Below are 56,986 nucleotides of genomic sequence, written 5' to 3'. Positions count from 1 at the left end.
CACGGCGTGGCTGAGGCTCGCGGCCAGGTGGCCGCCGGCGGAGAAGCCGAGCACGCCGACCGTGGTGGCACCGTCGGCGCGCAGCCGGAGCACCGCCTCGGCGGCGTCGGTTAGGCCGGCGGGGTAGCGGTCGGGGCTGATCCGGTAGCGGAGCACCTCCGCCTCCCAGCCGAGCCCGCGGAGCCAGTCGGCCACCGGCTCGGCCTCGTGGTCGGCGTGCATCACGTAGCCGCCGCCGGGGAGCACCAGCATCACCGGCCGCTCGCCCGCACCGCCTGCGGTGCTCGTGCCGTCGGGTCGGGGGTCAGAGGTGTCGCTCGTCACGGGCCCATCCTGCCCACCGACTCGGGGCGTCCGGTGACGGGTGCGAGACTGCCGGGATGTTCGCACTCGTGGTCCGGTTCGACCTCCGTGACGCCGAGGCGGCCGACGCCTTCGACGCCCTGCTCGCCGAGACGCTGCCGCTGATCACCGAACGGGAGCCCGGGACGCTGGTCTACGCCACCCACACCCCGCAGGACGCGCCGCTGGCCCGGATCTTCTACGAGGTGTACGCCGACCGCGAGGCCCACGCCGCCCACGAGGCGACGCCGCACACGTCGCGGTTCCTCGCGGCGGTCCGGGACTGGGTGAGCGACGTCCGGCTGGAGCTGCTCGGTTCACCGACGGGCAAGGGACTTCCCGGCTGATCCGGCGCCCGGCCCTCGGTGTGGGACCGGGCGGTCCGGTCCCCGCGCTCCTACCGTGACCGGGTGAGCCCCGAGCGTCGAACCACACTGACGCGGCTGGTCGGGGACTACCTGGACCATCTGGTGGTGGAGCGCGGGCTGTCCACCCACACGGTGGCGGCCTACCGGCGCGACCTCGAGCGCTATCGCGACTTCGTCGGCCGGCGCGGCGTCGAGGACCCGCGCGCGATCGACACCGCCCTGGTCAACGCCTACGCCGTCAGCCTGCGTGAGGGGGTGCCCGCGGACGGCGCGCCCGACGTGGACGAGCCCTCGGACGCGAACGAGCCCTCCGACGCGGACGCGGTGGCAGCGGCCCCGCGGTGGCGGCACCCGCCGCTGGCCGAGGCGAGCACCGCCCGGGCGCTGGTCGCCGTCCGCAACCTGCACCGGTTCGCCGCCGAGGAGGGGGTGGTGGAGGAGAACGTGGCGGCCGCGGTCCGGCCGCCCCGCGCGGCCCGGCGGCTGCCCAAGGCGCTCGGGGTCGACCAGGTCCAGCGGCTGCTCGACGCGCCCGGCCAGGACGACCCGCTGGCGCTCCGCGACCGCGCGCTGCTCGAGCTGCTCTACGGCACCGGCGGCCGGATCTCCGAGATCGTCGCGCTCGACGTCGACGAGCTGTCCGGGCTGCTCACCCACCCGGACGCGGTGGACGGGCTCCGGGTGCTCGGCAAGGGCAGCAAGGAGCGGATCGTCCCGCTCGGCCGCTACGCCAAGCGCGCGGTCACCGACTACCTGGTGCGGGCCCGCCCAGGGCTGGCGGCCCGGGGGAGCGGCTCGCCGGCGCTGCTGCTCAACGCCCGCGGCGGCCGGCTCTCACGGCAGAGTGCCTGGTCGGTGCTCCAGGCCCGGGCCGACCAGGCCGGGCTCGGGGTGGCGATCTCGCCGCACACCCTGCGGCACTCGTTCGCCACCCACCTGCTCGACGGCGGCGCCGACGTCCGAGTGGTCCAGGAGCTGCTCGGGCACGCCTCGGTGACCACCACGCAGATCTACACGCTGGTCACCGTCGACCACCTCCGGGAGGTCTACCTGACGGCGCACCCGCGTGCCCGGTGAGGCTGCCGGGACCACTGTGACGGATGGGACCCAAGGGTCCTGAGCCGGGGATAAGTCGACATTTCGACGCGCCGGTCGAGGTCCCGGGGACCGCCGAGGTGCGGGTCTAGCGTCGAGGGACAGACGTCGTGGGGGCACCCGCGGCGCCCCGGCAGGCGACAGGAGGCCCAGGGTGGAATCGACCCAGCACGCGTACGACTGGCCCCAGCAGGACTGGCAGCAGGACGGCTGGCCGGGCGAAGACCAGCGCGGGGACGGGCGTCCGGCGGACGACTGGCGTGCGGACGCCGTCGGGGCCGGGTCGACGGCGGCAGCCCCGGACTTCACCGTGCCCGGCGAGCTGGGTGAGCAGGCGGACGAGGCCGAGCCGAGCGACCATGATCATCACGACCATGATCACCCTGAGCGTGATCACTCTGATCTTGATCACCCCGACCACGATCACCCTGAGCGTGATCACCCTGAGCATGATCGAGAGAACGCCGCACAGGAGGCCGTTGATCAGCGGGTTCCCGTCGAGAGCGAGCCGTTCGTGCCGGAGGCCCGCGAGGTGCCGGCACCCCGACCCGATGACGCGCCCGAGGAACTGTTCCCGGCGCCGACGCCGGCTGCCGCCGGCCCAGTGGCCGAGCAGGGCCCCGAGCTCGGCCCGACCGGACGGCCCTGGCCCGACCTCGGTGAGGTCCCGCCGGTCGCCGTGCCGCGCCGGGCCATGATCGTCGCGATGTGCAATCAGAAGGGCGGGGTCGGCAAGACCACCACCACGATCAACCTCGGGGCTGCGCTGACCGAGCTCGGCCGCCGGGTGCTGCTGGTCGACTTCGACCCGCAGGGTTCGCTGTCGGTCGGGCTCGGGGTCAACCCGCACACGCTGGACAAGAGCATCTACAACCTGCTGCTCAGCCGGGACGTCGGCATCGACGAGGTGATCGCCGAGACCAACGTCGAGGGCCTGGAGATCCTCCCCAGCAACATCGACCTGTCGGCGGCCGAGGTCCAGCTGGTCTCCGAGGTGGCCCGCGAGCAGACGTTGCTGCGCGTGCTCGAGAAGGTCCGCGACCGCTACGACGTGATCCTCATCGACTGTGCGCCGTCGCTGGGCCTGCTGACGATCAACGCGCTGACCGCGGCCGACAAGGTGATCATGCCGCTGGAGTGCGAGTTCTTCGCGCTCCGCGGCATCGCCCTGCTCACCGACACGATCAGCAAGGTGCAGGAGCGGCTCAACCCGGACCTGCAGGTCCTCGGCATCCTGGGGACGATGTTCGACTCGCGGACGCTGCACAGCCGCGAGGTGCTCGAACGGGTCGTGCAGGCCTTCGGTGACGACGTCTTCCACACGGTGATCCGGCGGACGGTCAAGTTCCCCGAGACCACGGTGGCCGGTGAGCCGATCACCACCTACGCGTCCACCTCGCCGGGGGCGACCGCCTACCGCACGCTGGCCCGGGAGGTGCTGTCGCGGTGTCGCGTCGGGTGAGCCTGCCGGGCGCCTCGGAGCTGTTCCGCCCGACCCAGCCCGAGGTCGCCCTCACCGTCGTCGACGACGCCCCGGAGACGGCCACCGCTCCGGCGGTCCCCGCCACCGGGCCGGACCCCGACGCCGTGGCCGGTCCGCGGTCCCGGCGGTCGCCGCGGAGCACCGGGCGGGTCCGCCACGACGAGAAGATCACCGTCTACGTCAGCGTCGAGGAGCTGCTGGCCCTCGAGGAGGCGCGGCTCCGGCTGCGGGCCGAGCACGGCCTGGCGGTCGACCGGGGCCGGATCGTCCGCGAGGCGATCTCGGCCGTGATCGCCGACTTCGCCGCGCACGGCGGCGACTCCGAGCTGGTCCGCAAGCTCGGCAGCCGATGACGGCAGTGACCACGAAAGAGACCACGACAGGGAGCGCGACGGAGCTCACGGTGACACCCGCGGACGACCTCACCCCACCGTCCGCCGACAATGCCGGCGGCGGGGGGAGCGGCGGCTCGGACTTCACCGTCCGGCTGGACAACTTCGAGGGTCCGTTCGACCTGTTGCTCCAGCTGATCAGCCGGCACAAGCTCGACATCACCGAGGTGTCGCTGAGCCGGGTCACCGACGAGTTCATCGCTCACCTGAAGGCGATGGGCCAGGCCTGGGAGCTCGAGCAGACCAGCCAGTTCCTGGTGGTCGCGGCCACCCTGCTCGACCTCAAGGCGGCCCGGCTGCTGCCGTCCGGCGACGTCGAGGACGCCGAGGACCTGGCCCTGCTCGAGGCTCGCGACCTGCTCTTCGCCCGGCTGCTGCAGTACCGGGCGTTCAAGCAGGTGGCGGCCTATCTGGAGCAGACGCTGTCCGCGCAGGCCGGCCGCTACCCGCGGCGGGTGTCGCTCGAACCGCGGTTCGCCGCCCTGCTGCCCGAGCTGGTGTTCACCACCACGCCCGAGCGGTTGGCCGAGCTGGCCGGCCGCGCGCTGACTCCGAAGCCGGCCGAGGTCGTCTCGCTGGCCCACCTGCACGCCCCCGCGGTCAGCGTCCGCGAACAGGCCGCGGTGGTGGTCGACCGGCTCCGACGCCAGGGGACCCTGACGTTCCGGGCCCTCACCGGTGACTCACCGGACCGGGTGACCACGGTCTGCCGGTTCCTCGCGCTGCTCGAGCTGTTCCGCGAGGGCGCGGTCGCCTTCGACCAGCTCACCCCGCTCGGCGAGCTCACCGTCCGCTGGACCGGCAGCGACGACGGCGAGCTCGACATCTCCGACGAGTTCGACCGGGCCGCCGGCGACGAGACCGGCGACGAGACCGGCGACGAGACCGGGGACGCGACCGCGCAGACTGGGCCGGACGCCCGCGAACCGGGTCCCGACACCAGCACCGACGAGAACACGAACGAGGAGAGCCGCGATGACCGCGCCTGACGAACCCGGGGTCGAGCAGCAGGAGACGCTGGTCGACGCCGAGCCGCCGCGCGAGCTCGACCGGAGCCACCTCGGGCCGTCGCTCGAGGCCCTGCTGCTGGTCGCCGACGAGCCGCTGACCGAGACCACCCTGGCCCAGCTGCTCGAGGTGCCGATCGACGTCGTCCGCGAGGAGCTCGACGCGCTGGTCGAGTTCTACACCGAGACCGGACGCGGGTTCGAGCTCCGCGCCCTGGCCGGCGGCTGGCGGTTCTACACCCGCGAGGAGCACGCCGACCTGGTCAGCCGCTACGTCCTCGAGGGGCAGACGGCCAAGCTCTCGCAGGCCGCGCTCGAGACGCTCGCGGTGATCGCCTACCTGCAACCGGTCTCCCGCGCGCGGGTCTCCGGTGTCCGCGGGGTCAACGTCGACGGCGTGATCCGCACCCTGCTGACCCGGGAGCTGATCACCGAGGTCGGTGTCGACGAGCACTCCGGGGCCACCCTCTTCGGCACCACCCCCGAGTTCTGCGAACGGATGGGGCTGAGCTCGCTGGACGAGCTGCCACCGCTGGCGCCGAACCTGCCCGACGTCACCGAGCTCGAGGCCGAGCTCAGCCAGCTCACCCTGGTCCGGGACGAGAGCGCACCGGCACCCGAGCCCTCGCCCGGGACCGGGGACGGGCCCGACGAGGCCCCGGCCGGGGTGCCGTCCGACGTGTCCGGGAGCGTGCGGTGAGCCGCCCGGCCGGCCGCGACCGCCGCCCCGACGGGCTCGCTCCGGAGGTCCCGCTCGCCGGTGCCGTCCCCGGCTCGGACAGCGCCGAGACCGGGCAGCGGCTGCAGAAGGTGCTGGCCGCCGCCGGGATCGCCTCCCGGCGGGCCAGCGAGATCCTGATCGACGAGGGCCGGGTCGAGGTCAACGGCCGGACGGTGACCGAGCAGGGGCTGCGGGTCGACCCCGACACCGACGTGATCCGGGTCGACGGCGAACGGATCCCGCCGCCGCGCCGGCACGCGTACGTGGTGTTCAACAAGCCGCGCGGGGTGGTCTCGACCATGGACGACCCCGAGGGCCGTCCGACGCTGACCGAGTACCTGGTCGGCCGCAAGGAGCGGCTGTTCCACGTCGGCCGGCTCGACACCGACACCGAGGGCCTGCTGATCCTCACCAACGACGGCGACTTCGCCCACAAGCTCGCCCACCCCAGCTTCGAGGTCCCCAAGACCTATCTGGCCGAGGTCGCCGGCGTCGTCCAGCACAAGACGATCCGCGACCTGCGCCGGGGCATCCGGCTCGATGACGGTCCGGTGACGCCCGACTCGGTCCGGCTCGTCTCCACCACGGCGGTGCGTAGCATGGTCGACATCACCCTGCACGAAGGGAGGAACCGGATCGTGCGACGGATGATGGAAGCGGTCGGGCACCCGGTGCGCCGGCTCTCGCGGACGGCGATCGGGCCGGTGAAGCTCGGGGCGCTCCGCTCGGGTGAGCTCCGCGACCTGACCCGCTCCGAGCTCGGGGCCCTTCTCGATCTGCTGAACGACTGAGGCGCGCGTGGACCGCAGGATCTTCGGACTCGAAACCGAATACGGCGTCGCCTGCACCTCCGGGGGCAGCCGACGGCTCACCCCCGACGAGGTGGCCCGCTACCTGTTCCGCCGGGTGGTCACCTGGGGGCGGTCGAGCAACGTCTTCCTCCGCAACGGCTCGCGGATCTATCTCGACGTGGGCAGCCACCCCGAGTACGCCACCGCCGAGTGCGACAGCCTGGTGCAGCTGATCAGCCACGACCGGGCCGGCGAGCGGATCCTCGAGGACCTGATCATCGACGCCGAGCAGCGACTGGCCGCCGAGGGCATCCAGGGCGACATCTACCTGTTCAAGAACAACACCGACAGCCACGGCAACTCCTACGGCTGCCACGAGAACTACCTGATCAGCCGGGTCGGCGACTTCACCAAGATCACCGACGTGCTGGTCCCGTTCCTGGTCAGCCGGCAGCTGATCTGCGGCGCGGGCAAGGTGCTCACCAGCGCCCGCGGAGCGGAGTTCAGCGTCAGCCAGCGCGCCGAGCACATCTGGGAGTCGGTCAGCTCGGCCACCACCCGCAGCCGGCCGATCATCAACACCCGCGACGAGCCGCACGCCGATCCCGAGCGCTACCGCCGGCTGCACGTGATCGTCGGCGACTCGAACATGAGCGAGACCACCACGCTGCTCAAGGTCGGCTCGACCGATCTCGTCCTGCGGCTGATCGAGGCCGGCGTGGGGATGCGCGACTTCACGCTGGAGAACCCGATCCGGGCCATCCGCGACATCAGCCGCGACCGCACCGGCCGCGTCCAGGTGGCGCTGGCCAACGGCCGCCGGATCTCGGCGCTCGAGCTGCAGACCGCCTACCTGGAGAAGGTGTCGGCGTTCGTCGCCGAGCGCGGGCTCGAGACGGCCACGGTGGTGCGGGTGCTCGACCTGTGGGAACGGGCCATCCGGGCGGTCAGCGAGGACAAGCTCAGCCTGATCGACACCGAGATCGACTGGGCGATCAAGCTCAAGCTGCTCGACTCCTACGCCGCCAAGCACTCGCTGAGCCTGGCCGACCCGCGGATCAGCCAGCTCGACCTCGCCTACCACGACATCCGGCGCAGCCGGGGCATCTTCAGCCTCCTCGAGCGTCGTGGGGCGGTGGCCCGGGTGACCAACGACCCGGCGATCTTCCGGGCCAAGAACGTCCCGCCGCAGACCACCCGGGCCAAGCTGCGCGGCGACTTCATCCGGCACGCGCAGGAGGGCCGCAACGACTACACGGTCGACTGGGTGCACCTCAAGCTCAACGACCAGGCGCAGCGGACCGTGCTCTGCAAGGACCCGTTCACCGCGGTCGACGAGCGGGTCGAGCGGCTGATCGCCGGGATGCAGAAGGGCTGAGCGCCCGGCCCGGTCGTGACCGGGCCACGCGGGTCGCGCCCGCCCGGTCGCCTCCGTGCGCCCGGCGTCGCGGTCCGGGGAGCGCCCAGACTTTGTGGGTACCCTTCCCCGGTGCTGTTCTCCGCCTCCGCTCCCCGCACCCGCGCCGTCACCCGGCTGGCCGTCACCACGGCCGTGATCGGGGCGCTCGGTCTGCTCGGCGCCTGTGGCAAGGACCAGGCCAGCACGTCCTCGTCGGCCTCCCCGAGCAGCACCGCCGCGCCGAGCAGCGCGTCGCCGTCGGCCAGCGCCACGCCGAGCGCGAGCCCGACCCCGACGATCAAGCCCTCGACCAACCTCGACAAGGTCGAGGTCACCGGCGCCTACGGCAAGACGCCCAAGGTCACGTTCAAGCACCCGTTCGCCATCGACAAGACCCAGACCAAGGTGCTCAGCCAGGGCAGCGGGGCCACCGTCACCGACACCGCGAACGTGTCGGTCAACTACGTCGGCATCGACGGCCGCACCGGCAAGACCTTCGACAGCTCGTTCGCCCGCGGCGGCACCCCGATCACCTTCCCGCTGGCCCAGGTCATTCAGGGCTTCAAGAAGGGTCTGGTCGGGCAGAAGCAGGGCAGCCGGGTGCTGATCGCGATGACCGGCGCCGACGGCTACGACTCCTCCGGCGGCAACGCCCAGGCGGGCATCAACGTCGGCGACACGCTGCTGTTCGTGGTCGACATCACCGAGACCACCCTCAACGCGCCGGCCGGCCAGACGATCACCCCGACCCGCAGCGACCTGCCGACGGTGACCGGGGGCACCGGCACCCCGACCGTCACCATCCCCAAGACGAACCCGCCGTCCGGTCTGGTGGTCCAGCCGCTGATCAAGGGCACCGGGACCAAGGTCAAGGCCGGGGACACCGTCACCGTCCGCTACACCTGGCTGACCTGGAGCAACGGCAAGGTGATCGAGTCCAACTACGGCCAGGCGCCCCAGGACGCGGCGCTGACCAGCCAGATCCAGGGCTGGCAGAAGGGTCTGCCCGGCCAGACCGTCGGCAGCCGAGTGCTGCTGGTGGTCCCGCCGAGCGAGGGCTACCCCAACGGCAACGCCAGCCCGGAGATCGCCAAGAACGAGACGCTGGTCTTCGTCGTCGACATCCTGTTCACCCAGGCGCCGCAGGCCCAGTAGCCCGACCGGTCCGGCCCGACCGGTCCGGCCGAGCGGGTCCGGTCCAGCGGGTCACCCCCGGTGGCAGAGCCCCGGTGGCTCAGCCCGGGGACCGGCCGCGCTCGACCCGGGCGACGAAGTCAGCGGTGGTGTTCTCGTGCGGGAACGGTTCCGCGGGCACCGCGACGCCGAGCGCGGCGCAGAGCGGTTCCCAGCCGTCGCCGGGCTGCCACTCGACCAACCGGTCGGCGGGGACCGCGGCCCGCACCTCCTCGAGCCGCCGCCGGTAGGCGTCCTTGATCACGGCGGGGTCGTCCAGCGACCCGAACACGGTGCCGCCGAGCCGACCGAAGACCTCGACCGCGGCGTCCCGCTGGTCGGCGGGCAGGGCCGCCGCCCAGCCGGGCATCCCCTGCTCCCGGGCCGCCCGCGCCTGGGCCAGCACCGTCTTCTCCAGGCTGGCGAACCAGACGTCCTCGTCGGCGCGGTGCGACAGCAGCACCGGCGCGTCCGGATAGGCCTCGGCCAGCGGGCGCCAGAACTCGCAGATCGGCGTGTCCACACCGGCGACGTACCCGGTCAGGAGCGACTCCCAGTCGGGCAGCTCGCCCCGGAACGCGGCGGCCCAGGTCGGCGCGTGCTCGGGGTGGGCGAAGAACTCGACCATGTGGTAGCACCGCCCGCCGAGCAGCCGTTCGAGCGCGGCCTTGAGCGACATCGTCCCGGTCCGGGGCAGCCCGGCCCCGATCAGCCTCAGCGTCGTGGGTCCATCGTGGGCCGTCCGGCCGCGGGAGCCTGCGGTGACCCCGGCTGGTCGAGCAGCCGGACGGCGAGCCGCCCGGCCGCCGCGGACCCGAGGAAGTAGGCCGGGTCCTCGTCCAGCCCGCGGCCCATGGTCGACAGCCGCACCGGGGTGGCGCGGAGCGCGGCGTCGAGCCCGTCGAGGTCGACCCGGTGCAGCCGGTGCCGGTCGGCCAGCGTCTCGACGCCGTCGGTCAGCTCCGCCAGCGGACCCGGGAGCTCCGGGACGGCCAGGTCGGCGGCGAGCAGGGCCACCCGCCCGTAGGCGGTCAGGCTGTGGTGGGAGACGCCGCGGTGCCGCGGGCGGGCGTCGGCGCCGGAGATCCGAAGCGCGCCGACCGGACGGCCGCCCAGGGTCCCGACCGCGTTGACCGCCTCGCCGACCGCGACCCCGGAGAAGCCCCACCGGGTGCCGGTGCCGAGGTTGCCCGGACCCTGGCTGAGCACCACCAGGTCGGCGCCGAGCGCGATCCGGGCGGCGAGCAGTCCGGAGTGGACGGTCACCGCTTCGAGGTGGCCGCCGAACGCCTGCCCGGCGGTCACCGTGCCGGCCAGCCAGCCGGCCTCGACCAGCCTGGCGACGGTTCGGCTGAAGGCCAGCGGCAGCGCGCCGTGGTCGCTCATCAGGTACACCACCCGCAGCCCGGGCCGGTCGTGCCGGATCGCGGCCAGCACCGCCGGGAGCGCCGAGTGCAGGTCGGCCAGCACCACGGGCAGCCCGGCGAGGTCGTCGGCCTCAGCCAGCGCCTCGTGCCAGCGCGAGCCCTGCTCATCGGCGCCGGTCAGCATCACCTGCTGCGGCAGGTAGCGCGCCTTGACCAGGTGGCCGGCCGGTGGCTCCGGCTGGCCGGTCGGCCGTCCCTCGGCGTCCAGCACCGCGACGACCAGCGCGTACCCGCCGGTGCCCAGCCCGCGCTCGAGGGCGGCGACGTTGAGCAGCACCCGGTCGCCGACCGCCGGCGCCGGGACCAGAGCGGTGTAGGCGAGCGCCCGACAGCTGCTGCCGTCGTCACGCTCGGCGGTCAGCTCCTGCGCCCCGGCCCACGCCGGGCCGAGCGCGCGGACCACGCCGTCGGCCCAGACGATCACCGCTGCGTCCGATCCCCGTCGCGCGGGCTCTGCGGCGGCCGCGTACGCGACGTGGCGGTGGGGGACACCCGGCCATCCTCGCCGACCCGGACGTCGATCGGCATCACCGCACCACCCACGGCGTGCGCGGCAACCGGGCCGGGTCGAACCGGTCCGACAGCACCGCGAGGTCGACCGGTTCGTCCTCGGCGGCCAGCCCGAGCGAGCCGGCGAGCCGGCTCAGCACGCGGTCGGCCGTCACGCCCTGCTCCGCGAGGTCGGCCACGGTCACCGCGCCGTCGCGCTTGGCCAGCCGGCGGCCGTCCGCGTTCACCGCCAGCGGCACGTGGGCGTAGGTCGGCGCGGTCGCGCCGAGCAACCGGGTGAGGTGGGCCTGCCCGAACGCGGAGTCGAGCAGGTCGTCGCCGCGGACCACCTGGTCGACGCCGGTCTCGACGTCGTCGACCACGGTGGCCAGGTGGTAGGCGTGGCCGCCGTCGTTGCGCCGGAGCACCAGGTCGTCGACGACGCCGGTCAGCTCGCCGCGGAGCAGGTCGGTGACCGTGGCCGTGACCCGGTCGGCGCGCAGCCGGAGCGCCGGCTCCCGCCCGGGTGGCAGGGCGGCCCGGCGCTCGGCCCGCTCGGCCGGGGTCAGGTCGCGGCAGGTGCCCGGGTAGAGGCCGGGGCTGCCGTGCGGCGCCGAGGCGGCCTCGGCGATCTCCCGCCGGGTGCAGAAGCACGGGAAGGTGTGGCCGGCGCGCACCAGCCGGTCGAGCGCGGCCGCGTACCGGTCGGCCCGACGGGACTGGTGCAGCAGCGGCGGGTCGAAGGTCAGCCCGAGCGCGGCGAGGTCGGCGCGCTGGCGCCGCTCGGCCTCCGGGCGGCTCCGGCCGGCGTCGAGGTCGTCGATCCGGAGCAGCAACGCTCGCCCGGTGGTGCGGGCGAACAGCCAGGCCAGCAGCGCGGTCCGCAGGTTGCCCAGGTGCAGGTCGCTGCTCGGTGACGGGGCGTAGCGGCCCGCGCCGGAGGCTCGGCCCGCAGTGTCGTCCGGGTCAGCCCTCTCGTCCGGATCCGCCCTGTCGTCAGGCACGGAACGCCTGCACCCGATAGACCGGGTCGGCCGGCCGGCGTCCGGGGAGCGCCGCCTGGCCGACGCCGACGAAGCGGGTCCCGGTGTGCGGACGCAGACCGGACTCGGCGGCCAGTCCCGTGAGCACCGGCTCGGCGTCGGTGCCGTCGCCGCGGCCGTTCTTGTCGACCGTGGTGACCAGCAGCCCGCCCGGCGCCAGCACCCGGGCGGCCTCCGCGACGACCGCGGCCACCGTCGGAGCCGGCAGCAGGTGCAGCAGCCAGACCGCCGTCACCGCGGCCAGCGACCCGTCACGCGCCGGGAGCCGCGCGCCGTCGCCGCGGAGCACCCGGCCCGGCAGCCGCGCGGCGGCGAGCCCGAGCATCCCGGCCGAGGCGTCCAGGCCGAGCACGGTCCTGCCGGTGGCGCGGGCCAGCGCCCGGGTGACCAGCCCGGTGCCGCAGCCCAGGTCGAGTACCGGTCCGGCGGGGGCGTCGGCGAGCAGGGCCGCGTACGCCGCTGCGGCAGCGTCGGCGCGGGGCTCGCCACCCCGGGTGGCGTCGTACCGCGTGGCCTCCCGGTCGTAGTCGAGCACCCGCTTATTCTGCAGACCTCGTAGGATGCCGGACGATACGAACACACCGGCGAAACCACCCCTCGGAGCATTCATGGCGCCCCGGAAGACCGAGCGGATCCTCAACCTGACGATCTGTCTGCTGGTCACGCGTCAGTACCTCCCGAAGAGCCGGATCCGCGAGATCGTCGAGGGCTACCACGGCCTCAGCGACGCCGCCTTCGAGCGGACCTTCGAGCGCGACAAGGACGAGCTGCGCCGGCTCGGCATCGACGTCCAGGTCGGCACCTGGGACGCCTACTTCGACGACGAGCAGGGCTACCGGATCGAGCGGTCGGCCTTCGAGCTGCCGCCGATCGAGCTCGACGCCGAGGAGGCGGCCGTGGTCGGCGTGGCGGCCCGCGCCTGGCAGCACGTGAGCCTGGCCTCCTCGACCCGGTCGGCGCTGGCCAAGCTCCGCGCCGCGGGGGTCGAGCCGGACACCGGCCAGCTGGCCGGGCTCGAACCGTCGCTGGCCGCCAACGAGCCCGCCTTCGAGCCGCTCTGGCGGGCCGTGCTCGACCGGGAGCGGGTCAGCTTCACCTATCGCAGCGGCGAGACCCGCACCCTCGAGCCGTGGGGGATCACCTCGTTCCACGGGCACTGGTACGTCGTCGGTCACGACACCGACCGTGACGCCACCCGGATGTTCCGGCTGTCCCGGATGCGCGACGTGCCCCGGGCCGTCTCGAAGCCGGGCGCGTTCGCCGTCCCCGACGACCTCGACCTCCGCGCGCTGGCCCGCGCGCTCCGTCCGGACGAGCCGACGGCGCGGGCACTGCTCGCGCTCCGGGCCGGCAAGGTCCCGACGCTGCGCCGCGGTGGCGAGCCGGCGACGCCCTCGAGCGCCGACGGTCCGCACTTCCCGGTCCCCGAGGGCTTCGACCTGGTCTCGGTCGGCTACGCCGACCTGCACACGCTGGCCGAGGACGTCGCCCGGTACGCCGCCGACGTCGTCGTGGTCGCGCCCGCCGAGCTCCGCGACGCGGTGGTCGCACGACTGCGGGCGGTCGCGGCCACCCACAGTGCCGGTCCGGACGCCGGTGCCGCGGCCACGGCCGGGGTGACCGGCCGAGCCGGCGGGACGGACGCGGCGCCCGACCCGATGAGCGTCCCCGCCGGGGCGACCCGATGAGCCCGGCCCGCGCCGAGCCGGCCGGTGGCGGGAGCACCGCGCAGGACCAGGTGCGCCGGCTGCTCACCCTGGTGCCCTATCTGCGCGAGCACGACGGGGTCACGCTGACCGAGGCGGCCGAGTCGTTCGGGGTGACCCCGCAGCGGCTCCGCGAGGACCTCAACGTGTTGTGGATGTGCGGGCTGCCGGGTCTCTCGCCGGGTGACCTGATCGAGATCGACATGGACGCGGTCGACGGCGAGGGCGTCATCCACCTGACGAACGCCGACTACCTGACCCGGCCGCTCCGGCTGACCGCGGACGAGGCGCTGGCCCTGGTGCTGGCGCTGCGGACGGTCCGCGAGGTCACCGGCAAGGGCGAGCGGCAGGCCGTCGACCGGGCGCTGGCCAAGCTCGAGGCGGTGGCCGGCGACCGGGCGCGGGCGGCCGACCAGGCCGACGTCAACGTCGCCGCCGCGGCCGAGGACGTCCAGGCCACGGTCAACCAGGCACTCCGCGAGCACCGCCGGCTGCACCTCGTCTACGACGTGGCCTCGCGCGCCGAGACCACCCGCCGCGACGTCGACCCGCTGCGGGTGTTCGTCGCCGACGGCTACGGCTACCTCGACGCCTGGTGCTACCTGGCCGGCGGGCTGCGGAGCTTCCGACTCGACCGGATCGCCGCCGCTGAGCTGCTCGACATCCCGGTCGCCGAGCACGACGTCGAGCTGCCGGACCTGTCCGCGGGCTGGTTCACCGCGCTCCGCGACGCCGATCTGGTCACCCTCGCGCTCGACCCGAGCGCCGCCTGGGTGGCGGAGTACTACCCGATGGAGTCGGTCACCCCGGCCGAGGGACCCGCGGGGGAGACCGGTGCGCTAAAGGTCAGCCTCCGGGTGAGCGACCCCGCCTGGCTCCGTGACCTGCTGCTCCGGCTCGGGGGCGGGGCGCGGTTGCTGGCACCGTCCGGGGCGGGCGACTCGGCCGCCGAGGCGGCCCGGGAGGCGCTCGACCAGTACGCCGCGCTCGCCGGACTGGACACCGTCGACCGGTGAGCCCAGCCCGCCGTCGACCGACGCAGCCGTCCGCACCTGGGGGCACCCTGAGCGGGCTCGCGACGGACGAACTGCCACGGCGTCGGTTCCGAAGGTTAGGGTGAGGGTGTGATCTGGGCGATCGTGATGGCCGTCATCGCGTTCCTCGGGCTGGTGATGCTGGTCGGCTACGCCGTGTGGTTGGTGCACAAGGGAGCCGACGTCCTCTCCGAGCTCAAGGTGCTCGGTAGACGCGCGGAACAGCTCGGCGAGCTGGCCGGACAGGTCAGGATCCCCGCGTACACTCGAGACGTTCGGAGCGGAACCGTCGGAGGAGATGAGGATTCATGGGCGCGCTGAGTTGGCAGCATCTGTTGATCGTTCTGATCATCGTGCTGGTGTTGTTCGGCGGGTCCCGTCTCGCCGGCCTGGGCAAGAGCACCGGACGTGCGCTGCGGGAGTTCAAGGAGGAGACCAAGGACCTCCGCGGCGGCAAGAGCACCGACGAGACCGCCAACGGCACGGCGATCAGCACCGGTCAGCCGCAGCAGAACGGCTACCCGCAGCAGCAGCAGTACGACCCGAACCAGCAGCAGCCCCAGCAGTTCCAGGGTCAGCAGCAGGGGCAGTACCCGCAGCAGGGCCAGTTCCAGCAGCCGCAGCAGGTCAACGGCCAGGCGCCGCAGGGCGACTACCAGCAGCCGCAGCAGCAGGGCCAGTTCCAGCAGGCCCCGCAGCAGCAGTTCCAGGGTCAGTACCAGCAGCCGCAGCAGAACCAGCAGGGCGAGTTCGTGAACCCGGTCCAGTCGACCGACAAGCGCGACTCCTGACCCGACGCCGTTCGTCCTGCTTCTGATTCGAGGCTGATCCGTGGCTCTGTCCCTGCCGCGGCTCCGGTTGCGACGACCCAGTTTCGCCTGGCTCAAGCCGCCACCGCTGCCGCCCGACGGCAACATGACGCTGTTCGAGCACCTGCGCGAGCTGCGCTACCGACTGGTCGTCGCGAGCATCGCGATCATCGTCGGGATGATCGTGTGTCTCATCTTCGCCGATCAGCTCTTCAACCTGCTGCTCGAGCCCTACAAGCGAGCGGTCGAGCTGGCGCAGGAGAGCCGCCCGGACATCAAGGCCGAGCCGATCTTCAGCGGTCTGACCTCGCCGTTCCTCACCTCGTTCAAGATCGCGCTGCTCGCCGGCCTGGTGGTCTCGGCCCCGGTCTGGCTCTACCAGGTCTGGGCGTTCATCGTCCCGGGCCTGCTGGCCAAGGAGAAGCGCTGGACCGGGATCGTCGTGGGCTGTGCCACGCCGCTGTTCCTCGGTGGCATCGCGCTCGGCTACTACGTCACGCCCAACGGCATGGCGGCGCTGCTCAAGTTCACGCCGGCGAACGTGGGCGCTACCAACCTGCAGAGCATCAACGACTTTCTGAGCTTCCTGACCCGGCTGATGTTCGTCTTCGGGGTCGCCTTCGAGATCCCGCTGTTCATCCTGCTGCTCAACCTGGCCGGCGTGCTGAGCGCCAAGATGATCAGCAAGTACCGCTCGTACCTGATCTTCGGGGTCTTCGTCTTCGCGGCGATCGCCACCCCGTCGCCGGACGCGATCACCATGCTGATGCTCGCCCTGCCGCTCGCCGTGCTGGTGGTCGTGGCCGAGGTGCTCGCGCACATCTTCGACCGGCGCAAGCGCAAGCGGAACGGCGGGATCGACGCCGACTCCGGGATCGCCCACGACAAGGCCCTGGCCGCGTTGGAGGCCGAGGACGCCGCGCGCGCCCAGGCCACCGCGAGCGAACCGGCGCGGGTGGCCAGCCAGGTGACGATCAGCGCCAACGGGATCAGCGACGTCAGTACCGCCGACACCCCGGCGCCGCGGACCATGGCGCAGGCCCTCGGTCTCGACCGGCAGAACTGACCCGACGGTGAGCGGCCGCTCGGTCGCCCTGATCGCCAACCCCACCGCGGGCAAGGGGCGGGCGGCCGAGGTGCTGCCCGAGGTGCAGCACCGGCTGCGGGCCGGTGGGCTGGAACCCACCCTGCTGACCAGCGAGGGATCCGACCACGCCGCACGGCTGCTCGAGGAGGCCGCGCACGGCGACGCCGACGTGCTGGCCGTCCTCGGCGGGGACGGGATGATGCACCTCGCCGTCAACGCCTGCGCCCGGGCCCGAGCCGTCACCGGTCGCGCTCCGGCCCTCGGACTGATCCCGGCCGGCACCGGGAACGACCTCTGCCGCGGGCTGGGGATGGACCCCGACGACGCGTTCGCCGCCACCGACACGGTGGTGGCCGACCGGCGCCGGCTGATCGACCTCGCCCGGGTGGGGGAGAGCGCCACCCCGCACGGGTCCACCTGGGTCAGCACGATCGTGGCCTCCGGGTTCGACGCCCACGCGAACGCCCGCGCCAACGCCCTGCCGTGGCCGCGCGGCGGCCTCCGCTATCCGCTGGCCGTGCTGGTCGAGCTGGCGCGGTTCACCCCGCTGCACTACCGGCTCACCGTCGACGGGACGCCGCGCGAGCTCGACGCGATGCTGGTGGCGGTCGGCAACACCGCGGCCTACGGCGGCGGGGTGCGGATGTGCCCCGACGCCGACGCCACCGACGGGCTGCTCGACGTCACGATCATCCACCCGGTCAGCCGGCTCACCCTGCTCCGGCTGCTGCCGAAGACCTACGACGGGTCGTTCGTCACCGCGCGGTGCGTCGAGCGGTTCCGGGCCCGCGAGGTCCGCGTCGACGGGGACGATCTGCTCGGCTACGGTGACGGCGAGCGGATCGGCGACCCGCCGTTGCTGGTCACCTCGGTGCCGCGTGCGGTCGAGGTGCTGGTCCCGAGCTGAGCGGCCACTCCGTCCAGGCCACTACGATGCGGGCGTGACGAGCGCGGATCAGCAGGCGTCGGAGAACCCCAACCTGGCGTTGGGGATCGACATCGGGGGCACCGGGACCAAGGGAGGCCTGGTCGACCTCACCACCGGATCCCTGGTGGGCAAGCGGTTCCGGCTCGACACCCCGCAGCCGGCCACCCCGGAGAACATGATCGAGGTGGTGGTCCAGGTGGCCGACCACTTCGCCTTCGACGGTCCGACCGGCGTCGCCTACCCGGGCGTCGTGCTCGACGGTGTCACCCGCACCGCGGCCAACCTCGACAAGTCCTGGATCGGCACCTCGCTGGCCGACCGGGTCGGCACCCGGCTCCGGGGTCCGTCGGTCTATCTCAACGACGCCGACGCCGCCGGGCTGGCCGAGGCGCACTACGGCGCCGGGCGCGGCGTGCAGGGCGTCGTGGTGGTGGTCACCTTCGGCACCGGGATCGGTATCGCGATGATCAACAACGGCGAGCTGGTGGCCAACTCCGAGCTCGGCCACCTCGAGCTCGACGGCAAGGACGCCGAGAAGGGCGCCGCCGCGTCCGCCCGCGAACGCGACGGGATCAGCTGGAAGGAGTGGGGCGCCCGCGCCGACCGCTACCTCAAGACGCTGGAGAACCTGGTCTGGCCCAAGCTCTTCATCCTCGGCGGCGGGATCAGCAAGAACCCGGAGAAGTGGGTCCAGTACCTGTCGCCGCGCACCCCGTTCAAGGTCGCCGAGCTGATCAACAACGCCGGCATCGTCGGGGCGGCCGACGCCGCCTGGATGGAGCACCGGGCCAGCGCCCGCCAGCTCGTCGAGCACCGCGGCGGCAACCTGGCCGTCACCGCGGAGGACTGACCCGACGGCGCCTCCCGGCCGGGCTGGGCGGCGCCGGGTAGCGTGGCGGTGATGTCCACGCAGCCGGCCGACGACAGCGCGGCCTCACCAGCGGAGTCCTACGCCCGCTTCCGGCGCAATCAGGTCAGCCCGGCGCTGACCGAGTTCGCCGACGGCTACGGGTTCGGCTTCGACGACTACCAGCGCGAGGCGTGCGAGCACGTCGAGGCCGGCTCCGGCGTGCTGGTCGCCGCCCCGACCGGCGCGGGCAAGACGATCGTCGGCGAGTTCGCGGTGTTCCTTGCGCTGCGGGAGGGCCGCAAGTGCTTCTACACCACCCCGATCAAGGCGCTGAGCAACCAGAAGTACGCCGACCTGGTCCGCCGGCACGGATCGGGGAACGTCGGGCTGCTCACCGGCGACTCCTCGATCAACAGCGAGGCGCCGGTGGTGGTGATGACGACCGAGGTGCTCCGCAACATGATCTACGCCAACTCGAGCACCCTCACCGACCTCGGCTACGTGGTGATGGACGAGGTGCACTACCTGGCCGACCGGTTCCGCGGCGCGGTCTGGGAGGAGGTGATCATCGGGCTGGCCGACTCGGTCCAGGTGGTCGCGCTCTCGGCCACCGTGAGCAACGCCGAGGAGTTCGGTGACTGGCTGGCCGCGGTCCGCGGCGAGATGCGGGTGGTGGTCTCCGAACGCCGCCCGGTGCCGCTGTTCCAGCACGTGCTGGTCGGGCGCAAGCTGTTCGACCTCTTCGCCGGCGAGGCGCCGACCGCGCAGGAGATCGCCTCCCAGCGGCGCGCCGACGTCAACCCGCAGCTGCTCCGGGTCTCCCGCGACGAGAGCCGGGTCACCCGCGACGACGCCCGGCGCCCGCGCGGCCGCAGCGGCAAGGGCAAGCGTGCGGTGTCCTACGGCTCCGGCCGCTACGGCGGGGCCACCCACGCCCGCAACCTCGATCGCGGCCAGGGCGGCGCCGGGAACGACCGGGGCGGTGATCGGGGCGGGGACCGGCGTGCCCACCACGGCACCAGCCGGGCCGACATGGTCGGCGTCCTCGAACGCGCCCGGCTGCTGCCGGCGATCGTGTTCATCTTCTCCCGGGCCGGCTGCGACGCCGCCGTCCGCCAGCTGCTCGGCACCTCGGTCGAGCTCACCGACCTCGACGAGCAGGCCCAGCTCACCGCGATCGCCGAGCGGCACATGTCCGGGCTCAGCGCCGCCGACCGCAAGGCGCTCGGCTACGAGGCGTTCTTCACCGGCTTCGTCCGCGGTATCGCCGCCCACCACGCCGGTCTGCTGCCGGCCTTCAAGGAGTGTGTCGAGGAGGGCTTCGTCCGCGGGCTGGTCAAGGTGGTGTTCGCCACCGAGACGCTCGCCCTCGGCATCAACATGCCGGCCCGCAGCGTCGTGCTGGAGAAGCTGGTCAAGTACAACGGCGAGACCCACGCCGACATCACTCCCGGCGAGTACACCCAGCTCACCGGCCGGGCCGGGCGCCGCGGCATCGACGTCGAGGGTCACGCCGTCGTGCTCTGGCAGCCCGGGCTCGACCCGAGGGCGGTGGCCGGGCTCGCCTCGCGCCGCACCTACCCGCTGCACTCCTCGTTCGCCCCGACCTACAACATGGCGGTCAACCTGATCGGGGCCGTCGGCCGGGACCGGGCCCGCACACTGCTCGAGCAGTCGTTCGCCCAGTACCAGTCGGACCGCTCGGTGGTCGGCATCGCGCGGCAGATCGAGAAGAACACCGACGAGATCGCCGCCCGGTTCGCCGCGGCGGCCTGCGACCAGGGCGACTTCGTCTCCTACGCCCGCACCCGCGACGAGATCAGTCGGGTCGAGGCCGAGGCGGCCCGCGACCGCAAGGCCGACCGCCGCGACGAGGCGCTCGCCTCGTTGCAGGGCCTGACCCGGGGCGCGCTGATCCGCGTCCCGGCCGGCCGGTCGCGCGGTTGGGCCGTGGTGCTCGACCCGGGCGTCGAGGGACAGCGCGCCGCCCCGCAGCCGCAGGTGCTCACCGAGGACAGCAGCGTCCGCCGGCTCGCGCTGACCGACTTCCCGACGCCCGCGCTGACCGCCGGCCGGGTCAAGGTGCCCAAGCACTTCCACCCCAAGGACAAGGCGGCCCGGCGCAACCTCGCCGCCGCGCTGCGCGCCCGGCTGGCCACCGTCACGCTCGACCCCGACGCCGACCGCCCGAGCGAGATGAACGCCGCGGCCCGGACCCGGGTCGCGGACCTGCGGGCCGAGCTGCAACGGCACCCGTGCCACACCTGCCCGGACCGCGAGACGCACTTCCGGCAGGCGGCGGTGGCACTGCGGCTCGAGGCCGAGAACCGGGCCGCCGAGCAGCGGATGTCCAGCCGGACCACCACCATCGCCAAGCAGTTCGACAAGATCACCACCGTGCTCGAGGGCTTCGGCTACCTGGCCCCCGACGAGAGCGGTCAGGTGCGGGTCAGCCCCTCCGGCCGGATGCTGGCCCGGATCTACGCCGAGCTCGACCTGGTCACCGCCGAGTGCCTGCGCGCCGGCGTCTTCGACGACCTCACCGTCCCGCAGCTCGCCGCGGTGCTGTCCTCGCTGATCTACGAGGCCCGCCGCACCGACGGCGGCCGGTTCCAGCCGCGGATGCCGGACCGGGTCACCGAGGAGGCGATGACCGCGGTCCGCCGGGTGCACCGCGAGGTGTCGCTGGCCGAGCGCGACGCGCGGCTGGACCGCGGACCCGAACCCGACATCGGCTTCGCCCGGGCCGCGTTCGGCTGGGCCGCAGGCCGCCCGCTGGCCCAGGTGCTCGACGACAACGACCTGACCGCCGGCGACTTCGTCCGCTGGGTGCGCCAGGTGATCGACTTCGCCGGGCAGATCGCCGACGCCGCCGGACCGTCACCGGTGCGGGAGACCGCGCACCAGACGGTCCGGGCGATGCGCCGCGGGGTGGTCGCCTTCGAACCCGACGACCCGACCCCGGGCGACGACCTGTCCGTCTGAGCGCGGCTGCGCGGACGCCCGGCGCGCTCAGCGCCGGACGAGCCGGTCGATCACCCGGCGGCCGACCCGGCGCACCCGCCGCCGGACCGGGGCGGGCAGCGGCTCGGTGAGCCGGGTGAGCGTGCTCGGCGGCCGCTGGGCCGCGAGCTCGGCCCGCACCTTCCGCGCCGTCTTGGCGCGAGCCCGGTCGACCCGCGAGCTGGCCATGTCGGCCACGATCGCCGCCGAGTCGCGGTAGAGCCGGCTGTAGCGCTCGGACAGCTCGTCGAAGGCGGCTTCCGCGTCCGCGTCGCGACCGTGGACGGCGATCCGCAGGCAGGCCTCCCAGACCTCGTCGGCGATCACCTGCAGGCTCTCGGGGCAGTCGAGGTCGTCCCAGGTCGTCGTCACCCGGTGCAGCTGGGGGCTGATGAAGTCGTCGACCGGGTGCCGGGCGTCCCACGGGTCGGGCCGCGCGGGGAAGGCCAGTCCGAGCTCGGTCTCGATCTTGGCCGCGACCGGCCGCCAGGCGCTGATCAGGTCGTCGTAGAGCACGAACGACCGCGGTTGCTCGCGGGTCTCGCGCTCGTTCAGCAGGCTGACGTGCACCCAGCCGGCCACCTTGGCCACGGCGTACTCCCGGGCCTGCAGCTCGCGCGTCTCGGTGCTGTAGTAGGTCGTCCGGCTGCCGACCACCTCGGCCGGGTGGCGCAGCGTGGTCAGGTACTTCACCTGGTAGCCGTGCTTCCCGGCGGTCGTCGTCCAGAGGTCGTGGAACCAGATCGAGCGCGGGTCCTTGACCGCCACCAGCGAGTGCTGCCCGGCGGCCGGAGCGAACCAGGCGTCGAGCTTCCCGGCCGCCTCGCCGTCGGCGAGCACCTTGGCCACCCGCAGCTCCGCGCGCGGGTCGCCGTCGAACTCGTAGGTGTAGGCGCGTTCCAGCAGCTTGCGCTGGAAGTCGACCACCCACCGGGTCTCGTAGAAGCCCCGCTCGTTCGTGCTGTTCGCCCCGACCAGCGGGCCCGGGACGTGCACGCCGAGCATGCTGAGCATGCCGGTGAGTGCGCTGGTCCCGCTGCGACCGGGTCCGGTCACGAGCACGAGATCACGGTCAGTCGGACCGGGCACGGTAGATCTCCTCGACGGGGGAGGGTGGACGACGGGTGGCGGGACGGCGACGTTGAGAACCCGCTGAGGGATTCTGACAGCCGAAACTGTGCATCCGCTCGCCGGGGGCTTCTCCTACGCTGTGGACCGTGAGCCTGGCCGTCCGCGTGATCCCCTGCCTGGACGTCCACGACGGTCGGGTGGTCAAGGGGGTCAACTTCGAGAACCTCCGGGACGCGGGGGATCCGGTCGAGCTCGGAGGGCTCTACGACGCCGAGGGTGCCGACGAGCTGACCTTCCTCGACATCTCCGCCTCCGTGGAGGGACGCGCCACCACGCTCGACGTGGTGCGGCGGACCGCCGAGACCGTCTTCATCCCGCTCACCGTCGGGGGCGGGATCGGCAGCGTCGCCGACGTCGACACGATGCTGCGCGCCGGCGCCGACAAGGTCGCGGTCAACACCGCGGCCATCCACCGGCCCGAGCTGATCGGCGAGATCACCCGTCGGTTCGGCAACCAGGTGCTCGTCCTCAGCGTCGACGCGCGGCGGGAGCCCGACCAGCCGTCCGGGTACGGGGTGACGACGCACGGCGGTCGCAAGTCCGCCGGGCTCGACGCCCTCGAGTGGGCCCGGCGCGGGGTCGACCTCGGCGTGGGGGAGATCCTGCTCAACTCGATGGATGCCGACGGCACCACCGGCGGGTTCGACCTCGAGATGATCGCCGACGTCCGCGCGGTCGTCGACGTACCGCTGATCGCCTCGGGTGGTGCCGGGCGCGCCGAGGACTTCCCGCCCGCGGTGGCGGCCGGAGCCGACGCCGTGCTCGCGGCGACGATCTTCCACTGGCGGACCGTCTCGGTGGCCGAGGTCAAGCAGGCGCTGGCCGCGGCCGGCTACGCCGTCCGCTGACCTGATCCGTCCGCCCGAGGTCGGTCCCGCGACGCCCTTGCGCCGATCCTGAGGTCGGTAGCCGAACCTCGGGGTTTCTTTCGGGTCTCCGGACTACGGTCCGAACCGTCTCCTGATGTGTTGAATCTTGAATTGTTCTTGTCAGCAGGACCCCCCAAGAACAGCCGTCAGGAGCCCCCCGACATGTCGAACACCACCCGCACGAACACGAACGCCAAGAGCACGACCGTGAAGAAGATCGTCGCCTTCACCGCGATCCTCCGCCGCCCTGGTCGTCTCCGGTCTCGCCGTCGCGCAGGCCTCCTACTCGGCCTACTCCGCGACCACGGTCAACCCGACCTCGAACTGGACCTCCGGCACCGTCGCGCTGTCCGACGACGACGCCAACACCGCCCTGTTCACCGCCTCCAACCTCAAGCCCGGTGCGACCGGCAGCCAGTGCATCACCGTCACCTCCACCGGCAGCCTCGCCTCCACGGTCAAGCTGTACGGCACCGGCTACGCCTCGACGAATGACCTGGCGTCCCAGATCAGCCTGACCGTGGTCCAGGGCAGCGGCGGCTCGTTCGGCACCTGCGCGAACTTCACCGCTTCGGCCACCAACCCGACGCTGTACTCGGGCAGCCTGGCCGGCTTCGGCACCGGGCCGACGGCGAAGACCAGTTTCGCCACCGGGGTGGGGGACTGGGCGCCGACCGGGACCGGGTCGGAGTCCCGGACGTTCAAGATCAGCTACAGCCTGGCCAGCAACGCGCCGAACTCCAGCCAGGGCGGCACCGCGGCGCTCGGGTTCACCTGGGAAGCCCAGAACAGCTGAGCCCACCGGCTCACCACCGACTCCGGGCATCCGGCGGCTCCACAGGGGGAGGCCGCCGGACGCCCGGCCCAGCGGGCCCTGACCATCTCGGGGGAGATCAGGCTGCCCGCCGACCCACCCAGGGGGCGCACGGCTCGAACCGTCCAGCAGCGCGGCGGTTCGGGCCGTTCGTGCGTTCCGGGCCGCGGCGGGGTCAGCTGACCCCCGGCGGCGCTAGCTTTCGCCTACCGGTCGGGGGACCGGCAGCCACGGTCGGGCGGGGGCCCGCCACCACACCCCGTCGAGAGGCGTCCTCCACCATGCCCCTGTCCACCCCCACCTCCCGCTCGCGCCGCATCGCGACCGCCGCGGTCGGCGCCACCGGAGCCACCGCGCTGGTGCTCGGCGCGGTCGCGCTCGCCGTCCCGGCGACCACGGCGTCCGCGGCGCCGTCCCGGTCCTCCGCGGTCACCGCCGCCAGCTGCACCGACGGCTCCGGCACCACCTGGAAGCTCAAGGCCACCTGGGCCGGCGCCTACCGGGCCAAGGCCAAGCACGGCAGCACGTCCAAGATCAAGATCGTCTCGCTCCGCTGGACCACGCCGAAGCGCGGGACGATCGCCACCTCGGTCAGCGTCGCGGTCACCGACGGGAACGGCAACGCCGTCGGCACCACCCGGCACCGCGGCAAGAGCAACTACCAGCACGGCCGCGCCGCGCTGCAGCTCAACCCGGTCGACCCGCCGGCGGACAACGCCCCGGCGACGATCACCGTCACCATCGGCCGCACCGGCGCGACCCCGTGCGCGGTGACCTTCACCCAGCCGATGCCCAAGCTCAAGACGCACGGCCACGGCAAGCCGACCAGTGCGCCCAGCGCCGGTTCGGACGACACCCCGTCCGCCTCCAGCAGCCCGAGCGACGACAGCGGCGCCGACCAGGGCTGACCCACGCGGCCCGGAGTTCTGCCGTGCACTGAGCTCGTCGACGTGCGTTCTGCGCTTCGACGGGCTCAGCGCGCGTTGCCCGTGCGCTTCGACGGGCTCAGGGTGCGTTCTGGGGGTTGTGCCGTGCACTGAGCTTGTCGAAGTGCCTTCTGCGCTTCGACAGGCTCAGCGCACGTCCTCGCGCGCCGGGCGGCTCAGAGCGCGGACCAGTCGAGCACCCGGCCGGAGAGGGTGGCGAGCCGGGCGAGCAGGGTCAACCGGGCAGCCCGGACGGCGGGGTCGGGGTCCATCACCAGCACCGCGTCGAAGAAGGCGTCGACCACCGGGGGCAGCCCCTTGGCCGCGTCGACGAACGCGGCGACCGTCGCGGGCTCGGTCCCGAGGTTCTGCTCGAGCTCGGAGACCGCGCGGGCCAGCGCCAGCTCCTCGGCCCCCGACAGTGCGGCGGGGGCCACCTCGTCCGCACCGGCCCCGGGCAGGATCCGGCTGACCCGCTGCACGGTGGCGACCAGGGTCTGCACCTGCTCCTCGTCGATCCGGCGCTCCAGCTCGGCCAGGTCGGCCTCCGCCTCGGCCGGGCGGTCGGCCTTGACCAGCGCCGCCTGGACCAGCCGGTGGTCGTGGCCGGCGTCGAGCAGCTGCAGCTCGAACCGCCGCTGCGCCAGCGCGACCGCGTCGGTGACCAGCGTCCCCGGCAGCTCGAGCCCCTGGGCGGCCAGCCGTTCGGCGGCCGCCGCCACGCCGTCGGTCAGCGACAGCCCGGACAGCGCTGGCGTCCCGCGGAGCACGTTGACCACGCCGATCGCCGCCCGGCGCACCCCGAACGGGTCCGACGACCCGGTCGGCACGTTGCCGATCGCCATCATCCCGGTGAGCAGGTCGAGCCGGTCGGCGAGCGACAGCACCGCGCCCGGCACGGTGGCCGGCAGCGCACCGCCGCCGGAGCGCGGCAGCTCCATCTCGGTCAGCGCCACCGCCACCGCCTCGGGCTCACCGGCCCGGCGGGCGTACTCACCGGCCATCACCCCGGCCAGGCTGGACAGCTCGACGACCATCTGGGTGGTCAGGTCGAACTTGGCCAGCGCCCCGGTGCGGGACACGGTGGCCCGGTCGTCGCCCTCGAGCCCGATCCGGTCGGCGATCACCTGGGCCAGCGCGTCGATCCGCCGGGCCCGGTCGGCCATCGACCCGAGCCGGGTCTCGAAAGCCAGCGTGTCCAGCCGCCCGTGGAACTCCTCGGGGCTGGTCTGCTGGTCGGCGCCGAAGAAGAACGCGGCGTCCTCGTAGCGGGCCCGCAGCACCGCCTCGTTACCGGCCCGGACCAGGTCGACGTCGCAGTCGCCGTTGGCCACGGTGACGAACCGGGGCAGCAGCCGGCCCTCGCCGTCGGTCACCGCCAGATACCGCTGGTGCTTGCGCATCACGGTGGTCAGCACCGCGGCCGGCAGGCTCATGTAGCGGTCCTCGAACGACCCGAGCAGCGCCCGCGGCGCCTCGACCAGGTCGGTGATCTCCTCGACCAGCTCGGCCTGGGCCTCGACGTCGACCCGAGCGCCCGGCGTCCCCGCCTCGGCGGCCAGCGCGGTGGCCTGCTCGACGACGAGCGCCCGGCGGGCGTCGCGGTCGGCGACGACGCCGTGCTCGCGGAGCAGGTCGAGATAGCCGTCGGCCCGGTCCACGGTGATCTCGGGCTCGGCGGCGGTCCGCAGCACCCGGGTGGTGGTGCCGGAGGCGAGCGCGGAGACCGCGACCGGGAGCGGCCGGTCCCCGAGCAGCGCGAGCAGCCAGCGGATCGGCCGCGAGAAGCTGAGGTTCGGGTCGGCCCAGCGCATGTTCTTGTCCGAGCGGAGCTCGGCCACCACCTCGGCGAACGCCGCGCTGAGCACCTGGGCGGCGCTCCGGCCGGGCACCGCCTTGGTGATCCCGACGTAGGCGGTGCCGTCGACCTCGACCGTCTCCAGGGCCGACGGGTCGACGCCCTGACCGCGGCTGAAGCCCTGCGCGGCCTTGGTCGGGTTGCCGTCGGCGTCGAAGGCGGCCGCCCGCTTCGGGCCGCGCTTGAACTCGGTGGCGTCGGGCTCGGCCGGGCCCACCTCGGCCACGGTGAGCACCAGCCGCCGCGGCGTCCCGTCCACCCGGACCGCGCCGTGCGGCAGCCGGGTGGCCGCCAGCTTGGCCTCGAGGTTCGCCCGGGCCGCCTCGCCGACCCCGACCACGTCGGACCAGGGCAGCTCCTCGAGGCCGATCTCGAAGAGTGCGGTGGCCGGGGCGTCGATGGTCGGCAGCGCCTCCGGCGCCGGCTGCGGGGCGGCGGGGAGCGGCTCGACCAGTCCCAGCGGGTGGCCCTGCGCCTCCCGCCGGGCCCGCCACAGCTCGGCGGCGTCGCGGGTCAGGTTGCGCATCGTCTTGAACGACACCGCGCGCTCGGTGGTGCTGATCGCCCCGCGGGCGTCGAGCACGTTGAACGCGTGGCTCGCCTTGAGCACGTAGGTGTAGGCGGGCACCGGCAGCTCGAGGTCGAGCATCCGCTGCGCCTCGGCCGCGTACGCGCTGAACAGCTGCTGGTTGGTGCCGATGTCGGCGTCGTCGAGGTAGTAGCGGCTCATCTCGTACTCGGACTGGCCGAACACCTCGCCGTAGCTGATCGGCTGCCCGTCCGGGCCGCTGGCGTAGCGGATGTCCATCACGTGCTGGACGCCCTGCAGGGCCATCAGGATCCGCTCGAGCCCGTAGGTGATCTCCACCGACACCGGCCGCAGCACCTGGCCGCCGGCCTGCTGGAAGTAGGTGAACTGGGTGATCTCCATCCCGTCCAGCCAGACCTCCCAGCCGAGCCCCCAGGCGCCGAGCGCGGGGGAGGCCCAGTTGTCCTCGACGAACCGGACGTCGTGGGCGTCGAGGTCGATCCCGATCGTCCGCAGGCTGTCGAGGTAGAGCTCCTGCGGGTTGCCCGGGTCGGGCTTGAGGATCACCTGGAACTGGGTGTGGGTCTGCAGCCGGTTCGGGTTCTCGCCGTACCGGGCGTCGTCGGGCCGGACGCTCGGCTCGACGTAGCCGACGCGCCACGGCTCGGGGCCGAGCACCCGCAGCGCGGTCGCCGGGTTCCCGGTGCCGGCGCCGACCTCGGTGTTGAACGGCTGCACCACCAGGCAGCCGCGTTCGGTCCAGTACCGCTGCAGCGCGAGGATCGCGTCCTGCATGGTCAGGGCTGACGTCGGTGCGGTCGTGCTCACGGGTTCTCTTCCCCTCAGTCCGGCTCGGTGCGGCGCGCGGGCGCCGACAGAACATCTTGCCTCATCGCTGAGCGTCGCTTTGCTCCCGAGCCGCGGCCGGGGGAAGCTGTGTCCGAACCGCCGCCCGGGACGTGCGCAGGCGGGGGACGGCGACGAAGGGGAGTGAGCCGACGGTGCCGCAGGACCAGACCGACTGCATCTTCTGCCGGATCGTGGCCGGTGAGCTGCCGTCGCGGCAGGTGCACGCCGACGAGCACGCGGTGGCCTTCCTCGACCTCGCGCCCTTCCACCGCGGCCACACGCTGGTGGTGCCGCGCCGGCACGTCGCCGACCTCAGGGCCGGCGGGCTGCCCGAGATCGCGCCGGCCGTCGAGCACGTCGCCCGGCTGCTGACCGAGCGGCTCGGCGCCGAGGGGCTCAACGCGTTCAGCTCGGCCGGGGCGGTGGCCGGGCAGGAGGTCTTCCACCTGCACGTCCACTTGGTCCCGCGTTATGCCGACAGCCCAGGGCTGCGCGGGCTGTTCAGTGGCAAGCACGGGGCCGACGCGGCCGAGCTCGACGCGGTGCACGCCCAGCTGACCGGGCAGGGGGCCGCATGACCACCGCCGTCCGTCCGCGTCCGACCGCAACCCCGGCTCCGCTGACCCGCGGCCAGCTGGCCGCCCGGGCCGCGCTCGAGCTGCTGCCGGCCTATCTGGTCGGGCTGGTGCTGCTGCCGCGGATCATCTCCGGCGGTCGGTACTCGCCCTACGTCCCGGCCACCATCGACCTGCAGGTCTACGTCTACGCGGTGCACGACCTGCTGGCCGGCAAGGACATCTTCCAGACCGTCACCCCGGGCTGGCACCTCTACTTCATCTACCCGCCGATCGCCGCCATCCTGATGGTGCCGCTGGCCTTCGGGCCCTACGTGATGTGGCAGCTGATCTGGGCGGCCGGGCTGCTCTGGGCCCAGTGGTCGGTGCTCAAGCGCTGCGGGGTCCCGCGCGGGCTGCCGATGACGCTGCTGATGGTCGCGGTCCTGGTGGCGGTCGAGCCGATCCGCACCACCCTCGGCTACGGCCAGGTGAACACCTTCCTGATGGCCTTCGTGGTGATCGACCTGCTGCCCGACCCGGAGGACCGGCCCGACCTGCCCGGCGGTGGCCGGCGCCGGATCCCGCGCGGCATCCTGATCGGGCTGGCCGCCTCGATCAAGCTCACGCCGGCGCTGTTCGTGGTCTTCCTGCTGCTGCTCGGCCGGCGCCGGGCGGCGCTGTGGGGGATCGCCTCGTTCTGCTTCTTCACCGGCGTCGGCGCGGTCCTCCAGCCGCACCAGACCGTCGACTTCGCCAAGAGCCTGCTCGGCGGCAACACCCACACCGCCTCACCGCTCTACGTCGGCAACCAGTCGCTGCTCGGGGTGTTCTTCCGGCTGGTCGGCAAGGGCACCTCCACCACCCTGATCGGGCTGCCGATCGCCGGCGTGGTCGCGCTGCTCGCCGCGATCGTCGCCGCCTACTGGTGGCGTCGCGGGGCCAAGGTCTTCGCCGTCGGTCTGGTCGGGCTGGCCACCAACCTGGCCTCGCCGCTGTCCTGGACCCACCACTTCGTCTGGATCCTGCCGCTCGGGATCGCCGTGGTCGGCCAGCTCGCGCAGCGCCGGTGGCCGGCCAGCCCGGACCGACCCGGCGTCCGGCTGCCCGTCTGGACGACGCTGGCCTGCGGCGTCTGGGTGGTCTGGGTCTGCGTCTGCCTGCCGCTGGCCCGGCTGCCCTACGGCAACAACGTCGAGCTGACCTACGACTTCGGGCAGGAGGTGATCGCCAACTTCGGGCCGGTGCTCGGGGCGGTGATCATCGTCGCGCTGGCCGTCCAGCTGCTCCGAGGTCGGTCGCGTCCGACCGCCGCGGTCCGAACCACCCCGGAAGTCGCGTCCCGACCGTCCTAGAGTGACGCCCATGACCGTCACCGACCAGGGCGCGTCGAGCGCCGACCCGACCACCACCGGATCCGCCGGGAGCACCCCGGACATCAAACCCCGCTCCCGGGTGGTCACCGACGGTCTGGAGGCGACCGCGGCCCGCGGCATGCTCCGCGCGGTCGGGATGGACGACGACGACTTCGCCAAGCCGCAGATCGGCGTCGCGTCCAGCTGGAACGAGATCACCCCGTGCAACCTGAGCCTCGACCGGTTGGCCAAGGCGGTCAAGGACGGCGTCCACGCGGCCGGCGGCTACCCGCTCGAGTTCGGCACCATCAGCGTCTCCGACGGCATCTCGATGGGCCACGAGGGCATGCACTACTCGCTGGTCAGCCGTGAGGTGATCGCCGACTCGGTGGAGACGGTGATGTCGGCCGAGCGGCTCGACGGCAGCGTGCTGCTGGCCGGCTGCGACAAGTCGCTGCCCGGGATGCTGATGGCCGCGGCCCGGCTCGACCTGGCCTCGGTGTTCCTCTACGCCGGCTCGATCATGCCCGGCAAGGTCGGCGACAAGGACGTCACGATCATCGACGCCTTCGAGGCGGTCGGCGCCTGCATGGCCGGGCTGATCACCCGCGAGGAGGTCACCGCGGTCGAGAAGGCGATCTGCCCCGGTGAGGGCGCCTGCGGCGGCATGTACACCGCCAACACGATGGCCAGCGCGGCGGAGGCGCTGGGGATGAGCCTGCCCGGCTCAGCCGCCCCGCCCGCCGTCGACCGGCGTCGCGACGGGTTCGCCCGGCGCAGCGGCGAGGCTGCGGTCAACATGCTGCGCCAGGGCATCACCGCCCGCCAGATCCTCACCAAGGAGGCCTTCGAGAACGCGATCGCCGTGGTGATGGCCTTCGGCGGCTCGACCAACGCGGTGCTGCACCTGCTGGCCATCGCCAACGAGGCCGAGGTCGAGCTGACCCTCGACGACTTCGTCCGGGTCGGCAAGAAGGTGCCGCACCTGGGCGACCTCAAGCCGTTCGGCCGCTACGTGATGTACGACGTCGACCGGGTCGGCGGGGTGCCGGTGGTGATGAAGGCGCTGCTCGACGCCGGGCTGATGCACGGCGACTGCCTGACCGTGACCGGCAAGACGATGGCCGAGAACCTGGCCGAGATCGCGCCGCCCGACCTGGACGGCAAGATCATCCGCTCGCTGCGCGAGCCGATCCACCCGACCGGCGGGATCACCATCCTGCACGGCTCGCTGGCCCCGGAGGGGGCCGTGGTCAAGAGCGCCGGGTTCGACACCGAGGTGGTCCGCGGGACCGCCCGGGTCTTCGACGGCGAGCGGGCCGCGATGGACGCGCTCGAGGCCGGGACGATCACCCACGGCGACGTCGTGGTGATCCGCTACGAGGGCCCGAAGGGCGGCCCGGGGATGCGCGAGATGCTCGCCATCACCGGCGCGATCAAGGGCGCCGGGCTGGGCAAGGACGTCATGCTGATCACCGACGGCCGGTTCTCCGGCGGCACCACCGGGCTGTGCGTCGGGCACATCGCGCCGGAGGCCACCGAGGGCGGCCCGATCGCCCTGCTCGAGGACGGCGACCGGATCGTGCTCGACGTGGCCGCCGGGACGCTCGACGTCGAGCTGCCCGAGGAGGAGCTGCAGCGGCGTCGCGAGACCTGGGTGCCCGTCCCGCGTCCGGTCCGCCGGGGCGTGCTGGCCAAGTACACCAAGCTGGTGAAGTCGGCCAACGTCGGCGCGGTCTGCAGCTGAGCCGGGTCCGGCGCGGCCCGCCGGGCTAGGTGCCGGCCAGGTACTGGTTGCGGACCGTGGTGGCGCTGAGCGCGGTCAGGTAGACCGCGGCGTCGTCGAGCGTGCCGGAGAAGTAGTTGCTGGTCGGGGTGTTGGTCCAGTTGGCCAGGTTGTCGTAGCCGATCCGCCAGTAGCCCGAGCTCGACGCCTGCTCGGCACTGGTGGTGCTCGGGTCGGCGGCCACCTGCACACCGTCGACGTAGAGCACCTGCCCGGCCGGGGACAGCGTGCCGACGGCCTGGTGCCACTTGCCGTCGTTCAGCCCGGTCGCCGAGCTGACCGTCCGGACCGCGCCGGGGTAGACGCCGAAGACGACCGCGCCGGCGTTGGTCAGGTAGAGGTGCCGGTCGTAGGTGCCGGAGAGCCCGGTCTGGCTGTTGCCCCAGCCGATCAGCTTGCCGCCCTTGGTCGTGGTCGTCTTGAACCAGATCGCCACCGTGAAGGTGTTCGGCGGCGCCGCGTTGTAGAGCGGCGAGCTGAGCGAACCGTTGCTGCCGTTGAAGCTCATCGCGTACCCGCTGTCCCGGGTGCAGGCCCGGGTCTGCTGGGTGGTCCGGCCGGTGCTGCTGTAGGTGCCGGTGCGGTTGTTGCCCGAGCTGTCGACCGCGCCGAGCACGCTGAGCAGCGTCTCGTCCATCCGGTAGTAGACCCAGGGCGAGGACGCGACCACCGCACTCGCACAGGTGAAGTAGGGCAGCGCGGCGAAGTCGGCGGAGGTGTCGGTGGTGTCGGAGAAGGCGGCGCCCGCGGGTACGCCGACCGCGGTCAGTAGGACCGCGGCGGCGGTGGTCGCCGTCACCGCGGCCGCCATCCGGCGGACCGGACGACCACCCGTGGGCGTCGGGTGCGGCGCCGGGTTGCGACGCTGCGCTTCCGCCGACGTGCGGTCGGCCCCGTCGCTGGCGTTGTCGGCCCCGTCGCCGTTGTCGGCCCCGTCGTCGTGGCCGTCGCGGGCCTCGTCGTCCGTCCGGCGGACGACCGGACGCCCGGCCAGGGCGATCAGCCCGATCAGGCCGGCGACGGTCAGCCCGAGCGGCAGCCAGTCGCCGGTACGGATCCACAGCACCGGCAGACCGAGGAACGGCACCCGCAGCGTGCCGACCCCGCGGACGGCGGCCGCGGTGATCGGGCTCGAGTCGTTCTGCGGGTTGGCGTCGCCCTTGGTGACGATCCGGCCCTCCGGGTCGACCGCCACGAACCGGTGCAGCCGGAGCCGGCCCGGGTGGTCGGGGTCGTCGAACAGCAGCACCGTGCCCAGGGTCGGAGCCCTGCCGTGCAGCGGCCGGGAGACCGCGACGTCCCCGACGTGCAACCGCGGCATCATCGAGCCGGTCATCACCGTGGTCGGGTGCCATCCGATCAGCGCCGGGACGGCCGCCCAGGCGGCCAGCGACAGCAGGGCGGCGAGCACCGCACGGGCCAGGGTGATCCCGAGCAGCTCGGGCCAGCCCGGCAGTCGTTCACCGGTGGCGGCGGCCGGGTGCTCGGCGGGATCGTGCTCGACGCGGTCGTGGTCGGTGCGGTCGTGGTCGGTGCGGTCGTGGTCGGTGCGGGCGTGGTCGGTGCGGGCGTCCGCCGTGACGGTGCCGGCGGGGGTCTCGGGGCTCTGGTCGGGCGGCATGATCAGCTGTTCTGGGCCTCCCAGGTGAACCCGACGCTCGCGGTGCCGCCCTGCGCCGAGTCGGGCGTGCCCGAGCTGATCACGTAGCCGAACTGGAAGGTCCGGCTCTCGCTGCCGGTGCCGGTCGGTGCCCAGCTGCCGAGCCCGGTCGCGAAGCCGGTGGCCGAGCCGGTCAGCGCGGCCAGCGTGCCCGCGTAGAGCGACGACCCGCTGCTCTGCGCGACGAAACCCGAGCACGAGCCGTAGGACCCGCCGCTGCCCTGGGTGATGGTCAGGTTGACGTAGCTCGCCAGCGCCTTGGTCGTCGAGGCGCCGCTGGTGTAGAGCTTCACCGTCGAGGGCAGGGTGCCGGTCGAGGTGACCGTGATGCACTGGGTGCCGGACGACCCCGGACGCAGGTTGGTCAGGCTGAACAGCGCACTGCCGGCATCGTCGTCGTTGAGCGCGACGGTGCCCACGGAGAACGAGTTGCCCGCATTGGAGACCTTGGCGCTGAAGGCGGAGTACGAGCCCTGGGCGACGACCAGACCGGCGACGACGAAGGCGACCGGCCAGACCACCCACCGGCTGTGGCGCAGCAGACGTCGGCTGGGGGGCACGGGGGGAGCTCCTGGGCTGGTCGCGGACGAAGGTCACGCCGCCCCCCGGTCGGCCCGATCAGGATAGCGGGCGCGCCGCCCGTCGTTCAGTCGAGCGCGCGGCTCACAGCGGGCGCTGGCCCGGCTTGATCGACAGCACCGGACACGGGGCGTCCATCAGCACCGCCTGCGCGGTGCTGCCGGTGAGGATCTTGCCCACCGGGCTGCGCCGCCGCATCCCGATCACCACCAGCCCGGCGCCGACCTCGGCCGCGGTCTCGACCACCGCCGCCGCGGCCGAGGTGGCGGCGGTCACCTGCCGGACCTCGTGCTCGATCCCCGCCTCGGTCAGCTCGGCGGTGATCGCGTCGAGGTCCTGGGCCGAGGCGAAGGACGGGTGGGCGTTGTCGCCGTTCTTGCCGGTGTTGACCACCACCAGCCGGTGGCCGCCGCTCTTGGCCAGCGCGATCGCCTGGTCGAGCGCCGCCGAGCCTTCGCGGGTCGGCAGGTAGCCGATCACGATGTCCATCGTCGTCCTCTCGCGGGTGGGGTGTTCGGTCCGGGACGGCTCAGCGCAGGGTCTGCTCGTCCTCGCGCAGCTGCCGGGCCCCGGTCATGAAGGCGACCGCGTCCTCGGGGGAGTGCGTCTTCGGGCTGATCACCCCGACCGCCCCGCCCAGCCGCTGGATGTGGATCCGGTCGGCGGTCTCGAACACGTTCGGCATGTTGTGGCTGATCAGGATCACCCCGAGCCCCTTGTCGCGCAGGTCGCGGACCAGCTTGAGCACCTGCCCGGTCTCGCGGACCCCGAGGGCCGCGGTCGGCTCGTCGAGGATGGCGACCTTGCTGCCGAACGCGCCGGTGCGGGCCACCGCGACCACCTGCCGCTGACCGCCGGAGAGCGTCTCGACGGCCTGGTCGATGTTCTGCAGGGTGGTGATGCCCAGGCTGCGGATGTGGTCCTGCGCGTGCTGGCGCATCGCCTTCTTGTCGAGCATCCGCAGCACTTTGCCGGCGAACCCGGGACGCCGGATCTCCCGGCCCAGGTAGAGGTTGCTGGCGATGTCGAGCGCGGGGGCGACGGCCAGGGTCTGGTAAACTGTCTCGATCCCGGCCGCACGGGCGTCCTGGGTGGTCTTGAAGTTGACCTCGCGGCCCTCGATCTTGATCGTGCCCTGGTCCGGCGTCATCGCCCCGGTCAGGCACTTGATCAGGGTCGACTTGCCGGCGCCGTTGTCGCCGATCACCGCCAGCACCTCGCCGGGGAACAACCGGATGTCGACGCCCCGCAGCCCGACCACGCGGCCGAACAGCTTGACCAGCCCGGTCGCCTCGAGCACCGGGGTCTGGCTGTCGGTGGGACGGGTCTCCACGCTCGCGGTGTCGGTCATGATTTCACCCTCCTGATCCACTGGTCCACCGAGACGGCGAGGATGACCAGGATGCCGGTGGCCAGCACCTGGTAGTTCGGGTCGACCCCGGCCAGCGCCAGGCCGCTGTTGAACACCTGGACGATCAGCGCCCCGATCAGGGTGCCGACCACGGCGCCGCGGCCGCCGAACAGGCTGGTGCCGCCGATCACCACGGCGGTGATGCTGAGCAGGTTGTAGTTGAGGCCGGCGTTCGGGTCGGCGCCGCCGACCCGGCCGCAGACGATCCAGGCGGCGATGCCGACGCAGAAGCCGGCGACCACGTAGGCGCTGAGCAGCACCCGGCGGGTCGAGATGCCGGCCATCGAGGCGGCCTCGCGGTCGTCACCGGTGGCGTAGAGGTGCCGTCCCCAGGCCGTGGTCCGGAGCGCGAAGCCGACCACCACGACCAGTAGGAGCATCAGGATCACGCCCCAGGTGATGCCGACGGAGCCGATCGAGATCGAGCTGCCGGTGACCAGCAGGAACGCGTTCGGGTCGAGGCTGATGGTCTGCCCCTGCGCGTAGAGCAGCGAGATCGCGGTGAAGATCGAGAACGTGCCCAGGGTGACGATGAACGGTGGCAGGTGGATCCGGGTGACCAGCAGGCCGTTCAGCAACCCGGTCAGCACCGCCACCGCGAGCCCGATCAGCAGCGCGATGAACCCGGGGACGCCACCGGCGTTGAGCTTGGCCATCACCAGCGACGACAGCACCATGGCGACGCCGATCGACAGGTCGACGCCGGCGGTCAGGATGATCAGCGTCTGCCCGACCGCGAGCGCCCCGACCACCGCCATCTGCTGCACCAGCAGCGAGAGCGCGCTCGGGGCCAGGAAGTTCGGGGCGACGATCCCGAAGACGATCATGGACACCACCAGCACGATCAGCGGGCTGAGCGCCGGGTTGCCGTGCAGGACGTGCTGGATGCGCTCGGCGGGACTGCTCCCGCGGCTGAGCAGGTCCTCGACCGAGGACGGACTCTCGCTCGTGGTCTGTGTCACGAGACCCTCCTGTGTTGGCGCGCCCGTGGTCGGGCCGGTCGGCGGTGGCGGGTGGACGGTGCCCGGTGCTGCGGGCGGTTCTGATCGAGCCGGTGATCGGGCCGGTGATCCTGCGGGCGGTGCCGGGTCACGAGTCGGAGCCCCAGCAGAGCTTCTTGGCGTCCGCCGGCGTCTGGCTCGTCACGCCCTGCTGCGGCGTGTTGGTGGCGAGCGCGGTCCCGGTGTCGAAGAACGACTTGCCGGCGCTGGTCTGCGGCGGGGCTCCGCCGCGGGCGACCTTGGCGATCGCCTGGATCCCGAGCTGGGCCATCTTGCCGGGGTACTGGGTGGAGTCGGCGGCGAAGATGCCCTGCTGCACCAGGTCGATGCCGTGGCAGCTGCCGTCGATGGTCACCACGATCGCCTGCTTGGCCTTGCCGGCGGCGACCAGCGCGTTGTAGCCGCCCTCGCCGGCGGGCTCGTTGATCGAGTAGACGACGTTGATGTTCGGGTTCGCGGCCAGGCACTGCTCCATGGCGGTGCGGCCGCCGTCGATCGCGCCCTGGGTGGGCCGGTGGCAGACGACCTGGTACTCGCCGCCCTTGCCCGCGGTGTAGCGGCCGGTCTTGGGCTCGAGACCGTTCTGGCTCTGGTCGCCAGGGTTGATCCCCATCCCGGTGAGGAAGCCGTGGTCGCGATTGGTGTCGACGGCGACCACCTGGTCGTTGTAGAGGTCGAGCATCGCGATCACCGCCTTGGCCCCGTTCAGCCGGGCTGCGGTGTAGGCGCCGATCGCCTTGCCGGCGGCGAAGTTGTCGGTGGCGAAGGTGATGTTGGCCGTGTCCGACGGGTCGAGCGGGGTGTCGAGCGCGATCACGAACAGCCCCGCCTTCTTGGCCTGTCGGAGCGCCGCGTTGATCGCGTTGCCGTTGCTGGTGATCAGGATGCCCTTGTCGCCGCGGGCGATGGCGGTGTAGATCTCGTTGATCTGGTTCTGGGTGTCGCCGTCCTGGGTGCCGGCGGCCACCGACAGCCGGATGTCCTCCTTGGCCGCCTCGGCGACCGCGGCCTGCTTCATCGCCACGAAGTAGGGGTTGGTCTGGGTCTTGAGGATCAGGCTGATCCCGATCCGCTTGTCCCCGTAGGAGCAGGCGGTCAGCACCGAGGCGACGAGCACGAGGGCCATGATCATCGGCAGCAGCCGCCCGGGCCGCGACCGGCCCCGCGTCGTCGACGCCGAACCCTTCCTCATGAGCGCTCCGATCACGTCGTCGTGGGCGGTCGGTGCTCGAGCCGCCCGGAGGCGGATCGCGGTCGCGACCTAGGACAGTCCTAGACCTGATGCCCCGGATCGTCAAGGACGCGCCCGACGCCCCCGCGGTCGGCGTGTCGGGCCCGTGACAAGCTGGGACGGTGGCGGCAGGTCATGATCAACAACGACCGGTGGTGCGGTTGCAGCCGCTGACCCGGGCCCGGGTGCGGACGCTCGGCGAGACCGGAGCGCGCTGGCAGCAGCAGCTCCCGGTCGCGCTCGACCGGCTCGCCGCCCGCTGGGGTGTGACTCCGGGCCGGGCGCTGCCCGGCGGCAGCGCGTCCTACGTCTGTGCGGCCGAGACCACCGACGGCCGACCGGCGGTGATCAAGATCGGGTTGCCGAGCGACCCGCTCGACGGTGAGGCGGCGCTGCTGCGCCGCGCCGACGGTCGCGGCTACTGCCGCCTGCTCGCGCACGCCCCGGAGGAGAACGCCGTGCTGCTCGAACGGCTCGGCGCGGCGCTGGGGACGAACCCCGGTGGAGAGCTGCGCGGCGTGGAGGAGCAGCTGCGGGTGCTGGCCGACACCCTGGCGCGGGCCTGGCTGGCCCCCGGTCCGGACGAGCCGCGTGCGGCCAAGGCGGCCGGGCTCGCCGAGCTGATCGGCACCAGCTGGCGGGCCGACGGCCCCTGCCCGGTGGCCGTGCGCGACGCCGCCCTGGCCGAGGCCGCCTGGCTGGACGCCCGTCCGGCGGACCGGCCGGTCGTGGTGCACGGCGATCCCCACCCGCACAACGCGCTCCGGGTGACCGAGCCGCGACCCGGAGCGGAGACCGGCTGGGTGTTCGTCGACCCCGACGGGTTCGTCGACGACCCCTGCTACGACCTCGGCGTGACGATCCGCGACCACAGCGCCCGGGTGCTGGCCGCCGACGACCCGCGCGCGCTGGTCGCGTCCTGGGCGGCGCTGCTGGCCGCCGAGACCGCACACGACGCCGACCGGATCCGCCGCTGGGCGTTCCTCGAGCGGGTCAGCACCGGGCTCTACGTCGCCTCCTTCGGCGCCGCCCGGGTGGCCGAGCCGTTCCTCGCCTCGGCCGCCCGGTTGCTCTGAGCCGCGACCCTTCGACAGGCTCAGGGAACGGGGGTGCTGGGCTGAGCTCGTCGAAGCGCTGGGCACTGGCCTCGCCCTTCGACAGGCTCAGGGCGCCGGAGTGCTGCGCTGAGCTCGTCGAAGCGCCGGGATCCGGCCCTGCCCTTTGACAGGCTCAGGGCGCCGGGGTGCTGCCCGGTCGGAGGATCCGGCCGCGGGGGTGGTCGCCGGCGTCGGTGCCGTGCAGCAGCGTCCGGCGGACCACGCCGTGGAGCGTCTTGCCGTGGTAGGGCGTCAGCGGGTTCTTGTGCAGCAGCCGGGCCTGGTCGACCACGAAGCTCTGCTCGGGGGCGAACACCACGAGGTCGGCTTCGGCGCCGACCCGGATCGCCCCCTTGGCCGGCAGCCCGACCCGGGTGGCCGGTCGGGCGGCCATCCAGTCCGTCACCTGCTCCAACGGCACGCCACGCCGCCGGGCCTCCGTCCACACGGCGGGCAGGGCGAGCTGGACCGAGGCGATCCCGCCCCAGGCCGTGCCGAAGTCGCCGCTGGCCAGCTGCTTGAGGTCGAGGGTGGAGGGCGAGTGGTCGGAGGCGATGTAGTCGATCGTCCCGTCGCGCAGAGCGTCCCAGAGGAGGTCGGCGTTGGCCTGTGCGCGGATCGGCGGGCAGCACTTGTACGCCGTCCCGCCGGCCGGCACCTCCTCGGCGTGCAGGGTGAGGTAGTGCGGGCAGGTCTCGACGCTGAGGTCCAGCCCGCGGTCTTTGGCCGCCCTGATCGTCGGCAGCGCGTCGGCGCTCGACAGGTGCAGCACGTGCACCCGGGCGCCGGTCCGCTCGGCCCGCTCGATCAGGTCGGCGATCGCCCGGTTCTCCGCGTCCGGCGGCCGCGAGGCCAGGAAGTCGGCATAGGCCGGGCCGGTGGGGTCCGGCGCGTGCTCGATCGTGGCGTGGTCCTCGGCGTGCACGATCATCAGCCCGCCGAACCCGGCCAGCGCGGTCAGCGAGGCCTCGAGCCCGTCGGGGTCGAGCGGCGGGAACTCGTCCACCCCCGACGGCAGCAGGAAGCACTTGAATCCGAAGACGCCGTGATCGTGCAGCTCGCGCAGGTGCGGCCGGTTGCCCGGCACCGCGCCACCCCAGAACCCGGTGTCGACGAAGAGCTGCGGGGCGGCGACGAGCTGCTTGTAGCGGAGCGCGGGCTCGGTGACCGTCGACGGGACCGAGTTGAGCGGCATGTCGATCACCGTGGTGACCCCGCCCGCCGCAGCGGCTCGGGTCGCGGTGGCGAAGCCCTCCCAGTCGGTCCGGCCGGGTTCGTTGATGTGCACGTGGGTGTCGACCACGCCCGGGATCAGCACTTCGTCCTCGGTCAACGTGATCATCCGGTCGCCGACCAGGCCCGCACCCAGCGGCTCGACGGCGGCGATCCGCCCGTCGATGACCCCGAGCTCGACGGCCGTGGCGGTGCCGTCGACGACCGCACGGCCGGCCCGCACCACCAGGTCGTACGACGGCGGTGCGGACATCCGCCACGACGGCTGGCCCGGTGCGCGCCGCTCGGCGCGGATCCGCTCGGCGTCGGGGTGCGCCGCGAGGTGCTCGCGGATCTGCTGCTCCACCCGGTCCGGACGGTTGACCGCGGCCAGCCCGCCGTCCGCCGCCGGCGACCCGGGGGTGGTCATCGAGTCCCCACGGTGGCGGCGATGCGGGCGCCGATGGTCTCGAGGATCGGCCCGGGTGCGGCGATGCAGCGGGCGACGTCCGGCTCGATCTCGGTCAGCGGGTGGACGGCGGCCAGTCCCGCGGCCGCGGCCTGCGCGGCGCTGAGCTCGTTCCGGCCGCAGACCGCGACCACCGGGACGCCGGCGCGGGCCGCCAGCCGCGCGACACCCACCGGGGCCTTGCCCCCGAGCGACTGCTCGTCGAGGCTGCCCTCCCCGGTGATCACCAGGTCGGCGCCGTCGACCAGGCCGGCCAGGTTGGTGAGCCCGAGCACCAGGTCGATCCCGGCCCGGGCCTCGGCGCCGAGCACCCCGAGCGCGGCGAACCCGACGCCGCCGGCGGCACCGGCTCCGGGGGTGTCGGCCGCGGCGGCGGCCTCCGGTCGCACCGCGGCCAACCGGTCCCGCCAACGGGCCAGCCCGGTCTCCAGGACGGCGACGTCGGCCGGGGACGCGCCCTTCTGGGGTGCGAAGACCGCGGCGGCGCCGCGCGGGCCGAGCAGCGGGTTGTCGACGTCGGAGGCGAGCAGGAAGCGGGTGCCGGGCACCCGCGGGTCGAGCCCGTCGAGGTCGACCCGGTCGAGCGCACCGAGCGCACCGCCGCCGTCGGGCAGCGCCCGGCCGTCCGCGTCGGCGAAGCGGACGCCGAGCGCCGCGAGCATCCCGGTCCCGCCGTCGGTGCAGGCACTGCCACCGAGGCCGAGCACGACCAGGCGGACGCCCGCGTCGAGCGCGGCGGCGACCAGCTCGCCGGTGCCGCGACTGGTGGCCCGCAACGCGTCCCGGCGGGGGCGTCCGCCGGCGTCGCGGGGGAGGGCGCCGAGACCGGAGGCGGTGGCCAGCTCGACCACCGCGGTGCGGACACCGGGGGCACCGAGTCCGTGACCGTCACCGACCGCGAAGGTGGCCGGCACCGGGTCGCCGAGCGGCCCGGTCACCGTGGCGGTGACCGGGGCGAACCCGGCCGCCAGGGCGGCGTCGACGGTGCCGTCGCCGCCGTCGGCCACCGGCACCCGGACCAGCTCGGCGTCGGGAGCGGCCGCGGCCAGCCCGCGGGCCAGGTGCTCGGCGACCCCCTCGGCGGTCAACGAGCCCTTGAACTTGTCCGGGGCGATCACGATCCGCACCGCCATGGCCGCCACAGCCTCCCGTCCGTCGGTCATCTCGGGTCGGGCGTCAGTCCATCACGGCGATCGCGGTGGGGGCGTCGAGCCCGGTGACCGCGAGATCCTCGAACTCGTTCACCGCGTCGAGTCCGGCGCTGCCCATCGAGATGTTGGTCACCCGTTCGAGGATCACCTCGACCAGCACCGGCACCCGGTAGGCCCGGGCCCACCCCTGGGCCCGCGCGAAGGCGGCCGGCAGCTCGTCGGGGCGCTGCACCCGGATCGCCTTGCAGCCCAGCCCCTCGGCCACCTTGAGGTGGTCGACGCCGTAGCCGATCCGGCCGAAGTCGTCGTCGGGGTCGGCGTTGACGTTGTCGAAGGCCAGCGAGACGTGGTAGTCCATCTCGAACCCGCGCTGGGACTGGCGGATCAGCCCCAGGTAGGAGTTGTTGACCACCACGTGCACGTAGGGGATGTGGTGCTGGGCGCCGACCGCCAGCTCCTCGATCAGGAACTGGAAGTCGTAGTCGCCGCTGAGCGCCACCACCGAGGTTTCGGGTCGGGCGGTCGCCACCCCGAGCGCGGCCGGCAGCGTCCAGCCCAGCGGGCCGGCCTGCCCGCAGTTGATCCAGTGCCGCGGCCCGTAGACGTGCAGCAGCTGGGCTCCGGCGATCTGGCTCAGCCCGATCGTCGACACGTAGACCACGTCGCGGCCGAACGCCCGGTTCATCTCCTCGTAGACCCGCTGGGGCTTGATCGGCACGTTGTCGAAGTGGGTCTTGCGCTGCAGCGTCGCCTTGCGGGCCTGGCACTCCTTGGCCCAGACACCGAAGTCGGGCAGGGCGAGCCGCTCCCGGCGGGCCCGGGCGGTGTGCAGCAGCGCGTCGAGCGCGTACCCGGCGTCGGAGACGATCCCGTAGTCGGGGGCGAACACCCGCCCGATCTGGGTCGGTTCGATGTCGATGTGGACGAACGTCCGGCCGCGTCGGTACACGTCGAGGGCGCCGGTGTGCCGGTTGGCCCAGCGGTTGCCGATCCCCAGCACGAAGTCCGACGCGAGCAGGGTCGCGTTGCCGTACCGGTGCGAGGTCTGGATCCCCACCATGCCGGCGTTGAGCGGGTGGTCGTCGGGGATCGTGCCCCAGCCCATCAGGGTCGGGATCACCGGGACGCCGAGCAGCTCGGCCAGCTCGACCAGCTTGGCGTCGGCGTCGGCGTTGATGATCCCGCCGCCGGCGATGATCACCGGACGCTCGGCACGGACCAGCAGGTCGAGCACCTTCTCGGCCTGGGCCGGGGTGGCGGCCGGCCGGGTCACCGGGAGCGGTTCGTAGGTGTCGATGTCGAACTCGATCTCGGTCTGCTGGACGTCGAGCGGCAGGTCGATCAGCACCGGGCCCGGCCGTCCCTCGCGCATCAGCCAGAAGGCCTTGGCGAACACCCCGGGCACCTGCGCGCCCTCCATCACCGTCACCGCCAGCTTGGTCACCGGACGGGCGATCGAGGCGATGTCGACGGCCTGGAAGTCCTCCTTGTCCAGTTTGGCCACGGGCGCCTGACCAGTGATGCAGAGGATCGGGACCGAGTCGGCCCAGGCCGAGTAGAGCCCGGTGATCATGTCGGTGCCGGCCGGGCCGGAGGTGCCGACGCAGATGCCGATGTTGCCGGCGGCGGCCCGGGTGTAGCCCTCGGCCATGTGCGAGGCCGCCTCGACGTGCCGGGCGAGGACGTGGGAGATCCCGCCGTGGGCGCGCATCGCGGAGTAGAACGGGTTGATCGCCGCACCCGGCAGCCCGAAGGCCTGGGTGGCGCCCTCCTTCTCCAGGATCAGCACTGCCGCGTCCACCGCGCGCATCCGGGTCATGATCGTCCTCCGTGGTTCTCCACGCCCGGCTCGTCGCGGTCCGTGGTGTCGAGTGGGTGCGCCGGGCTCAGCGCGGGGTGCGCCCGGACAGCTGCTGGATCAGCAGCATCAGGGCCGAGTGGTCGAGGTCGCCGTGCCCGAGGGCCCGGGTGGCGCCGACCAGCTGCGCGGTGAGCGCGCCGAGCGGGATCGCCACGCCGGCCTCGCGGGCCGCGGAGGTGACGATGCCCAGGTCCTTGTGGTGCAGGTCGATCCGGAAGCCGGGGGTGAACTCGCCGGCGACCATCGCGGTCGCCTTGCGATCGAGGATCCGGTTGCCGGCCAGGCCGCCGGCCAGCACCTGGATGGCCGCGTCGGTGTCCACGTCGTAGGCCTGCAGGAAGACCAGCGCCTCGGCGACCAGCCCGATGGTGCCGGCCACGATCAGCTGGTTGGCCGCCTTGACCGTCTGCCCGGAGCCGCTGGGGCCGACCAGGACGATCGTCTTGCCGACCGCCTCGAGCACCGGACGCACCTCGTCGAAGTCGGCCTGCTCGCCACCGACCATGATCGACAACGCGGCGTCGATGGCGCCCTGCTCGCCGCCCGACACCGGGGCGTCGAGGGCGCGCAGGCCGGCCGCCCGGGCCTGCTCGGCCAGCGCCACCGCGACGTCGGGTCGGATGGTCGAGGCGTCGACCCAGATCGCACCCGAACGGGCGTGGGCGATCAGCCCCTCGTCACCGGTGACCACGGCCTCGACGTCGGGGGAGTCGGGGAGCATGGTGATGATCACGTCGGCCTCGGCGACCGCCTCGGCGACACTGCCCGCACCGCGACCGCCCGCCTCGACCAGCCGCTCGACCTTCTGCGGGCTGCGGTTGTACCCGGTCACGGTGAAGCCGGCGCGGACCAGGTTGGCCGCCATCGGGCCGCCCATGATGCCGAGGCCGATCACCGCGACGGTCTGCTGCTCGCTCATCTGTCGTCTTCCTTCCGAGAGGTGGTGGGGAACGGACCTCAGCCTCGCTGCCCGCGGGGCAGCCAGGCGAACGGGTCCGGGTCGGCACTGGTGTACTCCAGCCCGATCCACCCGTGGTAACCCCCGGCCTCGGCGGCGGCGACCCAGTCGGCCAGCGGCAGCGTCCCGGTCCCCGGTGCGCCGCGGCCGGGGGCGTCGGCGATCTGGACGTGGGCGAAGTCGGCGGCGTGCGCGTCGATCACCGCCGCGACGTCGTCGCCGTTGACGGCCAGGTGGTAGAAGTCCGCCAGCAGCCCGATGGCCCCGGCCCCGGCGGCCCGCACCCGCTCGACCACGGCGAGGGCGTCGGCGGCGGTCAGCAACGGGAAGCCGGGCAGTCCGGACACCGGCTCCACCAGCACGGTGCCGCCGATCCGCTCGACCGCGCGGGCCGCGTGCGCCAGGTTCTCGGTGGCGGTCGCGTCGGCCTGCCCGCGGCTCTGCCCGTCCTGCTCGGGGCCGGTGGTGAGTCCGTGCAGGGCGTTGAACGCCCGGCACCCCAGCTGTTCGCCGATCCCGACCACCACGTCGACGTTGTCGTGCCACTCGCCCGTCCGGGTCGACCGGTTGAGGATGCCGCGCTCGCCGGCCGCCATGTCGCCGGCGAAGAAGTTCAGGCCGGTCAGCTGCACTTCCGCGTCGCGGATCGCCCGCACGAACCGGTCCACCTCGGCGTCCGCGGGCACCGCGGTGGGGAACGGCCACCAGAACTCGACCGCGCCGAAGCCCGCCTCCGCCGCCGCGGCGGGTCGGTCGAGCAGGGGCAGGTCGGTGAGGAGGATGGAGGCGTTCACGGTGTACCGGGTCATGCTCGCTGGCGTCCTATCTTCCGCATCGTGAAAGTGATCTCTTGCAATGCGGAAACAGTAGCCAGACGCCCGAGCCGACGTCAAGGACGGCGCGGACTCTCGTGACAGACTTCGTCCGGGATGCGGAAGAGCCGGTCCCGGTCGGCCCCGACCCGGCGTACCGAGAGGACCCGATGACCACCGAGACCGCGACCGCGCGATCGGGCAGCGTCCAGTCCGTCGAACGCGCCTTCGAGCTGATCGAGATCATCGCCCGCGCCGGCGGGGAGACCACGCTGAGCGGGTTGGCCGGCGACGCCGGTCTGCCGCTGCCCACCATCCACCGGCTGCTCCGCACCCTGCTGGCGCTGGGCTACGTCCGGCAGCTGCCCAACCGGCGCTACGCGCTCGGCGCGCGGCTGATCCACCTCGGCGAGCAGGCCGGCCAGCAGATCGGCACCGGCACCCGGCCGGAGCTGCAGAAGCTGGTCGCCGACCTCGGCGAGACCGCCAACATGGCGATGCTCGACCAGGACATGGTGGTCTACGTGGCCCAGGTGCCCTCGCCGCACGCGATGCGGATGTTCACCGAGGTCGGACGCCGGGCGCACCTGCACGACACCGGCGTCGGCAAGGCCATCCTGGCCACGCTCGACGACGAGACCGTCACCGAGCTGGTCACCCGGGCCGGGATGCCGACGCCGACCCCGAAGAGCCACGGCGACCTCGACGGCCTGCTGGCCGACCTGGCCCGGATCCGGCAGCGCGGGTACGCCATCGACGACGAGGAGCAGGAGCTCGGGGTCCGCTGCTACTCGGTGGCCGTCCCCGGTGCGCCGACCCCGATGGCGATCTCGGTCTCCGGTCCGCTGACCCGGGTGGATCTCGGGTTCGGCGACAAGGCCGTCCCGCTGCTCGAGGCGGCCGCGGCCCGGATCGCCCGCGCGCTCGGCTGAGGCCGCACGCCTCCCGAGCCACGGGGACGGTTCGCCCGGGAGGGCGGGCGGGCGCGGCGGTTAGAGTGGTGCGTTCGCTGAACCGCACGACCCGGGACGGGGGAGCACCACCATGCGCGTACTGGCCGCGATGTCCGGCGGGGTCGACTCCGCCGTCGCCGCCGCCCGGGCGGTCGAGGCGGGCCACGACGTCACCGGGGTGCACCTCGCGCTGAGCAAGAACCCGCAGTCGTTCCGGAGCGGTGCACGCGGCTGCTGCTCGCGCGAGGACGCGCACGACGCCCGTCGGGCCGCCGACGTGCTCGGCATCGACTTCTACGTCTGGGACCTGTCCGACCGGTTCGCCGCCGACGTGGTCGACGACTTCGTCGCCGAGTACGCCGCGGGCCACACCCCCAACCCGTGCCTGCGGTGCAACGAGAAGATCAAGTTCTCCGCGGTGCTCGACCGAGCGGTCGCCCTCGGATTCGACGCGGTCTGCACCGGTCACTACGCCCGGCTGGTCCGGCCCGACCCCGACGAGCCCGGCCGGGTCGAGCTGCACCGCGCGGTGGACGCGGCCAAGGACCAGTCCTACGTGCTCGGCGTGCTGCGTCCCGATCAGCTGGCCCGGGCGATGTTCCCGCTCGGCGACACGGTCAAGACCGACGTCCGTGCCGAGGCGGCGCGTCGCGGGCTGGCGGTGGCCGAGAAGCCGGACAGCCACGACATCTGCTTCATCCCCGACGGCGACACCCAGGGCTTCCTCGACGCTCGGCTGGGCACCCGTCCCGGCACGATCGTCGACGCCGACGGGACGGTCCTCGGGAGCCACGACGGCAGCCACCACTACACGGTCGGCCAGCGCAGGGGACTGCGGCTGGGCGTCCCCGCCGACGACGGCCGGCCGCGCTACGTGCTCGACATCTCCCCGGTGACCAACACCGTCACCGTCGGTCCGCGGGAATCGCTGCATCGACAGGAGATCCACGCCGACCGCCCGGTGTGGACCACCGGCGCCCGGAGCGGCGCCTGGCGCGGCGCGGTCCAGGTGCGCGCCCACGGCGAGCCGGTCCCGGCCACCGTCGAGATCGAGGACGGCCGGCTGCGGGCGGTCACCGACGAGCCGCTGACGGGGGTGGCCCCCGGCCAGGCCGTGGTCTGCTACGACGGCACCGCGGTGGTCGCCTCGGCCACCATCGTCCCCACCCGCTGACCGCCAGGAGCTGGCCGACCATGATCGAGTTCGACCGCCTGCCCGCGAGCGGGATCGGTTCCTGGCCGGGCGAGGACGTCGGCGAGGCCGTCCGGATGATCTTCGCCGAGGTGCCCGACCTGCCCTATCTGCCCGAGCTGCCGGCCCGCGGCGCGGCTGCCGGCATGATCGGGCGGGCGTGCGCCCAGCTGGTCGGGATGAGCGTCGACCTGCAGCCGGCCGGCTGGCGGCTGACCGACGCCCCGGGGATCGACGCCCGCCGGGCCCGCTCGCTGTTCCGCGCCGACCTCGACGCCCTCGAGGAGCACGCCCAGGGCTGGACCGGCCCGGTCAAGCTCGCGGTCACCGGGCCGTGGACGCTGGCCGCCACCGTCGAGCGACCGCGCGGCGACCTCGTGCTGGCCGACCACGGCGCGCGGCGGGACCTGGCCGAATCGCTCGCCGAGGGCCTGACCGGGCTGGTGGCCGAGCTCCGCCGCCGGCTGCCGGACGTCGGCTGGCTGGTCCAGCTCGACGAGCCGTCGCTGCCGGGCGTGCTGGCCGGGTCGCTGCCCACCGCGAGCGGGTTCTCCCGGCACCGGGCGGTGGAGCGCAACGAGGCGATCGAGACCCTCCGGACGCTCCGCGGCGCTCTCGAGGACGCCGGGGCCGACACCGCGGTGCACTGCTGCGCGGGCAGCGTCGAGCAGCCGGTGCCGTTCGAGCTGCTCCGCACCGCCGGCTTCCGCACGCTGCTGGTCGATCTCGGTCGGCTCCGCACGGCCGACTGGGACCAGGTGGCCGAGCTGCTCGAGGACGGCGGCCGGCTCGGGGCCGGTGTGCTCCGGGTCGAGGAGGCCGGCAGCCTGGGTCCGGACCGCGCCGCGGACCGGGTGCTCACCCCGCTGCGACGGCTGGGGCTCGATCCCGATCACGCCCGCCGTCTGGTGATCACGCCGTGCTGCGGGCTGGCCGGTGCGACGCCGGCCGACGCGGTCCGGGCGCACCGCGTCCTGCGCCGGGCCGCCGCAATCGTCGAGGAGCAGCTCGCCGAGTAGCCGACCGTCCAGGTGATCAGCTCGCGGTGATCATTCCGGTCGTCGTCTCGGGCGATCAACGTCCGTCGAGCAGCGCCTCGATCCGGTCGGCGAGCTCGGCGACCGGACGGCGCCCGTCGAGCTCGAGGTCCGCGGCGGCGCGGAGCAACGGCTCGACCCCCCGGTGGTGGCGGACGATCTCCTCGCGCTCGGCCCCGGTGCGGCCGTACGGGTTGGTCGGCCGGGTGGCCACCCGGCCGAGCAGCACGTCGAGCGGCGCACTGAGCAGCACGACGTGGTCGAACCGGTCGGCGAACCGGCCCTGGTTCTCCACCGTGCCGCAGACGACGACGTCGGGTTCGCGGTCGAGCAGCGCGTGCATCCGCGGCTCGTCCCAGAGCCCCCGCCGGACCTCCCAGCCGTCGACGTCGGTCTCCACCGTCGTCCGGCCGCGGGCCGCCAGCTCGGCGAGCAGCGTCGACTTGCCGGCGCCGGACATGCCGGTGATCAGGATCCGGGCCACGGCGGTCAGGCTAGCCGCGCCGGACGTGACAGGCTGCCGGCAGCAGCACCCGCGAGCAGGACGAGACCGAGGAGGCCTGGGTGAGCGACGCGTTGGCGTCCGGAGTGCTCCGGTCGGTGCACGTCGGACAGCCGCAGCCCTACCGCTGGCTCGGCCGGGAGGTGGTCACCAGCATCCACAAGCACCCGGTGACCGGGCCGGTCCGGCTGGGACGGACCAACCTCGACGGCGACGCACAGGCCGACCCGGTGAACCACGGCGGGGTCGACAAGGCGGTCTACGCCTACGCCCGCGAGGACGAGGACTGGTGGCAGGGCGAGCTCGGCCGCGAGGTGCCCGACGGCACGTTCGGGGAGAACCTGACCACCGTCGGGCTCGACCTGCACGCCGCGGTGATCGGCGAGGTCTGGCAGCTCGGGACGGCCCGGCTGCAGGTCAGCCAGCCGCGCACGCCGTGCTGGAAGCTCGGGCTGCGGATGGACGATCGGCACTTCCCGCGGCGGGCGGCGGCCTCGCGCCGGTCCGGCGCACTGCTCCGCGTCCTGACCGAGGGCGTGATCACTGCGGGCCAACCGATCACGATCACCGCGCGGCCGGCGCACGGCGTCACCGTCGCGATGATCAACGCGATCTACTACGGCGACCAGCGCGACCTGTCCCCGATCACGGACACCCCCGAGCTCGCCGACCATTGGCGGGCCTGGGCGAGCCACCGGACGATCTACCACCTCGCCGACGACGAGTCGGACGCGTGAACGAGGACGCCGACCCGCCGACCGCCGGCAGGGTGCGTCCGCTGGTGATCACCGGAGGGCCGGCGGCGGGCAAGACCACCTGTGGCCGTCGGCTGGCCGAGCAGCGCGACCGGGCCGCCTACGTCGACGCCGACGACATCCGCCAGCTGGTGGTCGCCGGTGCGGCCACGCTGTGGAGCGGGCCCGAGGGCGAGGCGCAGGCCGCGCTCGGTGCCCGGCATTGTTCCCTGCTGGCCCGGTCGTTCAGTGCGGCCGGCTTCGCGGTGGTGATCAGCGACGTGCTGACGCCCGCGACGCTCGAGGTCTACCGGCGCGAGCTGCCGGACTGCCTCGTCGTCGCGCTGCGGATCTCGTTCGGCGAGGCGCGCCGCCGGGCCGCCACCCGACCGGTGCACCTGACCGACGACGAGTTCGCCTGGCTGCACGCGCTGACCGCCCGGCCGCTCGAGGTGGACGCCGTGCTGCCCGTCGACGGTCTCTCGGTCGACGACCAGGTGGCCGAACTGCGCAGGCTCTGGAGCGGCTAGCCGCTCGGGTTCCGTTCAGGACGGCGACTGTTCTCCCGTGCCCCGGCCGCGGAGTGCAGGTGCCGTCGCTGCCGAGCGACCAGGAACGCGTCGACGGCGGTCAGCACCTCGTCCCAGGCGGCGTCGGGATCACGGTGGCCCGCGGCCGTCCGCGGATAGCGCCGGGTGGCGGCGATCGCCCGGTCGAGCAGCCGCTGCTCCTCGGCGGGGACCAGTTTGCGCTGGGCGAGCAGCTCTCGGAGCACCCGGTCGGGCTCGCGATGCCACCCCGGGTTGGACAGCGAGCGTACCCGCAGGTAACCCAGCGGATCCCACCACCGTCGGTTGGCCCACCGGCGCGACCGCGGGTGCGGCAGCTCGGCGGGGATCGGCTTCATCCCGACAGTGTGCGACAGGGCCGATCTGTCTGCACGCCTTTCCCGGACCGCCTCGACGATGCAGGGCGTCCATCGTTCTGAGCCGAGTCTGAGAAGGACGCTCGTCGCTGGCAGGCTGAGCCGGTGACCGACGCCTCACGTCCGCTGCTCGCCCTGTGGCGCCACCACCGCCGGCACCGTCCGCGGGTGATCGCCGCGGTGCTGGCCACCACCGCCAACACCGCCGCCGACGTCGCGCCGGAGCTGCTGCTCGGCATCGCGGTCGACGTGGTGGTGCGCGGGGCGGACTCGTTCGCGTCGACGCTGCTGGGCATCGAGAGCCGGTTCGGCCAGCTGGTCGCGGTCGCGGTCCTCAACGTGATCGTCTGGGTGATCGAGTCGGCCACCGACTACCTGGCCGCGGTGCTCTGGCGCGGGCTGTCGCAGTCGGTCGAGCACGAGCTGCGGGTCGAGACCTACGCCAACGTCCAGCAGCTCGACGTGTCCTGGCACGAGGGCTCGGCGCCCGGCCGGGTGCTCAGCGTGATCAGCGAGGACGTCAACCAGCTCGAGCGCTTCCTCGACGTCGGCGCCCGGGTGATCCTGCACACCGCCTGGACGGTGATCTTCGTCGGCGCCGTGTTCGCCGCCTCCTCCTGGCAGCTGATGCTGCTCGCCTTCATCCCGGTCCCGGTCATCGTCTGGGGGTCGATCCGCTTCCAGAAGGTGCTCGAGCCGCGCTACAAGGCGGTCCGCGAGGCGGCCGGCGAGGTCAGCGCCACGGTCTCGGCGAACCTCGGCGGCTTGGCCACGATCAAGGCGTTCACCGCCGAACGGCGCGAGGCCGAGCGCGTCCGTGACGTCAGCGAGGGCTACCGGCAGGCCAACCGGCTGGCCATCCGCAGCTCGGCCGCGTTCGTCCCGCTGATCAGGATGGCGATCCTCGCCGGGTTCACCTCGACGCTGCTGCTCGGTGGCTGGTTCGTGCTCGAGGGCCGGATCGAGATCGGGCTCTACACGGTGCTGGTGTTCATGACCCAGCGGCTGCTCTGGCCGCTGACCGACCTCGGCCAGACCCTCGACCTCTACCAGCGGGCGATGGCCTCCACCCGGCGCATCTCCACCCTGATGAACCAGCGCGGCGAGCAGCAGCCCGGCCACACCGTGCTCCCCGCCCCGGTGCGCGGCCGGATCGAGCTGCGCGGCGTCCGGTTCGGCTACGCCGACGGTCCGGACATCCTCCGCGGGCTCGACCTGGTGGTGCCGGCCGGCGAGACGCACGCCGTGGTCGGCGCGACCGGGGCCGGCAAGTCGAGCGTGCTGCGGCTGGTGCTCCGGTTCTCCGACCCGCGCGAGGGACAGGTGCTGCTCGACGGCACCGACGTCCGCGACCTCGCCTGGGAGTCGCTGCGCGGGGCGATCGGTTACGTCAGCCAGGACGTGTTCCTGTTCCACGGCACCATCCGGGACAACATCGCCTACGGCCGCCCGGACGCAACCGACGCCGAGGTCCGCGAAGCGGCCCGACTGGCCGAGGCGTCGCGGTTCGTCGAGGAGACCGCCGACGGCTACGACACCGTCGTCGGTGAGCGCGGCCTCACGCTGTCCGGCGGTCAGCGGCAGCGGATCGCGTTGGCCCGGGCGATCCTCCGCGACCCCGCGGTGCTGGTGCTCGACGAGGCGACCTCGGCGGTCGACAACGAGACCGAGGCGGCCATCCAGCGCTCGCTCGCCCACGTCACCGCGGACCGGACGGCGCTGGTGGTCGCGCACCGGCTGTCCACCGTCCGCGACGCCGACCGGATCTGGGTGCTGGCCGAGGGCCGGGTGGTCGAGTCCGGCACCCACGACGAGCTGGTCGGGGCCGGCGGGCTCTACGCCGGGTTGTGGGCCGTGCAGACCGGCGCGGCCGCGCTCTCGGCGGTCGACTGACCGTTCCCGCGGGCGGGTGGACTGTCGGTGGCCACGGCTAGGTTGAGACGGTGACCGAGACCTCTGAGGTGCCGCCCGCCACGGACGTCGAGCCGCAGGCCGAGCCGAGCGTCGAGGCGCGCGAGCGACACCGCGAGCTCAGCGAGATCATCGAAGACCACCGCTGGCGCTACTACGTGCTCGACCGGCCGACGGTGGCCGACGGCGAGTTCGACGCGCTGATGGGCGAGCTGGAGGGGCTCGAGGAGCAGTTCCCGGCGCTCCGCACGCCGGACTCGCCCACCCAGAAGGTCGGCGGTGCCCCGGCCACCACGTTCGACGCGGTCACCCACCTGCAACCGATGACCAGCCTCGACAACTGCTTCAGCGAGGACGAGCTCAAGCAGTGGGCCCAGCGCGCGATCCGCGAGCTCGGCGAAGCCCAGATCACCCGGTCGGGCTTCCTCTGCGAGCTCAAGGTCGACGGACTGGCCATCGACCTCGTCTACGAGCGCGGGCGGCTGACCCGGGCGGCCACCCGCGGCGACGGGCGGGTCGGTGAGGACGTCACCGGCAACGTCCGGACCATCGCCCAGATCCCGCACCGGCTCACCCGCGGGACGCTCGCCTCGGGCGAGGAGGGCCCGCCGCTGCCCGAACTGCTCGAGGTCCGCGGCGAGATCTTCTTGTCGGTGCAGGCGTTCGAGCGGGTCAACGCCGGGCTGATGGACGAGGGCAAGCCGCCGTTCGCCAACCCGCGCAACGCCGCCGCCGGCTCGCTGCGGCAGAAGAACCCCAAGGTCACCGCCAGCCGCGGGCTCGGCTTCGTCGCGCACGGGCTCGGGCTGGTCGAGGGCTTCCGCGCCGACCGGCTCTCCGCGGTCTACGAGGCGCTCGCGTCCTGGGGGCTCCCGGTGGGCCGGCACACCCGGTTGTGCCGCACCCTCGACGACGTCTGGAGCTACATCGGCGAGATCGGGGCGCACCGGCACGACTACGAGCACGAGATCGACGGCGCGGTGATCAAGCTCGACGAGCGCGCGGTGCAGGACCAGCTCGGGTTCACCTCGCGCGCACCGCGCTGGGCGATCGCCTTCAAGTACCCGCCGGAGGAGGTGACCACCAAACTGCTCGACATCGCGGTCAACGTCGGCCGGACCGGCCGGGTGACCCCGTTCGGGGTGATGGAACCGGTGCTGGTCGCCGGCTCGACCGTCTCCCAGGCCACCCTGCACAACGCCAGCGAGGTCAAGCGCAAGAACGTGCTGATCGGCGACACGGTGGTGCTCCGCAAGGCCGGCGACGTGATCCCCGAGATCGTCGGACCGGTGCTCGACCTGCGCGACGAGTCCGCGGTCCGGGCGTTCGTGATGCCGACGCACTGCCCGGCCTGCGGGACCGAGCTCAAGCCCGAGAAGGAGGGCGACGCCGACATCCGCTGCCCGAACACCCGCTCGTGCCCGGCTCAGCTGCAGGGCCGGATCTTCCACGTGGCCAGCCGCGAGGGTCTGGACATCGAGGTGCTCGGCGACTCGGCCGCACGGGCCCTGCTCGACGCCGGGCTGATCACCGACGAGGGCGACCTGTTCGACCTGACCGAGGAGAAGCTGCTCCGGGCCGACCTGTTCCGCACCAAGGCCGGCGCGCTGTCGGCCAACGGTCGCAAGCTGCTGGCCAACCTCGAGGAGGCCAAGACCCGTCCGCTCGACAAGTTCCTGGTGTCGCTGTCGATCCGGCACGTCGGCAAGGGGGTGGCCCCCGACATCGCCCGTGCCTTCGGTGACATCGACCGGCTGGCCGCGGCCAGCGAGCAGGAGCTGGCCGAGGTCGAGGGCATCGGGCCGACGCTGGCGGCGGCGATCACCGAGTGGTTCTCGGTCGACTGGCACCGCGAGATCGTCCGGAAGTGGAAGGCGGCCGGCGCGGTGATGAAGGACGAGCCCCGCGAGCTGCTCGACCAGAGCCTGGCCGGGCTGTCGGTGGTGGTCACCGGGTCGCTCGAGGGGTTCACCCGCGACTCGGCGGCCGAGGCGATCACCGCCCGCGGCGGCAAGGTGGCCTCGTCGGTGTCGAAGAAGACCTCGTTCGTCGTGGTGGGGGAGTCGCCCGGGTCGAAGTACGACAAGGCGGTGGCGCTCAAGGTGCCGATCCTCGACGCCGACGGGTTCGCCGCCCTGCTCGACGAGGGACCGGACGCCGCCGCGGCGGTGGCGCGGACCGGGGAATGAACCCGGGCCCCACGTAGGCTGACCGACGTGTCGAGGTTCAAGCGGGTGTTCAGCAACCTGAATCTGAACGGGACGACACCGCCGCGCGTCCAGCCGACCATCGGCGAGTGGGGCCCGGTCAAGGTGCCGAGCACCAAGCAGAAGAAGCGGATGCGGATCTGGGTCGGACTGGCCCTCTTCGGCGCGATGCTCGCCTGCTTCCTGCTCGGCTGGTACGTCTTCTACGTCACCACCGGCTACATCGGTTTCGGCCTCGACAAGAAGTGACCGGCGACGCCCCCGGGCGTACCCCGGGCCGTCGGCCGAACACCCGGCTCAGCTGAACGGGTGCCGCCACCCCGGCGGCAGGATGCCCAGCCCCAGCGCGACCAGCACGAACCGGAGCGTGCGGCCGAGCAGCACAGCCAGCGCGAACCACTGCGGGCGCATCCGGGTGGCCCCGGCGAGCAGCGCCACGGCGTAGAGCGGCGGCAGCCCGATCACCGCGGCCACGAAGGTGATCGGCAGCCCCCACCGCTTGCTCCCCACCAGCCTCAGCAATCGGCGGCCGAGCCGGCGGACGCCCCGGCGGAAGCCACCGACCGGGCGGCCGTGCGAGCGGGCCCGGTGCCGGCGGACGAACGGGAAGTCCTTGCCGCGCCGGACGCCGTAGAAGAGCAGCAGCTTGCCCACGGTCTGGCCCATCGCGACCCCGACGGCGATCGGGACGGTGCCGGCCACCGCGGTGACCTGCGACCCCAGCACGTAGGCCTCGGCGTTGATCACCGGGAAGACCGCCGAGACCACACCGAACCCGATCGAGGTGAGCAACGCGATCACGTCGCCCCAGGTCACGGGGGCACCGTACCGGCCCGCCCGGCCAGGCCGCGGGCGGTGCGGTGATCGTCAGGCGGTGGGGATGAGGTGTGCGAGGTGGTTGAGCCGCGCGATCTCCGAGTCGAGGAAGGCCGGACCGCCGATCCGGCCGACCACCACCACCCGGTTGTGGTCGATCGGCGCGACCACCACGGTCGAGTCGTCGTACCCGGGCAGCCAGTCACCCTCGATGACGAGGCGGTGGGTGCTGTCGAACGGCGCCAGCCGGGAGGCGGCGGCGTGGTCGAGCCGGGGCGCGTGGTCGGTGCTGTAGACGGCGTGGATCTGCCCGTCGTCCTCGCTGCCGGTCCCGTCAGCGCCGGTGTGTCCCGGCAGCTGGAGCAGGGTCGACCAGTGCGAACGGAACACGGTCGGGGCCGCGGCGACCAGCGTCTCGGCGGCGTGCTCGGGGTCGGCGGTCATCCGCTCGAGCGTCTCGAGGTCCGACTGCAGCCCGCCGCCCTCCGGGTACCGGGAGATCCACTCGACGTTCACCCCGTCGAGCCCCTGGCAGGCGCTGACCAGCGCGTCGGGCAACTTGTCGGTGGGCAGCGTGAGCATGAAGTCGTCGATGACCGTGCCGCCGAGCTTCTGGACGATCTCCACCGCGACGATGTCGGCGCCGACCGAGCCCATGGCCGTCGCCACGGACCCCAATGACCCCGGGACGTCGGGCAGGGACACACGCACCAGAAACACGCGGTCATCTTGTCCCAGCGGTATTACCGCAGCATTTCATGTCCAGGGATCGGTGAGGACGCGGCGCTCCGCCGGAATGTGCTGTCCCCTTTCCCGCTCGACCCGTGAAAGGGGTCCTCACCAGGGGAGATGTCGACGCGGCCCCTTGGCTTGCCGGCCTTTCCCCGGCCTGTCACCGGCATTCGTGCACCCGACTCGCATCAACTTCGTCGACCGGCGTGGCGGTCCTCGCCGATTCGCCGGACGGCGGCGTGACAAGCTCCTCCCGTGCCTCGATTCGAGCCTTTCCGCGCCTGGCGCTACGCCGACGCGGACCGCCTGGCCGAGCTGATCGCGCCGCCCTACGACGTGCTCTCCGAGGAGGAGATCGCCGCCCTGGCGGCTCGGTCCCCGCACAACATCGTCCACGTCGACGACCCGCGCGGGGAGGACCGCTACCGGCGGGCCGGCGACCTGTTCCGGCGCTGGTGCACCGACGGTGTGCTGGTCCGCGACGACCGTCCGAGCTTCACCGTCTACCGGCTGGGGTTCACCGACGCCACCGGCGCGGACCGGGAGATCTCCGGCGTCCTCGGCGGTCTCGAGGTGCTCGACCCGGGCGTGGACGGCGGCGCCGGCCGGGTGCTGCCGCACGAGCGGACCACGCCCAAGGCGTCGACCGACCGGCTCGAGCTGACCCGCGCCACCCGCGCGAACCTGTCGCCGGTCTGGGGGCTGTCCCTCGCCACC

General features: G+C 73.1%; 56 protein-coding genes (2 of these 56 cut by a window edge). 33 read left to right on the top strand and 23 right to left on the bottom strand.

The features are described from left to right. A protein-coding gene (locus FHX74_RS14355; RefSeq protein WP_220483938.1) for an alpha/beta hydrolase crosses the window boundary here: on the bottom strand, positions 1–324 show its start. It extends 426 nt beyond the left edge of the window; only the first 324 of its 750 coding nucleotides appear in the window; it begins with the start codon at positions 322–324; its stop codon lies beyond the left edge, outside the window. Between the two features lie 56 nt (positions 325–380). Between FHX74_RS14355 and FHX74_RS14350 the strand changes: the two genes are divergently transcribed. From FHX74_RS14350 to FHX74_RS14310, 9 genes are all read left to right on the top strand, one after another. Next, on the top strand, positions 381–689 hold the full coding sequence (locus FHX74_RS14350; protein ID WP_182560838.1) for a putative quinol monooxygenase: 309 nt from the start codon (positions 381–383) through the stop codon (positions 687–689). Between the two features lie 87 nt (positions 690–776). Beyond that, positions 777–1,787, top strand: coding sequence for a site-specific tyrosine recombinase XerD (locus FHX74_RS14345; RefSeq protein WP_235970787.1), 1,011 nt, complete (start codon positions 777–779; stop codon positions 1,785–1,787). Positions 1,788–2,319: 532 nt separating this feature from the next. Continuing rightward, entirely contained in the window at positions 2,320–3,267 is a 948-nt protein-coding gene (locus FHX74_RS14340) for a ParA family protein (protein ID WP_407941485.1), read from the top strand. Beyond that, positions 3,252–3,641, top strand: a complete 390-nt coding sequence (locus FHX74_RS14335) for a hypothetical protein (RefSeq protein WP_182560837.1) — start codon at positions 3,252–3,254, stop codon at positions 3,639–3,641. Before FHX74_RS14340 ends, FHX74_RS14335 begins: the two co-directional genes overlap by 16 nt. 50 nt (positions 3,642–3,691) lie before the next feature. After that, positions 3,692–4,669, top strand: a complete 978-nt coding sequence (locus FHX74_RS14330; protein WP_407941482.1) for a segregation and condensation protein A — start codon at positions 3,692–3,694, stop codon at positions 4,667–4,669. Continuing rightward, positions 4,656–5,387 (top strand): SMC-Scp complex subunit ScpB, encoded by a 732-nt coding sequence (scpB, locus tag FHX74_RS14325; RefSeq protein WP_182560835.1) that lies wholly within the window; start codon positions 4,656–4,658, stop codon positions 5,385–5,387. The genes FHX74_RS14330 and scpB overlap by 14 nt, the downstream gene beginning before the upstream one ends. A 101-nt stretch (positions 5,388–5,488) precedes the next feature. Further along, on the top strand, positions 5,489–6,199 hold the full coding sequence (locus tag FHX74_RS14320) for a pseudouridine synthase (RefSeq protein ID WP_220484023.1): 711 nt from the start codon (positions 5,489–5,491) through the stop codon (positions 6,197–6,199). 7 nt (positions 6,200–6,206) lie between these two features. Beyond that, positions 6,207–7,577: a Pup--protein ligase gene (pafA, locus tag FHX74_RS14315; RefSeq protein ID WP_182560833.1), complete on the top strand. Its 1,371-nt coding sequence runs from the start codon at positions 6,207–6,209 to the stop codon at positions 7,575–7,577. Between the two features lie 111 nt (positions 7,578–7,688). Beyond that, a complete protein-coding gene (locus FHX74_RS14310) occupies positions 7,689–8,753 on the top strand; it encodes an FKBP-type peptidyl-prolyl cis-trans isomerase (protein ID WP_182560832.1) in 1,065 nt (354 codons plus the stop codon). A gap of 79 nt (positions 8,754–8,832) precedes the next feature. Here FHX74_RS14310 and FHX74_RS14305 read toward each other — a convergent pair whose 3' ends face one another. The 4 genes from FHX74_RS14305 to FHX74_RS14290 form a co-directional block, all read right to left on the bottom strand. Continuing rightward, positions 8,833–9,480 (bottom strand): sulfotransferase family protein, encoded by a 648-nt coding sequence (locus FHX74_RS14305; protein WP_328823840.1) that lies wholly within the window; start codon positions 9,478–9,480, stop codon positions 8,833–8,835. Positions 9,481–9,485: 5 nt separating this feature from the next. Continuing rightward, a complete protein-coding gene (locus tag FHX74_RS14300) occupies positions 9,486–10,622 on the bottom strand; it encodes a DUF3866 family protein (RefSeq protein WP_182560830.1) in 1,137 nt (378 codons plus the stop codon). Between the two features lie 103 nt (positions 10,623–10,725). Then, positions 10,726–11,691, bottom strand: coding sequence for a tRNA glutamyl-Q(34) synthetase GluQRS (gene gluQRS / locus FHX74_RS14295; RefSeq protein ID WP_182560829.1), 966 nt, complete (start codon positions 11,689–11,691; stop codon positions 10,726–10,728). Beyond that, positions 11,684–12,265 carry a class I SAM-dependent methyltransferase gene (locus FHX74_RS14290; protein WP_182560828.1) on the bottom strand — a complete coding sequence of 194 codons (582 nt, stop codon included), beginning with the start codon at positions 12,263–12,265 and terminating at the stop codon, positions 11,684–11,686. The genes gluQRS and FHX74_RS14290 overlap by 8 nt, the downstream gene beginning before the upstream one ends. Positions 12,266–12,338: 73 nt before the next feature. On the opposite strand from FHX74_RS14290, the gene FHX74_RS14285 reads away from it, so the two are divergent. From FHX74_RS14285 to FHX74_RS14250, 8 genes are all read left to right on the top strand, one after another. Further along, entirely contained in the window at positions 12,339–13,418 is a 1,080-nt protein-coding gene (locus FHX74_RS14285; protein WP_182560827.1) for a helix-turn-helix transcriptional regulator, read from the top strand. Then, on the top strand, positions 13,415–14,452 hold the full coding sequence (locus FHX74_RS14280; RefSeq protein WP_182560826.1) for a helix-turn-helix transcriptional regulator: 1,038 nt from the start codon (positions 13,415–13,417) through the stop codon (positions 14,450–14,452). The genes FHX74_RS14285 and FHX74_RS14280 overlap by 4 nt, the downstream gene beginning before the upstream one ends. A gap of 108 nt (positions 14,453–14,560) precedes the next feature. Then, positions 14,561–14,791 carry a hypothetical protein gene (locus tag FHX74_RS14275; protein ID WP_182560825.1) on the top strand — a complete coding sequence of 77 codons (231 nt, stop codon included), beginning with the start codon at positions 14,561–14,563 and terminating at the stop codon, positions 14,789–14,791. Beyond that, a complete protein-coding gene (tatA, locus tag FHX74_RS21315; protein ID WP_220483937.1) occupies positions 14,779–15,261 on the top strand; it encodes a twin-arginine translocase TatA/TatE family subunit in 483 nt (160 codons plus the stop codon). Before FHX74_RS14275 ends, tatA begins: the two co-directional genes overlap by 13 nt. Before the next feature lie 40 nt (positions 15,262–15,301). Beyond that, entirely contained in the window at positions 15,302–16,345 is a 1,044-nt protein-coding gene (gene tatC, locus FHX74_RS14265; RefSeq protein ID WP_328823830.1) for a twin-arginine translocase subunit TatC, read from the top strand. A 7-nt stretch (positions 16,346–16,352) separates the two neighbouring features. After that, positions 16,353–17,273, top strand: coding sequence for a diacylglycerol/lipid kinase family protein (locus tag FHX74_RS14260; RefSeq protein WP_182560824.1), 921 nt, complete (start codon positions 16,353–16,355; stop codon positions 17,271–17,273). 34 nt (positions 17,274–17,307) lie between these two features. Then, positions 17,308–18,144: a polyphosphate--glucose phosphotransferase gene (gene ppgK, locus FHX74_RS14255; RefSeq protein WP_182560823.1), complete on the top strand. Its 837-nt coding sequence runs from the start codon at positions 17,308–17,310 to the stop codon at positions 18,142–18,144. 51 nt (positions 18,145–18,195) lie between these two features. Beyond that, entirely contained in the window at positions 18,196–21,129 is a 2,934-nt protein-coding gene (locus tag FHX74_RS14250) for a DEAD/DEAH box helicase (RefSeq protein WP_182560822.1), read from the top strand. Positions 21,130–21,156: 27 nt separating this feature from the next. On the opposite strand, the gene FHX74_RS14245 is transcribed toward FHX74_RS14250, so the two are convergent. Continuing rightward, complete coding sequence (locus FHX74_RS14245; protein ID WP_182560821.1) at positions 21,157–22,236, bottom strand: sulfotransferase family protein; 1,080 nt, start codon at positions 22,234–22,236, stop codon at positions 21,157–21,159. A gap of 128 nt (positions 22,237–22,364) precedes the next feature. Between FHX74_RS14245 and hisF the strand changes: the two genes are divergently transcribed. After that, on the top strand, positions 22,365–23,126 hold the full coding sequence (gene hisF, locus FHX74_RS14240) for an imidazole glycerol phosphate synthase subunit HisF (protein WP_182560820.1): 762 nt from the start codon (positions 22,365–22,367) through the stop codon (positions 23,124–23,126). 312 nt (positions 23,127–23,438) lie between these two features. Here hisF and FHX74_RS19875 read toward each other — a convergent pair whose 3' ends face one another. Continuing rightward, complete coding sequence (locus tag FHX74_RS19875) at positions 23,439–23,621, bottom strand: hypothetical protein (protein WP_220483936.1); 183 nt, start codon at positions 23,619–23,621, stop codon at positions 23,439–23,441. Between the two features lie 46 nt (positions 23,622–23,667). Here FHX74_RS19875 and FHX74_RS19870 point away from each other — a divergent pair, with 46 nt between their 5' ends. Next, positions 23,668–23,943, top strand: coding sequence for a hypothetical protein (locus FHX74_RS19870; protein WP_220483935.1), 276 nt, complete (start codon positions 23,668–23,670; stop codon positions 23,941–23,943). 299 nt (positions 23,944–24,242) lie between these two features. Continuing rightward, a complete protein-coding gene (locus FHX74_RS14230) occupies positions 24,243–24,869 on the top strand; it encodes a hypothetical protein (protein WP_182560819.1) in 627 nt (208 codons plus the stop codon). Positions 24,870–25,063: 194 nt separating this feature from the next. On the opposite strand, the gene FHX74_RS14225 is transcribed toward FHX74_RS14230, so the two are convergent. After that, positions 25,064–28,102, bottom strand: a complete 3,039-nt coding sequence (locus FHX74_RS14225) for a glycine--tRNA ligase (protein WP_328823829.1) — start codon at positions 28,100–28,102, stop codon at positions 25,064–25,066. Positions 28,103–28,275: 173 nt separating this feature from the next. Between FHX74_RS14225 and FHX74_RS14220 the strand changes: the two genes are divergently transcribed. Genes FHX74_RS14220 through ilvD form a run of 3 tightly spaced genes read left to right on the top strand, consistent with a single transcriptional unit; the run spans position 28,276 to position 31,779 of the window. Then, positions 28,276–28,701, top strand: a complete 426-nt coding sequence (locus FHX74_RS14220) for an HIT family protein (protein ID WP_182560818.1) — start codon at positions 28,276–28,278, stop codon at positions 28,699–28,701. Further along, on the top strand, positions 28,698–30,032 hold the full coding sequence (locus FHX74_RS14215; protein WP_182560817.1) for a glycosyltransferase 87 family protein: 1,335 nt from the start codon (positions 28,698–28,700) through the stop codon (positions 30,030–30,032). The genes FHX74_RS14220 and FHX74_RS14215 overlap by 4 nt, the downstream gene beginning before the upstream one ends. A gap of 10 nt (positions 30,033–30,042) precedes the next feature. Then, positions 30,043–31,779, top strand: a complete 1,737-nt coding sequence (ilvD, locus tag FHX74_RS14210) for a dihydroxy-acid dehydratase (RefSeq protein ID WP_182560816.1) — start codon at positions 30,043–30,045, stop codon at positions 31,777–31,779. Positions 31,780–31,804: 25 nt separating this feature from the next. Here ilvD and FHX74_RS14205 read toward each other — a convergent pair whose 3' ends face one another. The 6 genes from FHX74_RS14205 to FHX74_RS14180 all read right to left on the bottom strand — a co-directional run bounded on the left by FHX74_RS14205 (position 31,805) and on the right by FHX74_RS14180 (position 37,601). Further along, on the bottom strand, positions 31,805–33,439 hold the full coding sequence (locus FHX74_RS14205; RefSeq protein WP_182560815.1) for a LamG-like jellyroll fold domain-containing protein: 1,635 nt from the start codon (positions 33,437–33,439) through the stop codon (positions 31,805–31,807). 2 nt (positions 33,440–33,441) lie between these two features. After that, positions 33,442–34,038, bottom strand: a complete 597-nt coding sequence (locus tag FHX74_RS14200; protein WP_182560814.1) for a M73 family metallopeptidase — start codon at positions 34,036–34,038, stop codon at positions 33,442–33,444. A gap of 103 nt (positions 34,039–34,141) precedes the next feature. Beyond that, entirely contained in the window at positions 34,142–34,546 is a 405-nt protein-coding gene (locus FHX74_RS14195) for a universal stress protein (protein ID WP_182560813.1), read from the bottom strand. 40 nt (positions 34,547–34,586) lie between these two features. Beyond that, the gene (locus tag FHX74_RS14190; RefSeq protein ID WP_182560812.1) at positions 34,587–35,408 is read right to left on the bottom strand and encodes an ATP-binding cassette domain-containing protein; all 822 of its coding nucleotides are present in this window, start codon (positions 35,406–35,408) and stop codon (positions 34,587–34,589) included. Beyond that, positions 35,405–36,430, bottom strand: coding sequence for an ABC transporter permease (locus tag FHX74_RS14185; RefSeq protein WP_182560811.1), 1,026 nt, complete (start codon positions 36,428–36,430; stop codon positions 35,405–35,407). Before FHX74_RS14185 ends, FHX74_RS14190 begins: the two co-directional genes overlap by 4 nt. A 127-nt stretch (positions 36,431–36,557) precedes the next feature. Further along, complete coding sequence (locus FHX74_RS14180; protein WP_220483934.1) at positions 36,558–37,601, bottom strand: substrate-binding domain-containing protein; 1,044 nt, start codon at positions 37,599–37,601, stop codon at positions 36,558–36,560. Between the two features lie 251 nt (positions 37,602–37,852). Here FHX74_RS14180 and FHX74_RS14175 point away from each other — a divergent pair, with 251 nt between their 5' ends. Next, positions 37,853–38,776, top strand: a complete 924-nt coding sequence (locus FHX74_RS14175; RefSeq protein ID WP_182560809.1) for an aminoglycoside phosphotransferase family protein — start codon at positions 37,853–37,855, stop codon at positions 38,774–38,776. A 154-nt stretch (positions 38,777–38,930) separates the two neighbouring features. Here FHX74_RS14175 and allB read toward each other — a convergent pair whose 3' ends face one another. The 5 genes from allB to FHX74_RS14150 form a co-directional block, all read right to left on the bottom strand. Further along, on the bottom strand, positions 38,931–40,439 hold the full coding sequence (gene allB, locus FHX74_RS14170; RefSeq protein WP_182560808.1) for an allantoinase AllB: 1,509 nt from the start codon (positions 40,437–40,439) through the stop codon (positions 38,931–38,933). After that, positions 40,436–41,641 carry a glycerate kinase gene (locus FHX74_RS14165; protein ID WP_235970693.1) on the bottom strand — a complete coding sequence of 402 codons (1,206 nt, stop codon included), beginning with the start codon at positions 41,639–41,641 and terminating at the stop codon, positions 40,436–40,438. The genes allB and FHX74_RS14165 overlap by 4 nt, the downstream gene beginning before the upstream one ends. Positions 41,642–41,654: 13 nt before the next feature. Continuing rightward, positions 41,655–43,448 carry a glyoxylate carboligase gene (gene gcl / locus FHX74_RS14160; protein WP_182560807.1) on the bottom strand — a complete coding sequence of 598 codons (1,794 nt, stop codon included), beginning with the start codon at positions 43,446–43,448 and terminating at the stop codon, positions 41,655–41,657. A gap of 67 nt (positions 43,449–43,515) precedes the next feature. Continuing rightward, complete coding sequence (locus tag FHX74_RS14155; protein WP_182560806.1) at positions 43,516–44,409, bottom strand: 2-hydroxy-3-oxopropionate reductase; 894 nt, start codon at positions 44,407–44,409, stop codon at positions 43,516–43,518. 38 nt (positions 44,410–44,447) lie between these two features. Further along, a complete protein-coding gene (locus FHX74_RS14150) occupies positions 44,448–45,257 on the bottom strand; it encodes a hydroxypyruvate isomerase family protein (RefSeq protein ID WP_182560805.1) in 810 nt (269 codons plus the stop codon). 173 nt (positions 45,258–45,430) lie between these two features. On the opposite strand from FHX74_RS14150, the gene FHX74_RS14145 reads away from it, so the two are divergent. The 3 genes from FHX74_RS14145 to FHX74_RS14135 all read left to right on the top strand — a co-directional run bounded on the left by FHX74_RS14145 (position 45,431) and on the right by FHX74_RS14135 (position 48,424). After that, positions 45,431–46,192, top strand: a complete 762-nt coding sequence (locus FHX74_RS14145) for an IclR family transcriptional regulator (protein WP_182560804.1) — start codon at positions 45,431–45,433, stop codon at positions 46,190–46,192. Between the two features lie 112 nt (positions 46,193–46,304). After that, a complete protein-coding gene (gene mnmA, locus FHX74_RS14140; protein ID WP_182560803.1) occupies positions 46,305–47,387 on the top strand; it encodes a tRNA 2-thiouridine(34) synthase MnmA in 1,083 nt (360 codons plus the stop codon). Positions 47,388–47,407: 20 nt separating this feature from the next. Next, positions 47,408–48,424, top strand: a complete 1,017-nt coding sequence (locus FHX74_RS14135; RefSeq protein ID WP_182560802.1) for a uroporphyrinogen decarboxylase/cobalamine-independent methonine synthase family protein — start codon at positions 47,408–47,410, stop codon at positions 48,422–48,424. A gap of 55 nt (positions 48,425–48,479) precedes the next feature. Here FHX74_RS14135 and FHX74_RS14130 read toward each other — a convergent pair whose 3' ends face one another. After that, positions 48,480–48,926: an AAA family ATPase gene (locus FHX74_RS14130; RefSeq protein ID WP_182560801.1), complete on the bottom strand. Its 447-nt coding sequence runs from the start codon at positions 48,924–48,926 to the stop codon at positions 48,480–48,482. An 80-nt stretch (positions 48,927–49,006) separates the two neighbouring features. Here FHX74_RS14130 and FHX74_RS14125 point away from each other — a divergent pair, with 80 nt between their 5' ends. Next, positions 49,007–49,681: an MOSC domain-containing protein gene (locus FHX74_RS14125; RefSeq protein WP_220483933.1), complete on the top strand. Its 675-nt coding sequence runs from the start codon at positions 49,007–49,009 to the stop codon at positions 49,679–49,681. After that, positions 49,678–50,208 carry a nucleoside/nucleotide kinase family protein gene (locus tag FHX74_RS14120; protein ID WP_182560800.1) on the top strand — a complete coding sequence of 177 codons (531 nt, stop codon included), beginning with the start codon at positions 49,678–49,680 and terminating at the stop codon, positions 50,206–50,208. Before FHX74_RS14125 ends, FHX74_RS14120 begins: the two co-directional genes overlap by 4 nt. Here the strand turns inward: FHX74_RS14120 and FHX74_RS14115 are convergent. After that, entirely contained in the window at positions 50,205–50,585 is a 381-nt protein-coding gene (locus FHX74_RS14115) for a hypothetical protein (protein ID WP_182560799.1), read from the bottom strand. The genes FHX74_RS14120 and FHX74_RS14115 overlap by 4 nt on opposite strands. Positions 50,586–50,708: 123 nt before the next feature. Here FHX74_RS14115 and FHX74_RS14110 point away from each other — a divergent pair, with 123 nt between their 5' ends. Genes FHX74_RS14110 through FHX74_RS14100 form a run of 3 tightly spaced genes read left to right on the top strand, consistent with a single transcriptional unit; the run spans position 50,709 to position 54,970 of the window. Beyond that, positions 50,709–52,496, top strand: a complete 1,788-nt coding sequence (locus tag FHX74_RS14110; protein WP_182560798.1) for an ABC transporter ATP-binding protein — start codon at positions 50,709–50,711, stop codon at positions 52,494–52,496. Between the two features lie 50 nt (positions 52,497–52,546). Continuing rightward, entirely contained in the window at positions 52,547–54,703 is a 2,157-nt protein-coding gene (ligA, locus tag FHX74_RS14105; protein WP_328823828.1) for an NAD-dependent DNA ligase LigA, read from the top strand. 27 nt (positions 54,704–54,730) lie between these two features. After that, positions 54,731–54,970 (top strand): hypothetical protein, encoded by a 240-nt coding sequence (locus tag FHX74_RS14100; protein ID WP_182560797.1) that lies wholly within the window; start codon positions 54,731–54,733, stop codon positions 54,968–54,970. 48 nt (positions 54,971–55,018) lie between these two features. On the opposite strand, the gene FHX74_RS14095 is transcribed toward FHX74_RS14100, so the two are convergent. Together FHX74_RS14095 and FHX74_RS14090 are read right to left on the bottom strand one after the other, a co-directional pair. Continuing rightward, positions 55,019–55,537 (bottom strand): hypothetical protein, encoded by a 519-nt coding sequence (locus FHX74_RS14095; protein ID WP_182560796.1) that lies wholly within the window; start codon positions 55,535–55,537, stop codon positions 55,019–55,021. A gap of 51 nt (positions 55,538–55,588) precedes the next feature. Then, positions 55,589–56,251, bottom strand: a complete 663-nt coding sequence (locus tag FHX74_RS14090; protein WP_182560950.1) for an ACT domain-containing protein — start codon at positions 56,249–56,251, stop codon at positions 55,589–55,591. 273 nt (positions 56,252–56,524) lie between these two features. Here FHX74_RS14090 and FHX74_RS14085 point away from each other — a divergent pair, with 273 nt between their 5' ends. Next, positions 56,525–56,986: the beginning of a DUF1015 family protein gene (locus FHX74_RS14085; protein ID WP_182560795.1), read on the top strand. It continues 780 nt past the right edge of the window; only the first 462 of its 1,242 coding nucleotides appear in the window; it begins with the start codon at positions 56,525–56,527; the stop codon falls past the right edge of the window.

Source organism: Microlunatus kandeliicorticis (assembly GCF_014137855.1).
Classification (GTDB): domain Bacteria; phylum Actinomycetota; class Actinomycetes; order Propionibacteriales; family Propionibacteriaceae; genus Microlunatus; species Microlunatus kandeliicorticis.
This window is presented reverse-complemented; position numbering and strand designations above follow the sequence as displayed.

Bases quoted from the DNA above. Each gene is read 5' to 3' on its own strand.
- FHX74_RS14350 (WP_182560838.1), top strand. From the start codon at position 381: ATGTTCGCACTCGTGGTCCGGTTCGACCTCCGTGACGCCGAGGCGGCC.
- scpB (WP_182560835.1), top strand. From the start codon at position 4,656: ATGACCGCGCCTGACGAACCCGGGGTCGAGCAGCAGGAGACGCTGGTC.
- FHX74_RS14285 (WP_182560827.1), top strand. From the start codon at position 12,339: ATGGCGCCCCGGAAGACCGAGCGGATCCTCAACCTGACGATCTGTCTG.
- FHX74_RS14280 (WP_182560826.1), top strand. From the start codon at position 13,415: ATGAGCCCGGCCCGCGCCGAGCCGGCCGGTGGCGGGAGCACCGCGCAG.
- tatA (WP_220483937.1), top strand. From the start codon at position 14,779: ATGGGCGCGCTGAGTTGGCAGCATCTGTTGATCGTTCTGATCATCGTG.
- FHX74_RS14250 (WP_182560822.1), top strand. From the start codon at position 18,196: ATGTCCACGCAGCCGGCCGACGACAGCGCGGCCTCACCAGCGGAGTCC.
- FHX74_RS14230 (WP_182560819.1), top strand. From the start codon at position 24,243: ATGCCCCTGTCCACCCCCACCTCCCGCTCGCGCCGCATCGCGACCGCC.
- FHX74_RS14215 (WP_182560817.1), top strand. From the start codon at position 28,698: ATGACCACCGCCGTCCGTCCGCGTCCGACCGCAACCCCGGCTCCGCTG.
- ilvD (WP_182560816.1), top strand. From the start codon at position 30,043: ATGACCGTCACCGACCAGGGCGCGTCGAGCGCCGACCCGACCACCACC.
- FHX74_RS14205 (WP_182560815.1), bottom strand. From the start codon at position 33,439: ATGCCGCCCGACCAGAGCCCCGAGACCCCCGCCGGCACCGTCACGGCG.
- FHX74_RS14195 (WP_182560813.1), bottom strand. From the start codon at position 34,546: ATGGACATCGTGATCGGCTACCTGCCGACCCGCGAAGGCTCGGCGGCG.
- FHX74_RS14190 (WP_182560812.1), bottom strand. From the start codon at position 35,408: ATGACCGACACCGCGAGCGTGGAGACCCGTCCCACCGACAGCCAGACC.
- FHX74_RS14180 (WP_220483934.1), bottom strand. From the start codon at position 37,601: ATGATCATGGCCCTCGTGCTCGTCGCCTCGGTGCTGACCGCCTGCTCC.
- allB (WP_182560808.1), bottom strand. From the start codon at position 40,439: ATGACCACCCCCGGGTCGCCGGCGGCGGACGGCGGGCTGGCCGCGGTC.
- FHX74_RS14165 (WP_235970693.1), bottom strand. From the start codon at position 41,641: ATGACCGACGGACGGGAGGCTGTGGCGGCCATGGCGGTGCGGATCGTG.
- gcl (WP_182560807.1), bottom strand. From the start codon at position 43,448: ATGACCCGGATGCGCGCGGTGGACGCGGCAGTGCTGATCCTGGAGAAG.
- FHX74_RS14155 (WP_182560806.1), bottom strand. From the start codon at position 44,409: ATGAGCGAGCAGCAGACCGTCGCGGTGATCGGCCTCGGCATCATGGGC.
- FHX74_RS14150 (WP_182560805.1), bottom strand. From the start codon at position 45,257: ATGACCCGGTACACCGTGAACGCCTCCATCCTCCTCACCGACCTGCCC.
- FHX74_RS14145 (WP_182560804.1), top strand. From the start codon at position 45,431: ATGACCACCGAGACCGCGACCGCGCGATCGGGCAGCGTCCAGTCCGTC.
- mnmA (WP_182560803.1), top strand. From the start codon at position 46,305: ATGCGCGTACTGGCCGCGATGTCCGGCGGGGTCGACTCCGCCGTCGCC.
- FHX74_RS14135 (WP_182560802.1), top strand. From the start codon at position 47,408: ATGATCGAGTTCGACCGCCTGCCCGCGAGCGGGATCGGTTCCTGGCCG.
- FHX74_RS14115 (WP_182560799.1), bottom strand. From the start codon at position 50,585: ATGAAGCCGATCCCCGCCGAGCTGCCGCACCCGCGGTCGCGCCGGTGG.